Annotated in this window: 38 protein-coding genes; 34 read left to right on the top strand and 4 right to left on the bottom strand. The window is 37.5% G+C overall.

The window, feature by feature from the left end; genetic code table 11:
* Window positions 1–131: 131 nt before the first annotated feature.
* Entirely contained in the window at window positions 132–1067 is a 936-nt protein-coding gene (locus EO120_RS06575) for a LysR family transcriptional regulator (protein WP_127134691.1), read from the bottom strand.
* A gap of 106 nt (window positions 1068–1173) precedes the next feature.
* On the opposite strand from EO120_RS06575, the gene rnmV reads away from it, so the two are divergent.
* The 4 genes from rnmV (at window position 1174) to EO120_RS06555 (ending at window position 10099) form a co-directional block, all read left to right on the top strand.
* The gene (rnmV, locus tag EO120_RS06570) at window positions 1174–1719 is read left to right on the top strand and encodes a ribonuclease M5 (protein ID WP_127134690.1); all 546 of its coding nucleotides are present in this window, start codon (window positions 1174–1176) and stop codon (window positions 1717–1719) included.
* Between the two features lie 133 nt (window positions 1720–1852).
* Window positions 1853–2707 carry a 16S rRNA (adenine(1518)-N(6)/adenine(1519)-N(6))-dimethyltransferase RsmA gene (gene rsmA, locus EO120_RS06565; RefSeq protein WP_127134689.1) on the top strand — a complete coding sequence of 285 codons (855 nt, stop codon included), beginning with the start codon at window positions 1853–1855 and terminating at the stop codon, window positions 2705–2707.
* 359 nt (window positions 2708–3066) lie between these two features.
* A complete protein-coding gene (locus EO120_RS06560) occupies window positions 3067–9390 on the top strand; it encodes a YadA-like family protein (protein ID WP_127134688.1) in 6324 nt (2107 codons plus the stop codon).
* Window positions 9391–9403: 13 nt separating this feature from the next.
* Complete coding sequence (locus EO120_RS06555) at window positions 9404–10099, top strand: hypothetical protein (protein ID WP_127134687.1); 696 nt, start codon at window positions 9404–9406, stop codon at window positions 10097–10099.
* A gap of 265 nt (window positions 10100–10364) precedes the next feature.
* On the opposite strand, the gene EO120_RS06550 is transcribed toward EO120_RS06555, so the two are convergent.
* Complete coding sequence (locus tag EO120_RS06550; RefSeq protein WP_127134686.1) at window positions 10365–11612, bottom strand: sodium/glutamate symporter; 1248 nt, start codon at window positions 11610–11612, stop codon at window positions 10365–10367.
* 363 nt (window positions 11613–11975) lie between these two features.
* Complete coding sequence (locus EO120_RS06545) at window positions 11976–13571, bottom strand: peptide chain release factor 3 (protein WP_127134685.1); 1596 nt, start codon at window positions 13569–13571, stop codon at window positions 11976–11978.
* Between the two features lie 257 nt (window positions 13572–13828).
* Here EO120_RS06545 and EO120_RS06540 point away from each other — a divergent pair, with 257 nt between their 5' ends.
* A complete protein-coding gene (locus EO120_RS06540) occupies window positions 13829–16129 on the top strand; it encodes a DNA topoisomerase 3 (RefSeq protein ID WP_127134684.1) in 2301 nt (766 codons plus the stop codon).
* 173 nt (window positions 16130–16302) lie between these two features.
* Here the strand turns inward: EO120_RS06540 and EO120_RS06535 are convergent, their stop codons facing one another.
* Window positions 16303–17601, bottom strand: a complete 1299-nt coding sequence (locus EO120_RS06535) for a DEAD/DEAH box helicase (protein WP_127134683.1) — start codon at window positions 17599–17601, stop codon at window positions 16303–16305.
* A 424-nt stretch (window positions 17602–18025) separates the two neighbouring features.
* Between EO120_RS06535 and EO120_RS06530 the strand changes: the two genes are divergently transcribed.
* The 29 genes from EO120_RS06530 to galE all read left to right on the top strand — a co-directional run bounded on the left by EO120_RS06530 (window position 18026) and on the right by galE (window position 46773).
* Entirely contained in the window at window positions 18026–18259 is a 234-nt protein-coding gene (locus EO120_RS06530) for a FeoA family protein (protein WP_127134682.1), read from the top strand.
* A gap of 10 nt (window positions 18260–18269) precedes the next feature.
* Entirely contained in the window at window positions 18270–20630 is a 2361-nt protein-coding gene (gene feoB / locus EO120_RS06525) for a ferrous iron transport protein B (RefSeq protein ID WP_127134681.1), read from the top strand.
* Between the two features lie 215 nt (window positions 20631–20845).
* A complete protein-coding gene (locus EO120_RS06520; RefSeq protein ID WP_127134680.1) occupies window positions 20846–21049 on the top strand; it encodes a FeoB-associated Cys-rich membrane protein in 204 nt (67 codons plus the stop codon).
* A gap of 98 nt (window positions 21050–21147) precedes the next feature.
* Window positions 21148–21408 (top strand): DUF6110 family protein, encoded by a 261-nt coding sequence (locus EO120_RS06515; protein ID WP_127134679.1) that lies wholly within the window; start codon window positions 21148–21150, stop codon window positions 21406–21408.
* Between the two features lie 16 nt (window positions 21409–21424).
* On the top strand, window positions 21425–23575 hold the full coding sequence (locus tag EO120_RS06510) for a heavy metal translocating P-type ATPase (RefSeq protein WP_127134678.1): 2151 nt from the start codon (window positions 21425–21427) through the stop codon (window positions 23573–23575).
* 157 nt (window positions 23576–23732) lie between these two features.
* Complete coding sequence (locus EO120_RS06505; RefSeq protein WP_127134677.1) at window positions 23733–24140, top strand: hypothetical protein; 408 nt, start codon at window positions 23733–23735, stop codon at window positions 24138–24140.
* On the top strand, window positions 24133–24966 hold the full coding sequence (locus EO120_RS06500) for a hypothetical protein (RefSeq protein WP_127134676.1): 834 nt from the start codon (window positions 24133–24135) through the stop codon (window positions 24964–24966). Before EO120_RS06505 ends, EO120_RS06500 begins: the two co-directional genes overlap by 8 nt.
* 168 nt (window positions 24967–25134) lie before the next feature.
* Entirely contained in the window at window positions 25135–25842 is a 708-nt protein-coding gene (locus EO120_RS06495; RefSeq protein WP_127134675.1) for an ECF transporter S component, read from the top strand.
* 64 nt (window positions 25843–25906) lie between these two features.
* Window positions 25907–26050 carry a six-cysteine ranthipeptide SCIFF gene (gene scfA / locus EO120_RS06490; protein WP_004693318.1) on the top strand — a complete coding sequence of 48 codons (144 nt, stop codon included), beginning with the start codon at window positions 25907–25909 and terminating at the stop codon, window positions 26048–26050.
* A gap of 161 nt (window positions 26051–26211) precedes the next feature.
* Window positions 26212–27621: a thioether cross-link-forming SCIFF peptide maturase gene (scfB, locus tag EO120_RS06485; RefSeq protein ID WP_127134674.1), complete on the top strand. Its 1410-nt coding sequence runs from the start codon at window positions 26212–26214 to the stop codon at window positions 27619–27621.
* Window positions 27622–27738: 117 nt separating this feature from the next.
* Window positions 27739–30033, top strand: coding sequence for a carbamoyltransferase HypF (hypF, locus tag EO120_RS06480; protein WP_127134673.1), 2295 nt, complete (start codon window positions 27739–27741; stop codon window positions 30031–30033).
* Window positions 30034–30211: 178 nt separating this feature from the next.
* Window positions 30212–30463 (top strand): HypC/HybG/HupF family hydrogenase formation chaperone, encoded by a 252-nt coding sequence (locus EO120_RS06475; RefSeq protein ID WP_127134672.1) that lies wholly within the window; start codon window positions 30212–30214, stop codon window positions 30461–30463.
* The gene (hypD, locus tag EO120_RS06470) at window positions 30423–31541 is read left to right on the top strand and encodes a hydrogenase formation protein HypD (protein WP_127134671.1); all 1119 of its coding nucleotides are present in this window, start codon (window positions 30423–30425) and stop codon (window positions 31539–31541) included. The genes EO120_RS06475 and hypD overlap by 41 nt, the downstream gene beginning before the upstream one ends.
* On the top strand, window positions 31541–32548 hold the full coding sequence (hypE, locus tag EO120_RS06465) for a hydrogenase expression/formation protein HypE (protein WP_127134670.1): 1008 nt from the start codon (window positions 31541–31543) through the stop codon (window positions 32546–32548). Before hypD ends, hypE begins: the two co-directional genes overlap by 1 nt.
* Before the next feature lie 153 nt (window positions 32549–32701).
* The gene (locus EO120_RS06460) at window positions 32702–33148 is read left to right on the top strand and encodes a hypothetical protein (RefSeq protein ID WP_127134669.1); all 447 of its coding nucleotides are present in this window, start codon (window positions 32702–32704) and stop codon (window positions 33146–33148) included.
* A 112-nt stretch (window positions 33149–33260) separates the two neighbouring features.
* Window positions 33261–34403 carry a hypothetical protein gene (locus tag EO120_RS06455; protein ID WP_127134668.1) on the top strand — a complete coding sequence of 381 codons (1143 nt, stop codon included), beginning with the start codon at window positions 33261–33263 and terminating at the stop codon, window positions 34401–34403.
* Window positions 34404–34421: 18 nt separating this feature from the next.
* The gene (locus tag EO120_RS06450) at window positions 34422–35966 is read left to right on the top strand and encodes an LptA/OstA family protein (RefSeq protein WP_127134667.1); all 1545 of its coding nucleotides are present in this window, start codon (window positions 34422–34424) and stop codon (window positions 35964–35966) included.
* Window positions 35967–35979: 13 nt separating this feature from the next.
* Entirely contained in the window at window positions 35980–36840 is an 861-nt protein-coding gene (galU, locus tag EO120_RS06445; protein WP_127134666.1) for a UTP--glucose-1-phosphate uridylyltransferase GalU, read from the top strand.
* 311 nt (window positions 36841–37151) lie between these two features.
* Window positions 37152–37676 carry a hypothetical protein gene (locus EO120_RS06440; protein WP_127134665.1) on the top strand — a complete coding sequence of 175 codons (525 nt, stop codon included), beginning with the start codon at window positions 37152–37154 and terminating at the stop codon, window positions 37674–37676.
* A 23-nt stretch (window positions 37677–37699) separates the two neighbouring features.
* The gene (locus tag EO120_RS06435; RefSeq protein WP_127134664.1) at window positions 37700–38212 is read left to right on the top strand and encodes a biotin transporter BioY; all 513 of its coding nucleotides are present in this window, start codon (window positions 37700–37702) and stop codon (window positions 38210–38212) included.
* A gap of 52 nt (window positions 38213–38264) precedes the next feature.
* Complete coding sequence (locus EO120_RS06430) at window positions 38265–39368, top strand: acetyl-CoA C-acyltransferase (RefSeq protein WP_127134663.1); 1104 nt, start codon at window positions 38265–38267, stop codon at window positions 39366–39368.
* Between the two features lie 8 nt (window positions 39369–39376).
* Entirely contained in the window at window positions 39377–40684 is a 1308-nt protein-coding gene (locus tag EO120_RS06425) for an AMP-binding protein (protein WP_127134662.1), read from the top strand.
* A 21-nt stretch (window positions 40685–40705) separates the two neighbouring features.
* A complete protein-coding gene (locus EO120_RS06420; protein WP_127134661.1) occupies window positions 40706–41704 on the top strand; it encodes a nucleoid-associated protein in 999 nt (332 codons plus the stop codon).
* 37 nt (window positions 41705–41741) lie between these two features.
* Window positions 41742–42233: a Cys-tRNA(Pro) deacylase gene (gene ybaK, locus EO120_RS06415; RefSeq protein WP_127134660.1), complete on the top strand. Its 492-nt coding sequence runs from the start codon at window positions 41742–41744 to the stop codon at window positions 42231–42233.
* Window positions 42234–42241: 8 nt separating this feature from the next.
* Complete coding sequence (locus EO120_RS06410; RefSeq protein WP_127134659.1) at window positions 42242–42952, top strand: ribonuclease H1 domain-containing protein; 711 nt, start codon at window positions 42242–42244, stop codon at window positions 42950–42952.
* Between the two features lie 15 nt (window positions 42953–42967).
* Window positions 42968–43885: an NAD-dependent epimerase/dehydratase family protein gene (locus EO120_RS06405; protein ID WP_127134658.1), complete on the top strand. Its 918-nt coding sequence runs from the start codon at window positions 42968–42970 to the stop codon at window positions 43883–43885.
* 3 nt (window positions 43886–43888) lie between these two features.
* Window positions 43889–44170: a DUF1294 domain-containing protein gene (locus EO120_RS06400; protein ID WP_206512475.1), complete on the top strand. Its 282-nt coding sequence runs from the start codon at window positions 43889–43891 to the stop codon at window positions 44168–44170.
* 84 nt (window positions 44171–44254) lie between these two features.
* Window positions 44255–45679 carry a glucose-6-phosphate isomerase gene (locus EO120_RS06395; protein WP_127134657.1) on the top strand — a complete coding sequence of 475 codons (1425 nt, stop codon included), beginning with the start codon at window positions 44255–44257 and terminating at the stop codon, window positions 45677–45679.
* 104 nt (window positions 45680–45783) lie between these two features.
* Window positions 45784–46773, top strand: coding sequence for a UDP-glucose 4-epimerase GalE (galE, locus tag EO120_RS06390; RefSeq protein ID WP_127134656.1), 990 nt, complete (start codon window positions 45784–45786; stop codon window positions 46771–46773).
* Window positions 46774–47098: the final 325 nt, after the last annotated feature.

The following is a 47098-nucleotide window of genomic DNA, read 5'->3' as shown; positions in this document are numbered from 1 at the left end:
TGGAATGAGCTACATATGTCTACAAATTTTCCAACTTATTGGGATTAGTCACACACACTTTTTGTCCTATAACCCTTAATATAAAAGCGAGCATTCTTATGGATGCTCGCTTTTGCTTATGTGTTAATCTATTATTCTGTTGTAGCTAATTGAATATGACGACCGTATGTTTTGAGGTAATCTTTTAGGGCTTGAATATATTCTTGTCCTAAACGACTTCGTTGCATTTTGTTATTTGTAATATAACCGATGTGCATAATGCCTTCTTCTGCAAGAGGGACTGCGATGATATTTTCGCCATTAACTTCCTCATCGATAACACCACTAGACACGGTATAGCCATTAAGGCCTAATAATAAGCTAAATAGAGAAGCACGATCACGAACACGAATATGCTTCGGTCTGACTACAGTGCTAAAGATTTCTTCAGAGAAATAGAAGGAGTTGTGATCGCCTTGTTCAAAGGAGATATATGGATACTCTTCAAGTTCTTCCATAGATATTTTCTTTTTTGTCGCTAATGGATGGTGTTTACCAATAAATACATGTGGATGAGCAGTAAATAACTCAGTAAAGGTCAATTCATTTGAGTGAATGAGTTTCTCCAAAACAGGTCGATTGAAATCATTATAGTATAATAAACCAATTTCACTTTTCATATGTGTTACATCATCGATGATTTCATAGGTTTGCGTTTCTCGTAATGAGAAGTCATAAGAGTCTACATTGGCACGATTAATTAATTCTGCAAAAGCTGTTACAGCAAAAGAATAGTGTTGTGTAGATACGGAGAATTGTTTTTTACCTCCTGTATTACTTTTATACTGTTCTTCTAATAAGGTAGCTTGCTCTAATACTTGTCGAGCATAGCCTAAAAATCGCTCACCTTCCTTAGATACAGTAATTCCTTTATTGGTTCTATCAAAAATGGTGATGCCCATTTCTTTTTCTAATTCTTTTATGGCTTTTGTTAAACTTGGTTGAGACACGAATAAACGTTTTGCTGCCTCACTAATGCTACCGATGTTGGCGATAGTCGTTACATATCGTAATTGTTGTAATGTCACAATTGTTCTCCTTATAATATGGATTATACATTATTAATACTAAACGATTACACCTATTTTAGCAATGTTATATATGTTACAATGATAGGAAAGAATAGGAGGACTTATGCTAAAAGAAGTTATCGTCGTAGAGGGAAAATCAGATATACAACGTATACAACAAGCTGTTACAGCTGACTGTATTGCTACTGAAGGATTCACATTGCGTAAAGGTGTAATTGAACAGATTCGTGTGGCCTATGAAAAACGAGGCATTATTATCCTTACAGATCCAGATACTGCGGGAGAACGTATACGTCGTGTGTTGACAAAGAAATTTCCCAATGCGCAGCATGCATTTGTGCCACGTAATGAAGCCTTTGCTAATGATGACATTGGTATAGAACAAGCCTCTCCTGAATCTATACGCAGAGCATTATCTGTATTGCATACAGAAACGATAGACTCTTCTAATGAATTTACTATGGCAGACTTAGTGAGTCATGGCTTATCAGGATTTCCCAATAGTGCAGAGCTTCGTGCTTCCATAGGTGCTAAGCTTGGTATTGGGTACGGCAATGGTAAGCAATTTTTATATCGCTTAAATCATTATGGTATTACAAGAGCGGCTTATGAAGCAGCCGTTCAATCTATTATTAATAAAGAGTTATGAGTTTTAGCAACATGTACTTTCATAACTAAAAGAGTTAGTATAGTATAGCATATGAGTATCTCAGAGTATGGGAAGTATAATACATAATAGTTAAGAATAATAAATAATAGTAAGAATATATACGGGAGTAAATATGATTGAATCCATTATTGCAAGTCCTGAAGTGGTGCATTATATATGTAAACGTTTTGATATTAAAATGAGTAAGAAGTTGGGTCAAAACTTCTTGATTAAACGAGGTATCGTAGATGAAATCGTCAAATCAGCAGATTTAGAGCCAGGAGAACCAGTGCTTGAAATTGGCCCAGGTATTGGTACATTAACGCAAGGTTTAGCTCAAAGTGGAGCACAAGTAACGGCTATTGAATTAGATACACGATTACTAGAGGTACTAGACACTACATTGGGGCAATATGAGAATGTAAAAATCGTACATGGTGATGTATTAAAACTTGATGTATCTTCTATTATGAATCATGAGCCATTTAAGGTAGTAGCTAATTTACCTTATTATATTACAACGCCTATTATTATGTCGTTATTAGAAAGTAAACTGCCTATTGAACGTCTTGTTGTGATGGTTCAAAAGGAAGTGGCATTGCGCATGGTGGCTAAACCGGGTACCAAAGATTATGGTGCTTTGTCTGTAGCGGTACAGTACTATACAAAACCAGATATTGTTCTTGATGTGCCACCAAAATCATTTTTACCTGCACCAGCTGTAACGAGTTCTGTTATTCGCTGTGTATTGCGTGATAAACCGCCAGTCGATGTGGTAGATGAGAAATTGTTTTTCCGCGTTGTGAAAGCTGGTTTTGCACAGCGTCGTAAAACATTTTCTAATACGATGAAAACTACAGGACTTAGTAAAGAACAAATTGATGCAGTATTACAAGAGGCTGGCATCGATGGGCAACGTAGAGGTGAAACATTTACTCTTCAAGAATTTGCAGATGTAGCTAATGCGTGGGACAAGATATTAATATAGGATTTTTTCATATTAGAATACTCATTTCGTAAGTTTGTATTGACACCAATCATATTTGTGGTTGGTGTCTTTTTTATATGATATATGAAATTTTAACTGTTAAAAACTGTAAGATTTATAGTTAATCTGATGGATTGTTACATATTGCATTAGGAGATTGGGTAGGGATTTATATACTTTGTTTTAGAAATAGTTGATTTTTTTAGTGTAGTGTAAAAGTATTAGAATGTATTGTAACAGAAAATGAGTTAATCATGAAATGCTTGAATTAAAATCATACTTAATATAGGCGCTTTAGAGGGATTTTCTGTTTTATTCGAATCTGAATAAGTAAGTATGAAAGGGAATAGGATTCTTGAATGAACAATAGGTCGTATAAAATAATTTGGAACAAAGAGAGACAACAATATGTAGTAAAGTCACCGTCAAATGCAAAAACATTTGCAAGAACGGCGTTGGCAGCAGCAACTGTTATCGGTATCATGTCCTCTTCCGTTGGAGTGGTTAGTGCAGCAACCGCTATTACAGACACTACTTCTGGAACTGTTAGTTCGAACGGTTCTCCTGTATATGTGGAAACCAAAACAACGGGCAATAAGGAAATTGAAATTGGTGAAACTGCTACTGCAGAAGGTGTAAATAATATAGCAATCGGTAATGGATCGCAAACTACAGGGAACGAATCGGTGGCTATCGGCAATACCGCTCTTGCAGGTGGTACGGTTACAACATCAGTTAAAATAAAAGATGAGACTGGAAGTAAAACAGATCCTGCTAATTATACATTTACTACAGTTGCTGCTAAGGATGCTACTGCTATAGGTGGTTCTACCAAGGCACAGGGCGATCAATCGACAGCAGTAGGCTATAGTGCGTCTGCGTATGGAAATAACTCTATTGCTCTTGGTATGGGAGCTGTAACAGGCGTGCAAGATCAATTGGGTAAGGTGTTAAGTTCATCGGGGGCTATTGGTTTATATGGTGAGAATGCCGTAGCCATCGGTGCTAAGGCCAAGGCTCAATCAACTGCTTCTGTAGCTATTGGGGCTAATACAGTAGCTATTGCAGATACGGTATCTAATTTTACTAGTACTATTAAAAGGCCTATTACGGTTATTGGTACTGATGCGATTATTGATGGTGGTAATAAAGGATCTAACGGTTCTACAGCTGTGGGGAGTAATTCCTTAGCCGGGTTATTGTATCGCGTTAAAGGTGATACAGATAGTAATTTTAAGGATAAAGCTAGTTTTACGGATGCAGATTATAATACGGCAACAGGTGGATTGACAACGACTAAAAATACTGCTATTACACATTCGTATTATACTAATGATTTATTTGCTTTAGCCGGTATTGATACAACGAAAGCCACTATTGATGTGAATGAAGCAACAGCTATTGGTTTTGATGCGCGCGCATTAGGCGATCAATCTATCGCTATTGGCGCTCAAACTGTGGCAGGGCATTCTTCCGTTGCTATCGGTGGTAATGATATGAATTCAGTATCAGCTACAGCAAAAAATGCCTATACCGATAATGTAGGGAAGGCATTTCCAATTAATTCTATTTCAGACTTTTATCCTACTACCAGTGCTTTGGATGGTTCGGTAGCTATTGGTCAAAAAGCGGCATCTTATTCTTCTTTGGGTACAGCTATTGGTACAGCGGCAGTAGTAGCATCTAAAGCGACATTAGGTACAGCTATTGGTGCACAGACTGGGGATGGTAAAGCTGATGCTGTTGGTACAACTGCTATCGGTGCTGGTGCGTATGCGAATGCACGTCATGCTACTGCTATAGCTATAGGTTCTCAGGCGTTGGGTGTTAATTCGGTAGCAACTGGTTATAAGAGCAATGCAAGTGGTGTAGATTCTGTAGCAATTGGTCGAGAAGCGAAAGCAAGTGGTACACAATCAATTTCTATAGGCACGTCAAACAGTGTGTCAGGAAATTATTCGGGTGCTGTCGGTGATCCGTCTATTATAGAAGGTACTGGATCTTTTACAGTTGGTAATGATAATGCAGTTGGCGCTACTTCTACTAATGTAGGAGCATTTGGTAATAATAACCAAATTGGTGCTACTGCAACTTATGATAGTAATGGTAAATTACAAACAACACCTGGATTGGTTATTACTGCAGCTGTAGATAGTTCTAAAGTAGTAGGCAATAATAACTATGTAAATACATCTGGCACCTATGTGTTGGGTAGTGGTATTGGTGTAAAATCAGATAAGTCTGTAATGGATACTGTGGCTAATTCCGTGTATTTAGGTGATAATAGTCAGGTACTGGCAACAGCTGGTGCTAATATGAACGTAGATGGTGTGGCTGGTAGAACAACTACTGGTGGCGCTACAGGTTCTGTATCTACAGCAACTGTTAAAAGTACGTATGCAGCTACAACTACGGATGCAGCTACAACTACAACTTTAACATATGGAGGGTTTGCTGGTGAAACAGCGGTAGGTGCTGTTTCTGTTGGTGCTGCAGGTAGTGAACGAAGAATCCAAAATGTAGCTGCTGGAGAAATTTCTGCTACATCTACAGATGCAATTAATGGCTCCCAATTATATGTAGCAAACCAGGTAACTGCTAATGTAGCAGGATCTGTAGCCGATATAATTGGTGGTGATACAACAGTTAATCCAGATGGAACATTAGCAGTCACTAATATTGGAGATACAGATAAAACGAATGTTTCTGATGCTATTAAAGCAGCAAAAACAACTGTCACATCTGATGATAACTCTGTAACAGTTGTATCTGAGAAAGAGGCAGATGGTCATACTAATTATGATTTAGCAGTAACAAAAGGGTCTCTAACAGCAGGCTCTAACGGCACAGTAACAGGTGCAGCAGCTGATGGTGTAGCTGGTGCAACAACATCTAATTCCTTTGCTACAGTCGGTGATGTAGCAAATGCGATTAATAATAGCGGCTTTACATTGACTACTGATAAAACAGGTAGTGGTACAAATTCTGCAACAGACAGTGAATTGATTAACCCTGGTGACACAGTAACGATGGTAGCTGGGAACAATCTTGATGTGAAACAAGTGGATGGTACAGTTACTTATGCCTTGAAAGATGCTATTAGCCTTAGCTCCGTTACAACTGGGGATACAACAATGACAACAGATGGCATTGTTATTAAAAATGGTGCAGCCGGAAAGCCTGTATCCTTAACAAAAGGCGGTTTAGATAACGGTGGTAATACAATTACCAATGTAGCAGCTGGTACGGCGCCTAATGATGCGGTAAATTTCAGTCAATTAACTGAAACAGTTGCAGGTGCAAAAACAACTGTCACATCTGATGATAACTCTGTAACAGTTGTGTCTACGACAGATACTGATGGTCACACTAATTATGATTTAGCAGTTACCAAAGGTAGCTTTACAACTACAAATGGTACTGTAAAAGCAGAGCCTGCAAATGGTGCAGATAGTAAGCCAATTACTAATTCTTTTGCCACAGTAGGTGATGTAGCAACGGCGATTAATAATAGCGGCTTTACATTGACTACTGATAAAACAGGTAGTGGTACAAATTCTGCAACAGATAGTGAATTGATTAACCCTGGTGATACAGTAACGATGGTAGCTGGGAATAATCTTGATGTAAAACAAGAGGATGGTACAGTTACCTATGCCTTGAAAGAGGATATTACGCTTAACTCCGTTACAACTGGGGATACAACAATGACAACAGATGGCATTGTTATTAAAAATGGTGCAGCCGGAAAGCCTGTATCCTTAACAAAAGATGGTTTAGATAACGGTGGTAATACAATTACCAATGTAGCAGCTGGTACAAATGATACTGATGCGGTGAATGTTAGCCAATTGAATACAAAAGTGGCAGGTGCTAGAACTACAGTTACGTCTGCGGATAAAACCGTAGCAATTGAAGAGACTGTAGATGAAGATGACGGACATATTAATTATGACTTGGCAGTAACAAAAGGGTCTTTAACAGCAGGATCTAACGGCACAGTAATAGGTGCAGCAGCTGCTGATGTAGACGGTGCTACCCCATCTAATTCTTTTGCCACAGTCGGTGATGTAGCGAATGCGATTAATAATAGCGGCTTTACATTGACTACTGATAAAACAGGTAGTGGTACAAATTCTGCAACAGACAGTGAATTGATTAACCCTGGTGATACAGTAACGATGGTAGCTGGGAATAATCTTGATGTAAAACAAGAGGATGGTACAGTTACCTATGCCTTGAAAGAGGATATTACGCTTAACTCCGTTACAACTGGGGATACAACAATGACAACAGATGGCATTGTTATTAAAAATGGTGCAGCCGGAAAGCCTGTATCCTTAACAAAAGATGGTTTAGATAACGGTGATAATACAATTACCAATGTAGCAGCTGGTAAAAATGATACTGATGCGGTGAATGTTAGCCAATTGAATACAAAAGTGGCAGGTGCTAGAACTACAGTTACGTCTGCAGATAAAACCGTAGCAATTGAAGAGATTGTAGATGAAGATGACGGACATATTAATTATGACTTGGCAGTAACAAAAGGGTCTCTAACAGCAGGCTCTAACGGCACAGTAACAGGCTTAGCTTCCCCTGATGTAGACGGTGCTACCCCATCTAATTCTTTTGCCACAGTTGGTGATGTAGCAAATGCGATTAATAATAGCGGATTCACGTTGAAAACTGCTAAAACAGGTAGTGGTACGAATAGTACAACAGATAGTGAACTGATTAACCCTGGTGATATAGTAACGATGGTAGCTGGGAACAATCTTGATGTAAAACAAGAGGATGGTACAGTTACCTATGCCTTGAAAGAGGATATTACGCTTAACTCCGTTACAACTGGGGATACAATAATGACAACAGATGGCATTGTTATTAAAAATGGTGCAGCCGGAAAGCCTGTATCCTTAACAAAAGATGGTTTAGATAACGGTGGTAATACAATTACCAATGTAGCAGCTGGTACAGCGCCTACTGATGCGGTAAATGTCAGTCAATTAACTACAGCAGTGGCAGGTGCAAAAACAACTGTCACATCTGATGATAACTCTGTAACAGTTGTGCCTACGACAGTGAAAGATGGTCATACTAATTATGATTTAGCAGTTACCAAAGGTAGCTTTACAACTACAAATGGTAGTGTAACAGCAGTGCCTGCAAATGATGCAGATAGTAAGCCAATTACTAATTCTTTTGCCACAGTCGGTGATGTAGCAAATGCGATTAATAATAGTGGATTCACGTTGAAAACTGCTAAAACAGGTAGTGGTACGAATAGTACAACAGATAGTGAACTGATTAACCCTGGTGATACAGTAACGATGGTAGCTGGGAACAATCTTGATGTAAAACAAGAGGATGGTACAGTTACCTATGCCTTGAAAGAGGATATTACGCTTAACTCCGTTACAACTGGGGATACAACAATGACAACAGATGGCATTGTTATTAAAAATGGTGCAGCCGGAAAGCCTGTATCCTTAACAAAAGATGGTTTAGATAACGGTGGTAATACAATTACCAATGTAGCAGCTGGTACAGCGCCTACTGATGCGGTAAATGTCAGTCAATTGACTACAGCTGTAGCAGGTGCGAAAACGACTGTTACATCTGATAATAAAACAGTAGCAGTTAGAGAAACTACAAAAGATGACGGTCATACTAATTATGATTTGGCAGTAACAAAAGGGTCTTTGACAGCAGAATCTAACGGTACAGTAACAGGTACAGCCTCCACAGATGTAGACGGCGCGACAACATCTAATTCCTTTGCCACAGTTGGTGATGTAGCGAATGCGATTAATAATAGCGGATTTACATTGAAAACTAATAAAACAGGTACTGGTACAAATTCTGCAACAGGCAGTGAATTGATTAATCCTGGTGACAATGTGACAATGATCGCAGGAAATAATTTGGATGTAGCACAATCCAATGGTACTGTTACATATGCTTTGCAGAATGATATTACGTTAAACTCTGTTACAACTGGTAACATTGTGATGAATAATACTGGCCTTACTATTGGTAGCGATAGCAATACGACAGTGATTAATGCTGGCGGCATTACTATTAATCAAGGTGCTAAGGGAAATCCTGTTAGCTTGACTAACTCTGGTTTAGATAATGGTGGTAATAAGATTATTAATGTTTCACCTGGCGAGGCAGATACTGATGCAGTAAATGTGAGTCAATTAAAGCAGATGGGGAATAATGTGGATCTCGCTATTGCGGATGTGAAGGATGATATTGCTGATACAGGCGCAAATGCGGCAGCATTGTCTGCATTAAAACCGTTACAATACGATCCATTAGAACCAACTCAAATTATGGCAGGTATAGGTGGATATAAAGGTTCTCATGCGTTGGCTGTTGGTGTGGCACATTTCAAAAATGAATCTACTATGTTCCATGCTGGTGTAACTATGGGGAATCATAATACCATGTATAATGCTGGTGTTACGTGGAAATTTGGTAATCGTGATGAAGAGGAAGCTGTTCCAGATCGTTACAAAGCAGGTCCTATCAGTTCTGTATATGTAATGCAGGATGAAGTGTCGGCAATCAAAGTTCAAAACCAACGTCTTTTAGCAGAAAATAAAGCACAAAAAGATGAAATTGAACAAATGAAACAGATGATTCAAGCATTAGTTCATAAAGTAGGATTGTAAGAGAGGAACTTGGATGAAAAAACAAATTATTCTAACTGCATTGGCATGTATGATGACTGTGACTACGGCGTTTGCTGAAAAAGATGTATTATTGGAAACTAATCCGGCAAATGCTATTGTTGGTACTGATGATTATTTAGTGGAAACAGTTAGACCTGAAACAGCTGAACAAATCATGGCCTTTGCACAGCAATGGGCGCATGCTCGTGAAGCAATTGCTACTGCAAAAGAGCATCAGATGAGCGGAACTTTGACGGAAACAGATAAGTTGTGGTTAGATTCTGATGTAAAGAAAATATTGAAGCGAGAATATTCTTATGCGTCGTTATTTGATGATCGTATTATAGGACGTGTTCATTTTTATGAACGTTCACATAATTGGAATGGTGAAAATGAAGGAATTCAAACTTATAATTATGTGACCTATAAGGGTGCGGATAATCAGGGTTCAGAATATTATACTAATAGCTATGGATTTAATGTACTTCGCACAATGGCAGATGCTATGCGTACATCTATGTATGCTGCAGAAGCATCAGATTTGCAAGGTGATGCGTTTGCTGAAGATGTAAAAAATAGATTGACATCGATATTAGAACAAACTCAGAGCACTGTGCAAAATGATGAACTTCGCTATTATGTAAATAATACAGTTTGGTATGCGACGAAACAAGTTGTTAAAGAGCGTCGAATGATGGAACCTCGATAGAATATACCTCTATTTAAAAGTGATATTAGTGTCTGCATTGATTAATCGATGCAGACACTTTATCATTGTAAGTAAGGGGCGTTTATATGTCTTGTTTTACAAAAAACTCTAAGCTATAAAGGCTTATTTAAATGTGTTTAAAGCACAAAAATACCAAGATAATTACAGAAAATTCATCTGTAATTATCTTGGTATTTTCTATATATGAAAAGAGCTGCAACTAGAATGAGGTTTTACCTCATTCTGTTACAGCTCCTTTTTTGAATTAGTATAACCAACTAGCCATACTTGTAATGATGAATGCATTGGCAAAGTCAATTAAGAATGCGCCTACAAGGGATACAACGAGCCATGCACGAGGCGATGGACCGTGTTTACTTGCTAAGGACAACATATTAACTAATGCATTTGGTGTAGCTCCTAAGCCGAAGCCGATAGCACCAGCACCAAGCATTACAGAATCGTAATTGCGACCGAATAATAAGAAGATAAGGTAAGCGAAAATTACGATAGCAATCATTTGTCCTGCTAAAATTGCAATAAGTGGTAATGCTAAATCGATTAATTGAACTAGTTTCAAACTGTTAATAGCCATAGTTACGAATAATGCTAAGGCTACATTAGATACTGCATCAAGGGCAGCATCATTGATTTTGTATTTCTTAGAGAAATCACCAAAGTTACGAATACAAGCTGCTACAATCATAGAACCGATATATGCAGGTAATGGTGTAAGAATGGATAAACCATAACTTACAAGAGTACCGATACCTAAGGCTAAACCAATCCACATACAGATGGTGAGAAGAGCTTGGCTATTGAATTGTTTACCGCCACTTTCCACACGATCTTCCATCATGTCGATACCTTCATCATTCATAGTTTCAGGGCTGTCATAAGGTGTTTTTACACTATGCATTTTGATGATACGTTCACCTACAGGAGCGCCGAGCACTGTACCTGCTACCATACCGAAGGTAGCCGCTGCTACGGCAGCTGTAGCGGTACCAGGGATACCGAGCAATTGTTCAAAGTGCGGACCAAAGGCACCAGCAGTACCAAGACCACCCATCATAGATACGGACCCTGCCATAATGCCAAGGATAGGTTCAACACCTAATGCTTTGGCAATAGAGATGCCAATTGTATTTTGGACAACAATCCACGCTGCACAGAGGAGGAAGAAGAAGAAGATAAAAATACCGCCTTTTTTCAATACTTTTAAAGAGGCCATTAAGCCGATGCTGGTAAAGAAGGCAAGCATTAAAAATGTTTGAAGGGAACTGTCAAAACTAATATTTAAAATCTTATAGTATGACAAAATTGCAGTAAAAAAGGCAAATGGTAATGCCCCTACAGCAGGTGCTGGCATACATAGGCGTTGCAATACTTTGGAATGTTTATTAATCCACATACCGATGAAGAGGGTAATGACTGCAAGGCCTACGGTTTGAATCATGGACAACTTTAAAGTCCATACATCATTGACTAACTTTAGGTCAATTAGTCCCATAAAATCACTCCTTTTAATAAATAAAAATAATTTATTACATTGTATCATGGATGGACGTGCAAATACTATAGAATTTATTATGTATACAAATTCCGTATACGTATAACGTATATATTCTGCAAAAGTGTTTAAAAATCCTTTGAGAAAAAATAATTTTTTTATAATTATAAGAATATAGTATTAATGTATACTAGTTCTTATAGAAATAGCTTGTTGCGGTTTCGTATATATTTTGAACTGTATATTATATGAGGGTGAATTATAAATAAAGTAGCTAGCCATTTGAATTAAATAGCTAGCTACTACGATAGATTATATTATACTACAGAATCAGGGTGTATTATATGCTCCCTGATTTTGGATTTATAATTCGTTATGTAATTTTGGTGCATTTAAGAAAGTAATATCTGGATTACGTTCTTGAACCCAGCCCATTTGCCACTCATTGGAAATGAGGACTACTGTGCGATCGCGATTATCTTTTACAATCATAGCGTTATCTACGCCTTTTAAGGTTGACGTATCTACATCGCCATCAATCCAACGAGCCACACCGTATGGCAATGTATTGTTTAATAGATCTACGCCATACTCATTTTTGAGGCGGTATTCTAATACTTCAAATTGAAGCATACCAACGGCGCCTACTACGAAAGAATCAAGAGCACCTGGCTGCTCAAAAATTTGTACAGCCCCTTCTTGGGCAAGTTGTGTCATACCTTTTAGGAATTGTTTACGTTTCATTGTATCTTTTGGGGATACACGAGCAAAGAATTCTGGTGGGAATACAGGGAAATCGCCGAAGGTTACCTTGTGTTTTGGGGAACATAAGGTGTCGCCTACACCCATAGTACCAGCATCGAATACACCTATAATATCGCCAGGGTATGCATCCTCTACAATGGTACGTTCGGTAGCCAAGAATTGTTGTGGTTGGGAAAGGCGAATGGTCTTATTAGATTGACGATGTAATACGGACATACCTTTTTCAAATTTACCAGAGCAAATTCGCATAAAAACAATGCGGTCGTGGTGATTAGGATCCATATTAGCTTGAATTTTAAATACGAGAGCCGTAAAATCATCGCTAGTTGGTTGTACTACTTCTTCAATAGCTGGACGTGGAGCAGGGGACGGTGCGAGTTCTAAGAATTTCTCTAAGAATGGTTTGACACCGAAATTTGTCATAGCAGAACCAAAGAACATAGGGGTTAATTCACCAGCGCGTACCTTTTCAAAATCGAATGAATCTCCAGCTACATCGAGGAGTTCAATATCGTCGAGAAGTGCTTGATAAACGTCTTCACCTAATAATTCTTTCATTCGCGGATCATCTAATTTACCTTTTTCAGAAGCTAATTTTTCCTGACCGTGAGTGGTGTCTTTTTCAAAAAGTTCGATAGTTTCATGTTCTCTGTCATATACGCCAAGGTATTCACCATTGATACCGATAGGCCAGTTCATAGGACATGTACGTATGCCGAGAACATTTTCTATTTCTTCCATTAAGTCGAAGGGGTTGCGACCAAAGTGGTCAATTTTGTTGACGAAGGTAAAAATAGGAATTCCCCGTTCTTTAGAAACGGCGAATAATTTCTTTGTTTGCGCTTCTACGCCTTTAGCTACGTCAATGAGCATGACAGCACTGTCGGCAGCCATTAATGTGCGATAGGTATCTTCAGAGAAGTCCTGGTGACCAGGCGTGTCGAGAATATTGACACGGCAGCCGTCATAATCAAATTGTAGAACGGAGCTAGTAACAGAAATACCGCGTTGTTTTTCTATTTCCATCCAATCAGATACGGCGTGTTTGGCAGTTTTTCGAGATTTTACAGAACCTGCTAAGTGGATGGCACCACCATATAATAATAATTTTTCCGTTAATGTTGTTTTACCCGCATCCGGGTGAGATATGATAGCAAACGTACGACGACGTTGTACTTCTTCTAAAAATGTCATTCCTTCACCTCAATTAATTATCGCCTACTACAGCGTTATATGTATTATATCTTTTCGATTATACCTTATTTTAGTGGTTATGACTATGAATTTGTAGTATAATATTATTCCACTAAATAATGCCTGTACGAAATACTGTATTATTATTGATGATACCGTACTTTAGCAGGCTAAGTTTTATCAAATTTCTTTTCTTTTACTGCAAATTTTACTGCACTATGGTTTTACTGTTTGTGAAAGTAATTGGAGGGGGGACCATGCGTTTATTTATCGCTGAAAAGCCATCAATGGCAAGGGAAATCAGCAAGTGTTTACCGGAAAATAAAAATATACAAAAGCGCAATGGATACTTTATTCAAGGTGATGATGTAGTGACATGGGTTGTAGGGCATGTATTGCATCAAGCAGAACCAGGAGATTATAACGAACAATATGTGCGTTGGCGGCATCAAGATTTACCAATAGTGCCCACTGAATGGAAATTGCTCGTCACAGATAGTAGTCGCCAACAATTTGAAATAGTAAAAGATCTTATCTCTAAAGCCGATAGTATCGTCAACGCTGGTGACCCTGATAGAGAAGGACAATTGCTAGTTGATGAAGTATTGCATTTTGTAGGAAATACGAAACCGGTACAACGTATATTGTTAAATGCATTAGACGAAAAATCTATTCGTAGTGCCCTTAACGACTTACGAAATAATAAGGATTTTTATAACCTTTATCAATCTGCATTAGCAAGGGCACGTGCAGACTGGTTAATTGGTATGAATTTATCACGGGCCTATACATTATCAGAACGGTATAAGGGACATAAAGTAACATTGCCTATTGGGCGCGTTAAAACCCCAACTTTGGCACTCGTAGTTCGTCGAGAACGTGAGTTAGACTCGTTTAAGCCAGTAGATTATTTTACTGTAAAGATTCAATATGAACATCCAAATGGTTTATTCTGGACTACTTGGCAACCTACAGATGAACAAAAAGGGCTGGATCATGATGGACGTCTTATTAATAAAAATATTGCTGATGAATTAGTACACAAATTGTCAATTTCACCGAAAGGTATTATTCAAAGCGTTACTAAATCAAAAAAGAAAGACCCACAACGACTGCCACTTTCACTATCATCATTGCAAGTATTGGCAGGAAAGGCATTTTCTTATGATCCACAAACCGTATTGGAAACAGCGCAAAAGTTATATGAACGGAAATTGACAACTTACCCTCGTTCAGATTGCGAATATGTACCACCTAACCAATATGAAGATAGAGTTGTTATTTTACAAAATTTAAGTCGCTGCAATGATGAAAAATTGCAACTTTGGTCTCAAGGGGCTAATCAATCTATTAAATCTCGTACTTGGAATGAAAAGAAAATTACTGCTCATCACGCGATTATTCCTACTACGGTATATTGCGATGTGTCTACTTTGAGTAAGACAGAACGAAATATTTATTTTCTTATCAGTCAAGCCTACATAGCTCAATTTTATGGTGAGCACTTATATGAACAAACTAAAATCGTCGTTGTTCAACAAGAGGAACGTTTTGTTGCTAATGGTCGTGTTGTTATTGACGAAGGTTGGAAGTTTTTGTATAAACGTCAAAAAACAACGAATCTAGAAGATGATGTAGATTTAACTGACGATACAGGTGCAGAGTCTATAAAAGGTAAAGAGGCTATAGAAGAAACAGATCACTTACCAGTAGTGAAGAAGAATGATGGAGTTTTATATAAGGATTCTTCTATTGAAGCAAAACAAACGAAACCACCTTCAAGATTTACACCATCTACTTTGTTACAGGCAATGAAAGAAATCCATAAATTTGTCAAGAATGAAGATTTAAAAAAGCAATTAAAAGCCGTATCTGGCATTGGTACAGAAGCGACGAGGGCTAATATTATCGATGAGCTGATTTCACGAGGATTTATGAAAACATCTGGTAAAAAACAAGTGTTATCACCTACGGATACAGGGTATTTGTTAGTAGATGCATTGCCAGAAGAATTGTTGTATCCAGATGAAACGGCGGTGTGGGAAGAGCGATTATCATTGATGAGTGAAGGTGAGGATACGCTTGATGCCTTTTTGTCGGATCAAGTTAAGTTTTTGCAGCTCTTGATTGATAAACTACAATTTGGAAATACTGAAGGTAGAAATAAAATGATGCCTAATGTGGTACGCACTATTACATCTCAACAAGGACGTAGCCCGATAAAGCGGCTCAGTGAGTCGGAACTATCGGAGTTAAAGTCTTGTCCTAAATGTGGTAAAGGAAAATTGGTAGAGAAGTCTGGAAAATTTGGAACATTCTATGGGTGTAATAACTTTCCTAAATGTCGATATACGGAATCACTAGAGGAAATTAATGCATCAGCACCGATGGCAGACTTACAGGTGGAGTGTAAGGATTATAAATGTCCACGGTGCAAAACAGGTTATTTTGTAAAACAAGAAGCTCATGGTCGCGTATCTTGGGTGTGTAGTAATCGCTCTCACTGTCGGACGCAATGCGCCGATATCGATGGAGTGCCAAGTTTATATAAAAAATAGAATACCTTTGTCTGGAGGTGAAACAGCCCCCTTAAAGTTAGACTAAAAATCTAACTTTGAGGGGGCTGTTTCATTAGCTACGCTTTATTTTATGTTATTTTTGTCCTATAACCCTATTTTTATATCATTATGATTATTTTGGACATTTCCAATCATTAGAGAGTTGATTGTGATTATTTACGTCTACCCCGACGGCTACCTTGTGAAGTAGAGGTACGGCGTTGTCGGGTGTTAGATCCTTTATGACCGCGCGCTTTGTGGGCTTTAGCTTTTGTAGATTGGTAATTACTCGTAATTTGCGGCTTATTAGTAGACTTATTTTTTTTAGGGGCTGAGCCAGCATTGCCTTTAGTCTTAATTTGACCGTCCTTTGTGTATTTCGTCAATGTCGCTTGAATAGCACGCTCAATACGGCGCAACCATGCTTCCTCAGAAGGGGTAGCAAAGGTTATTGCGACGCCACTATTACCAGCACGACCAGTACGACCAATACGGTGAATATAATAATCTACATCACGTGGTACATCATAGTTATATATATGGGTAATACCTTCGATATCGATACCGCGAGCAGCAATATCGGTAGCCACAAGAATCTGCGTTTTTGCTTTTGAAAAATCCCGTAAGATTTGGGTGCGACGGCCTTGTGTCAAATCACCATGCATTTCTGCAATATTGAGTCCAGCTGCAGTCAATTCGTAGGACAAGCGAATGGCGCCTTCCCGTTTATTACAAAATACGATGGCTAAGAATGGATCATCTTCTTTGATCATTTCGATGAGACGCTGTGTTTTATCTTCGGGATTCATCATGTATACACGTTGATCGATGGCATCTAAGGTGATATGTTTACCCTCTGCTGTAACAGATACAGGTTTAGACATATAGGCTTTAGCTAAATTTCTAATTTTATCTGGAATGGTAGCCGAGAATAATAGCAATTGCCGACTAGCATCGGTTTGGCTAATAAGATGTTCAATATCTGGCAAGAACCCCATGTGTAACATTTGATCAGCTTCGTCTAATACGACACGGCGGATTGTATTCAGATGTAGGGATCCTCGTTTTGCATGGTCTAATAATCGGCCAGGCGTACCTACAATTACATGAGGTCGTCTGCCGAGTTGTTGTAATTGAGCTTCAATAGTTTTGCCACCGATGAGCGGGAGAATATCTACGCCCAATACGGCACCTAATGTTTTAGCTTCCTCTGCAATTTGTTTAATTAATTCGCGCGTAGGGGCGATGATGAGCACTTGCTCTTGGTTTACATCGATGTGAACACGTTGCAAAATAGGTAATAAAAAAGCGAGTGTTTTGCCTGTACCTGTTTGGGCTTTGGCAATGACATCGTTGCCTTTGAACGCTACTGGTATAGCCTGTTCTTGAATAGGTGTAGGCTCTTTGATGCCTTGTTTGTTTAATGCTGTGATTAAGGCGTCACATACACCTAAGGTTTTAAATGATTTCATAAGTCGTCCTTTCTTATATCATATATTACATTAATTATACATGGGAAATAGAATTCCTACAAATCGATTGGCTAAATGAGAATTGCCGTTATGATATTTATAAGGATAAATTTAAAATATAGTTATCTAATTGATAATAGATGATAAAATTATTGGTTTGTATAACACTTATATAGTTATTAGAATTTAATATAGATTTTTAGACTATACCTAGAAAGTTTGAATTTATCTAATATATATAATATGAAGAATCATAATAAACATGATTAAAAAATATAAGCACCTTAAAATTTGGCTTATAAAATTGATAATATTTGTTGAAATAGCGAGTGAAAGTGGTATAATGTTTTAGAGGTTTAATACGTATTATTCTTAATAAGGCGTATTTGATATGAGGTTGTTATAGGTATATAGGAGGTGTCATATGGCGATTAAAAAATTGAAAGATATGAAAGTCGGTGAAACTGGCACTATCGTTACACTTCATGGTAGCGGTAATGTAAAACATCGTCTTATTGATATGGGGCTTGTAAGTGGTACAAAGATTCAAGTAGTTAAATTTGCTCCATTGGGAGATCCTGTGGAAATTAAGGTGAAAAACTTTGAACTAGCTCTACGCACAAGTGAAGCTGGTATGATTGATGTAGAGGTTTTATAGGAGGTCCAACATGGAACAAATTCGTGTTGCTCTAGCAGGTAACCCCAATTGTGGTAAAACTACAGTATTTAATAATATTACAGGAGCAAAACAGCATGTAGGTAATTATCCAGGCGTTACAGTAGAGAAAAAAGAGGGCCGTACAAAATTTGATGGTCATGAATTATTATTTATTGATTTGCCGGGTACATATAGTTTAACAGCTCGTTCTCTAGATGAATTAGTAGCTCGCGATGTTATTATTAATGATAATCCCGATGTTATCGTTAATGTCCTTGATGCATCTAATTTAGAACGTAACTTATATTTAGCGGCACAACTCATCGAATTAGAGAAACCGATTGTTATTGCTCTGAATATGTCCGATGTATCTGAAGATATGGGCTTTAAGTATAATACAGAATTGTTGTCGAAATTAACTGGCGCTACAATTGTTCATACTGTAGGTCGTAATAATGTTGGCACCGAGGCATTACTGGGTGCAACTATTGATGCGGCAAAAGCAAACAAAGCACCTAATGTGATTGTTCCGTATGGTGATATTCTTGAACCTAAAATTGTAGAATTACAAGAAGAAATTGAAAAAGTTTCTACTATTACATATCCAGCTCGCTGGGTAGCTATTAAGCTACTTGAAAAAGATGCAGATGTACAAGGGAAAATAATGCGTCTTGAAAATACTGGCGCAGTTCTTGAAAAAGCTAAAGCTATTCGTGAAGAATTAAAAGACCAAGTAGATTTAGATGTTGTATTCCAAGAATATCGCCACCGTTTTGCAGTAGACGTATTTAACACTATTACTGTTGAGTTACCAACTACGACTGAAACACGTTCTGATCGGTATGATAAAATTTTGACACACCGTATATGGGGCTTACCAATTTTCATGATTGTCATGTGGCTATTATTTAACTTTGTTAATACGGTAGGTGCCATTCCTCAAGGATGGATTGAAGATGGCTTTACTGCGTTGCAAGAATGGGTAGTTACAGTTATCCCTGAAGGTCAATTGCAATCCCTAGTTTCTGACGGTATTATAGCTGGTGTTGGCGCAGTACTTTCCTTCGTACCATTAATTTTATTATTATTCCTTGGTATTTCTTTTTTAGAAGATACAGGGTATATGGCTCGTGCAGCATTCGTAATTGACCGTGTAATGCGTGCCTGTGGTTTGCATGGTAAATCTTTTATTCCTCTATTATTAGGGTTTGGTTGCTCTGTACCGTCTGTCATGGGTGCTCGTATTCTCGACAATTATAAAGACCGTATGGTAACTATCCTAATTACACCGTTCATGAGTTGTTCTGCTCGTTTACCAGTTTACACCTTGATTGCTGGTGCTTTCTTTGCGCCTGAAATTGCAGGGACTGTAGTATTTGCATTCTATATGGCAGGTATTATTTTCGGTATTATTTTTGCAAAGATTTTCCGTAAATTCTTATTTGCTGGTGAAGCAGAACCATTCGTAATGGAATTGCCGCCTTATCATTTACCTACCTTAAAAGCTACGTTGATGCATATGTATGAACGTGGTATTTTATACATAAAAAAAGCAGGTACATTTATTCTAGCTACATCTATTTTAATATGGTTTATTACTACATACCCAATGGATGTACAATACTCTAAAGATTATGATCAACTACACGAACAAGTAAGTCAAGCGTATGAAGTAAAGGATGCGCAAGTACTTCAACAGTTTGGTATTACTACAGAGGAACAAAAGGTTGTTGTTAATGATATCGTTGATCAAATGAAATCAACTGTAGAAGATGCTACAGCAGAAGCGGAAGAGAATGGGGAAGATGTTCCTGAAATTGAAGTAGAAGATGATTCAGAAGCACCTGATTTATTTGCTGATATTAAAGCACAAAACGAGCAATTGTTCCCAGCAGCTTGGGGGCTTTATAAAAATAGCGTAAATATGGAAGATGAAAATGGGAAAATTGATGAAGAGCAATCTTCTGAAAAATTGGAACAATCTTATGCGGCGATGTTTGGTAAAGCCATTAATCCAATTCTTGAACCATTGGGATTCGATTGGAAAATCGGCGTTTCCCTTGTGGCTGGCTTAGCCGCTAAGGAGGTTGTAGTATCTACTTTGGGTACTATTTATGCAGTAGGTGGTGATACTGATCATCCAGAAGCATTGACTACATACTTACAAAATGATCCGCATTTTACACCATTAGTTGCATTAACATTAATGCTATTCGTTTTAATTTACCCACCATGTGTTGCTGCATTGGCAGTTATTAAACGTGAAACAGGTTCCTGGAAATGGGTTGGATTCATGTTCATGTATGAAAATGTATTCGCTTGGATTGCATGTTTTGTTTTTTACAATATTGGACGTGCATTAGGCTTCTAATCCATTAATAGATACATTTACTTATTTTACTTATGATAAACTATGACATAATAGATTTAATGATTGCGATTTAGTTATAGAAAAATTAAAATTACTACTTGATAATTATCAATATCCGTGGTTAAATGATAATGAGAAAAGGGAAATCCCTAAAAGACAGCTCTTTTCAGTATTTATCCTTGATTGTGAATTGATATTGAGAAAGAAGGGCTATTATGGATAACCTGATTATAGGACTCATAGTTGTATTAGCATTAGCTTATATAGGAAACAAGATTTATAAACAAATGTCTGGTCAGGGCGGCTGCGGTTGTGGCGGCGGTGATTCTAGCAAGTTGAAAGAATCGAGTGGCTGTGGTGGTAACTGTAGTTGCGATGGATCTAATCAAGCGCTTGGTATTAAGCGTACCGATAAGTAATGTGCGAACTAATTTCGTTTATAAAAGAGGAGTCTCTATAAGGGATTCCTCTTTTTATATAAGTTTATATTTTACCTATATATGAAAGGAACATAACTATGTTTAACTTCGACAAAAACAATCTTAAAAACGCTAATCTTTTTGCAGCAGGTCTTGCAATGGGCACTGTAGGTTTAAAAATCTTAACTTCTAAAGATGCTAAAAAAGTATATGCTGGTATCGTAGCTGCTGGTCTTCGCGCTAAAGAAACTGTATTGGAAACTGCAGAAAAAGTGCAAGCATCTGCATCTGATGTACTGGCAGAAGCTCAAGAAATCAATGAAGCACGCAATGAAGAAATTTTCGAAGACAACAAATAATTTAAAGGGCTGAACTATGTTACAATTTTCTGTAGTACGAAAACTCAGAAATCGCTTGCATGTTAAGGTGACAGGTCATCGTTTTACCGAAGCAGAAGCAGCTTTCGTTGAAGATACCTTGTTAACACATCCTGCTATTTTAGATGTAACCTTCTACACGCGTAGTAGCCAAATAGCTATTAAACACACTGGCGATGATATGGCTGTGCGCGATGCAGTTCTTGCATTACGCGATTTAGAATTATCCGCAGCACCGGCTTTGAATGAGTACTCACCACGTCTTGTAAATAAAAAATATCGTGAAATGATGCTTAATAAAACAGCTATTTACTTAGGTAAAAAGGCTGTTTTACCAGCGCCAATTGCTGCTGCATGGGCATGGTTTGACGGTATTAAATTTATCGGCAAAGCAATTAAAACATTATGGCAACGCAAATTGACTGTAGAAGTTCTTGATGGTGTAGCTATCGGTGCAGCATTGTTGCAAAAAGATTATCCTACAGCTAGTGCTGTTATGTACTTGCTCGGTATTGGAGAGATTCTCGAAGAATGGACACATCGCAAATCCGTATTGAACCTTGCAGAAAGCATGTCTTTGAATGTTGATAAGGTATGGGTTCTCGTAGATGATATCGAAGTAAGTAAACCTGTTAATGAAGTCGTAACAGGCGATAAAATCGTTATTCGTCAAGGTGAAGTGATTCCGCTGGATGGTGTAGTTATCGATGGCGTTGTGCTCGTTAATGAAAGCTCCATGACTGGTGAGCCAGAAGCAGTACGTCGAGATAAGGATACATCTGTATACGCTGGTACTGTTGTAGAAGATGGTCGCGCTATTGTAGAGGTATATAGCACATCTAAATCATCTCGTTATGAAAAAATCGTCAACTTAATCGAAGAATCAGAACAAATGAAATCTGGTATAGAACAACAAGCGTATCGTATGGCGGATAAACTCGTTCCTATTAGCTTTATTGGCGCTGGTTTAACATTTTTGCTCACTCGTAATGTTATGAAAGCATTATCTTGGGTTATGGTTGATTTTTCTTGTGCATTGAAATTATCAATCCCGTTAGCGGTATTATCTGCTATGCAAGAAGCATCTAAACGAGGTATCACTGTTAAAGGCGGTAAATTCTTAGAACAAATTGCTCAAGCAGATATGGTTGTATTCGATAAAACAGGAACACTTACTAAAGCGGAGCCTGAATTTGAAGAAATTATTCCATTCAATGGTCAAGATGCAGATGAAATGTTAAAGTTGGCAGCATGCTTAGAAGAGCATTTCCCTCATTCCATGGCGAAAGCTGTTGTAAGAGCTGCTAAAGAACATGCATTGCCTCACAAAGAGATGCATTCTGATGTAGAATATGTCGTAGCTCACGGTATCGCATCTAAAGTAGGTAGATTCCGTGTACGCATCGGCAGTGCTCATTTTATCTTTGATGATGAAAAAACTAAAATACCTGTAGGGGAACAAGAAAAATTCGATAATCTACCAAATACATCTTCCCATTTGTACCTTGCTATTGGAGGTACATTGGCAGCTGTTCTTTGCATTAAAGATCCTGTACGAGAAGAAGCAAAACGCGTAATATCTGAATTACATGAATTAGGTATTAAAAAAGTCGTTATGATGACTGGCGATTCTAAGCGTAATGCAGAGCGTGTAGCTAAAGAAATTGGTATCGATGAAGTGCATGCTGAAGTATTGCCTGAAGATAAAGCTGCTTATGTAAAACAAGCTAAATCTGAAGGTTATACAGTGATGATGATAGGGGATGGTATCAATGATTCTCCCGCTATTTCAGAAGCGCATGTAGGCATTGCTATGAATGAAGGGGCCCCGATTGCTCAAAAAATCGCGAATGTAACGATTTCTTCCGATAATTTACAAGCACTTGTAGATTTACGCAAACTTTCGTTAGCACTTATGAAACGTATTAAAGCAAATTACAATGGTATCGTTGGTTTTAATGGCGCTCTCGTAGGTGGTGGTGTACTTGGTGTTATGCCACCGAGTCAAACTGCATGGTTACATAATCTCTTTACATTAGGTATTGGCCTTGAAAGCATGACTCCATTGCTTGGTAAAAAAGATGATGTAGTAACAGTTACAGATGTAGTCGATACTATTAATGTAACTGCAGAGACAACCGTAGCTTGATGACATAAAACTGCATGGACTATGAATAGTTATATCTTATACATAGTCTGAGTGATGAAGAACCTCCATAGAAATTTTCTAATGGAGGTTCTTTTGTATGGAATTTTACGTCTAGGTAGTGTACAATAGCAAGAGATTATTATCATAGGAGACGTATATGAACACGTTATTAGATATTTGTAAACGTTCCATATATATGAATCTATTTATTGTAGTCATTCCTTTGATTGCGTATATGATTCATAATGGATCTAGTGCTACTGTAGCGTTAGTTTGGTATTTGCTGCTATCTTTATGCATTCCTTGGACCTATGTGTCGTATCAATCGAGTACATTTGGGAGTGATGGATACCATATCAATCGTTGGATATTCATAGTATCTTGGATTCTTACACAGGTTTTGACATATAAATTAATATTTTTAGGCATCAATTTATCCTTTATTTGGGAACTGCCAAACTTTGCTAGAGATATTGTGTTTTTAATAGGTATGTATGGTCAAGTTACATTATCTTTGTTGCTAGCTTTCGGTGGCACTCGTTTGCTGGGAGGTGCCTGTGAATAAAACATTTATTATTTTTACATTAGTGTCTGCGTTGTTTGTTAGTGCTGTTACAACAGTACTTAGTCAAACCCATTTGATATCACCTATTATATTGTTCCCTGTACTTTCATTAATAGTACCTATTCTACTGAGAAGGGCAGATCAATTCCGAGATACACTGGCAGTATCCATGAAGTATCATGTGCATAGCTGGGCTATAGCTAATGTATTCATTTTCTTTACTACCATACTTACTTTCACTATAGACAATGCACTGCTTGCATTAATTTTATTTTTTATAGCTTATTTTCTAGTACAATTGCTTATTGAACTGATAGCATTATTGATGACAATGTTTTTTTGTCGACAACGCCGTTTCGGCATCATCGATGAAGCTATTGATATGTGTATGTATATTTTACCGGTGCCATTTATCTATATAGGTTCAATTCTGTATATAGATATTTACAGTATGTCTTTTCTATCGATATATGCGCGAGCAATTGATACAAATCTTTTATTTGCAGAGTTACTATTACTGGTAATCACATTATTTGTTTTTGTAATGTATATGTATCCAAGAGCTGGGATTCACAAATTTCCTCGTTTGGTGCGAATTATAATAACAGCTGTTATGTGGTTGGCTATGAATGCTCACATCTTATATGGAGGGTATGTTCCTGAATTTGTGAAAGCGCTAATGCCTATAGTGTTACCAATCTATCAAGGGAATGTGCTAGTATTTTTTACACCAGGGTTGATAGAAGCGAGTTTTATCATTGCCGCTGTTTTTATTGGTCGTATAGTAGAACTAGGTGTTGTGAAAGCAATGCTTAAACGAAGTTAATAATGTTTATACTAAAGGAAAACGTTACCAATAGATAGGTGGTATAAGAAAATTGTTATTAACAGATTGAGTTCTGTTAATTATAGTCTATGCAGAGGATGATTGCGTAGATTTTGTGTAATTATATCGACTCATATCCATTGTGAATGAGAACGAAGGAGGATTTTTATGAATGAACATGTAGCGGATGGTAACCAACAGGTACCAAGCCCAAAAACGGAAGCGAAAGGTAAGAAAACAAAAGGAGTTACAGTAGGCACTAAGGTTACCTTGCGTGAGTTAACCATTATTGGTCTATTAGGTGGTATTACATTGGCTCTTGGATTTGGTGGAGCTGGGATTATTCCTTTAGGACCTTTGAATGTAACTACATTACATGTACCAGCTTTAATTGGGGCTCTTATTGAAGGTCCTAAGGTAGGGGCTTTTGTAGGTCTTATTTTTGGCTCTTACAGCTTATGGCAAAATATAACGGCGCCTAATATTTTATCGCCATTATTCTGGAATCCTATTATTTCTGTATTACCGCGTATTCTATTTCCTGTTCTAGCGTGGTTAGTGTATAAATCCTTGTGGAAAGTGTCACAAGGGCCTAAATTAATTATTGCCTCCTTTATGGGGACTGTATTTCATACTTTAATGGTAATGGGCCTTATATACTTATTCTATGCTAATATGTTTGGAGAATTAATGAAATTATCTTCAGATCAAGTTTTATGGACTATCATAGTATTAAGTGCTACCCATGGCATTCCAGAAGCTGTATTTGCAGCTGTTATTGTTACACCAGTGGCATTGGCATTGCGTAAAGCATTAGGTAAAGATAAACTTGTAAAAACGACTGCAATTCAGAATACAGAGAATACTGTGAATTAGTTTACATAGTTTTATAAATTATGATAGAATATATATGATACAATAAGTATTGAGGAGGATTATCATGGCTAAACGTATTCGTACAATTAACACTGAATCATTACAAAAAACTGCAAAAACTGGCGGTTGTGGTGAATGCCAAACATCTTGCCAATCTGCATGCAAAACTAGCTGTACAGTAGGCAACCAAGTTTGCAAACAAAAATAATGAAAGAGAGCCTGTGGCTCTCTTTTTTCTTATGCATACCATACATATTGTGTATGGTATATCTTTATGACTACTTTCGGCACAGAGATTCGATTTGTGGTACAATGATCTAGAAAGTTCTATATAGTAGACCTTTCCCATATATATAATTTGGAGGTACCATGTTAGAATTAAAACCAATGATCCATAAGTTTCGGATGAAAGATACATACTATTGTTTAGACGTAAATAGTGGTATCATTCACGTCATTGATGAGCTCATCGATAGAGTTTTAGATATATACGATGGCACGAATCGCGATGCTGTTCATGCTGTATTAGATTCATCGGAAGATGCAGTAGAATTAAATGAAATTATGGATGAGTTAGATGAACTTATCGCAGCAGAGCAATTGTTTGCGCCTATGAGTCAGGAGTTTAAGTTGGTAGTAGGCGAGAAACCAGTTGTAAAGGCTTTATGCTTGAATATTGCGCATGATTGTAATTTAGCATGTAAATATTGTTTCGCTAGCCAAGGTGATTATGGCGGTGTGAAACGGGAACTGATGAGTTTTGATGTAGCTAAACGAGCTGTTGATTTTCTTATTGAAATGAGCGGCCCTCGTCAACATTGTGAGATTGACTTTTTCGGCGGTGAACCATTACTTAATTGGGATGTAGTAAAGCAAACTGTTGAGTATATCGAATCTATCCAAACACAACATAATAAGATTTTCAAACTTACATTAACAACAAATGGCATGTTGTTAACACAAGATAAAATTGACTATGTAAACGAACATAAAATGAGTTTAGTATTATCCTTAGACGGTCGTGAAGATGTGCATAATGCTATGCGTCCAGTAGCAGGTAGTGGTACGGAGTCTTATAAATTTATCGCTAAAAATCTCATTAATGCAGTTAAACAACGTCATGGTTTAGAATATTATGTACGCGGTACATATACGCATAAAAATCTTGATTTTACAAAAGACGTAATGGCTATGTCTGATCTTGGATTTGAACATTTATCTATGGAACCTGTAGTAGGGGAAGAAGGGGATTATGTTCTTCGTGAAGAAGATTGGCCAATGCTTGAAAAAGAGTATGAAGCTTTAGCTGATATTTATTTACAACGTCAAATAGATGGCTGGGGTGAGAAATTTAATTTCTTCCACTTCCGTATGGATTTATATCGCGGACCATGTATGGCAAAACGTTTACGCGGATGTGGTGCAGGCCACGAATATATGGCTATTGTGCCAAATGGTGATATTTATCCATGCCATCAATTCGTTGGAAAAGAAGATTTCATTCTTGGCAATGTATACGATGGATTGCAAAATACTGAAATTCCTACAAAATTCAGAAATACTCATGTATTCTCTAAACCGACTTGTGCTGAATGTTGGGCTAAATTCTTCTGCTCCGGCGGTTGTCATGCCAATAATATAACATTAGGTGGCGATTTAGAAACACCTTATGAATTTGGTTGTCGCTTGCAGAAAAAACGAATTGAGTGCGCTATTATGATTCAAGCTGAATTAGAACAGGCTGGCATTGATGGTAGTATCCCAGTAGCGCTCGGATAAGTTGATGATATTTAGTGAAGCTGTTTTATTCGTTTAAAATATACACATATAATATTTACAGTATGTATATGTGTAGTAATGGTAAAGTAAATAGATACATGTAATATAGGAGCCACTATGGACACTAGATTGAATGATATACAAACTATTGAACGCTGGGGTATTCGATTTACAGGTATTGTGCAAGGGGTCGGATTCCGACCCCTTGTTTCCATGCTAGCCAATCAATTAGAATTGGTAGGCTTTGTATATAACGATGGTAGTGGCGTCTATGTAGAGACACAGGGGGCTATAGAGACTTTACAATTATTGGTAGATGCCATTCATCAAGAACAGCCTCGGCTCTGTCGAATTACTTCTTGCCATATAGATATATTACCCGTGCAGAATGATATGACCTTTGTTATTAAAGAGTCTCCCATAGGTAATCCAATAGAAACTTTTATTAGTGCTGATACAGCACCTTGCGAGGATTGCTTACAAGAAATGCGCGATTCTGGCCGTCGAGAAGATTATGCTTTTACAAATTGTACTAATTGTGGCCCACGATATTCTATTATTGAAGCCATGCCATATGATAGGGTACGTACGACGATGAACGAATTCATGATGTGTGATGATTGTGCTGCTGAATACAATGATATGGATGGGCGACGTTATCATGCAGAACCAAATGCGTGTAATATATGTGGACCGCATTATACAATGCTAGATAGTAAGGGACAACCTATTGACTGTAATGACGTGTTTTCTTATGCTCGTCAACAAATTGCTGCAGGTGCTATCATCGCTCTAAAAGGTGTGGGTGGATACCATCTTGTGTGTGATGCATTACAAGACGAGGTTGTTCGTACATTGAGAGAACGCAAGGGACGCAAAGACAAGCCCTTTGCTGTTATGGCTGGTTCTATCGATATTGTTGAGGATTTTGCTTATATATCTAATGATGAGGTAGATGCACTATTACAAATGTCTCGGCCTATCGTATTATTAAATACGAAGAAAACTGCATCTATACAAATTAGCTCTTTTGTAGCGCCTAATAATCATTTGATTGGTGTCATGTTACCTTATGCGCCTGTACATAATGTGCTAATTCCAGAAGATGCTGTTTGGGTTATGACCAGCGGTAATCGTACTGGTGATTCAGTGCTTTTTGATGACCGAGAAGCGTTTGATTCTTTGCAAGGCATTGCTGATTTTTTCTTAGTCCATAATCGACGTATTTGTGCACCTGTAGATGATTCACTAGTGTCTATAGCAGGATCTATGCCCATTATGATTCGCCGTAGTCGTGGCTATGTTCCTGAGCCGATTCATTGTGGACAGTTAGGTAAACATTCTATCCTCGCTATGGGAAGTGATTTAAAAAATGTATTTGCTATGAATAAAGGTACAGAGGTGCTTCTTAGTCCTCATATTGGTGATTTAGCCAGTGCATCTACGCATAATACATTAGAATGGACTGTAGATCGTTATCAGACATTATTTGCTATAAAGCCAGAGGCTATAGTGGTAGATTCACATCCTCATTTTTTTTCATCCGCTTATGGTCGTAAATTAAGTAATGAGTGGCAAATTCCTTGCATAGAAGTACAACATCATCACAGTCATATAGGGGCTGTCATGGCGGAGTATAATTTGATGAATCCTGTACTAGGCATATGTTTTGACGGTACTGGATATGGTGATGATGGTACAATTTGGGGCGGTGAATTTTTGTTGTGCCACAAAGGAGAATATAAACGGATTGGACATCTTCATTTGGCGCCTTTACCAGGTGGTGAAAAAGCAGTATTTGAACCGTGGCGTCAAGCCTTGTGGTATGTGCGTCAACATTATGGGACTTCCCTGCCTACTGTATATGAGCAATGGTTGCAACAGTTACCAAAAGGATGGGAAATTTTAGATAAAGCATTGCAATCGGATATGCCGATTATGATGACCTCTAGCGGAGGCCGTTTATTTGATGCTGTAGGTTGTTTATTGGGCCTTGGCAATGTGCATACTTATGATGCGCAAATTGCCATATCTTTAGAGGCAGTCTGTGAATCTGAAAAGGGGAACTTATTAGAATATAATTATGATGGAACGACCCTTGATTTGATGCCAGCTGTATATCAATTGATGGATAATTATGTTAGTGGTGAAAGTGTTGCTCACTTGGCGGCAAGTTTTCATCGTACGTTGAGCATTGCTCTTTGTGAAGTGGCAGCGGATCTTTGTAGTCGTTATGGTATAGAAGATGTCGCCTTAGGTGGTGGTGTACTCCAAAATCGTCGATTACTAAAGAATATACAAAATAACTGGCATGAGAGAAATTTGTATATCAATCGGCAAGTGCCCTGTAATGATGGGGGATTGGCATTGGGACAATTGTGGATTGCTCAACATAAATTGCAAGATATGTAGTCATTGCGTTTCATATGTCACTGTTACAAGGGGTATTACCATAGTTATTTAAATAGTATAGCGTCTAGTATACAACCTTTACTTACTTGAATAACATGATATGTTACAATAAATTAATCAATAGTTTTTATATAGGTGTATGACTATGTTGATTATATAGTTATAGAATGGAGGGCTTATGTGTTTAGCTGTACCAGCCCAGTTAATTGCTAAAAATGATGCTATTGGCACCATAGAATTAACAGGAGCTACAAGAGATTGTAGTTTGCTTCTTGTACCAGACGCAAAGGTAGGGGACTGGTTATTAGTCCATGCTGGATTTGCCGTACAAATTGTAGATGAAGAAGAAGCGAAGGCTACTTTAGATGCCTTCAGGGAGTTAGAAGAACTTGAAGAAGCTTACTTTGCAGGAAAAACAACAAACAGCTGAGGCCTTATTACATCGTATAAAGGATTTACATACAGAGGGAGAAAATATACGTCTTATGGAGGTATGTGGCACCCATACAGTGGCTATTTTTAGAGAAGGGTTGCGGCAAGTACTGCCAAAAGGTATTGAACTCGTCAGTGGCCCTGGTTGCCCTGTATGTGTAACTGACCAAGTATATATGGATAAAGCCTTGGCTTATGCTGAAATGGACGATGTTATCATCGCTACCTTTGGGGATATGCTCAAGGTTCCTGGTAGTTATAGTAGTCTCACAGAGGCACAAACAAAAGGTGCGCATATTCATGTTATTTATACGCCATTAGAGGTATTGACACTTGGTAAACAATATCCACATAAGAAGATTGTGTTTTTAGCTATTGGTTTTGAAACTACTATTGCCGTTATTGGCGCTACTGTGAAAGCTGTAGCTGAGGCGGGATTAAGAAATGTATTTTTCTTGGTATCTCATAAATTAGTACCACCTGCATTGCGAGCCTTGCTAGATCGGCAAGTGGGACAAATTGATGGATTTATTTTACCAGGCCATGTAAGTGTTATTATTGGTGAACAACCATATGCTTTCTTGCCTATGGAGTATGCAATTCCATCTTGTATCGCCGGATTTGATGGTGTTGAGGTTCTTTCAGCAGTACTCAATATATTAGAACAACGACATAGGGGTCGATTTGAAGTGGGTAACACGTATCATTCTGTAGTTATGCAAGAAGGTAATCTTGTAGCGCAACAGTTGATGGATGAAGTGTACGATATATGTGATGATACATGGCGTGGTATAGGTGTGATACCTAACTCAGGGTTAAAACTCAGCGAAGCTTATGCGCATTTAGATGTGGAGAAGATGATACCTATTACGTTAGATAAACCGTCATTAGACCCTAAAGGTTGTCAGTGTGGTCGAGTATTACAAGGACTAATAAAACCTAATGAGTGTCCGTTGTTTGGTAAAGCCTGTACTCCGGATCATGCTATCGGTGCCTGTATGGTGTCTGTAGAAGGCAGTTGTGCGGCATGGTATAAATATGGTTATGCCAGTGGTGGTTTGTCCTGGGAGGAATAATGGAACGAATTCGATTAGTTCATGGCAATGGTGGGCGATTTAGTCACGAATTGACAGAACGTTTTATCTTAAAATATTTTACCAATGACTTGTTAGCGCCGCTTCACGATGGTGCTCAATTTTCTGTATCTGCCGGACGTATGGCATTTTCTACTGATTCTTATGTGGTACAACCACCGTTTTTCCCTGGTGGTAATATAGGTAAATTAGCTGTTTGTGGAACCGTTAACGATTTGGTCATGAATGGTGCTATACCTCAATATTTAAGCTGTAGTTTGATTTTAGAAGAAGGATTACCTTTTGATGAGTTAGATGATATATTGGCTACTATGAGGGACATGGCAGAACAAGCAAATATACAAATCGTAACTGGCGATACAAAGGTGGTAAAAAAAGGAGAAGTAGATAAAATTTATATCAATACTGCTGGTGTAGGTATGATTCCAGAAAATATTCATATAGGGCCTTCCTATGTGAAACCTAATATGGATATTATCCTCTCTGGATCTATTGGAGATCATTCTATAGCCGTTATGGGACAACGATTTGGATTAGAATTGTCAGAAAATATTAAAACTGATTGTGCTCCTTTAAATCATATGATTCAAGCTGTGCTTTCAAAAGTTGGTCCTCAAGTAGCATTATTACGGGACCCTACTCGTGGTGGACTAGGTACGGTATTGAAAGAAATTGCGGATCAAAGTCAAGTAGGAATTAAAATTCATCAATCTAAGTTAATCATTCATGATGAAGTACAATCAGTATGTGATATATTAGGTTATGATCCTCTTTATCTCGCTAATGAGGGAAAAGTAGTCCTCATTGTAGAACCTTCGGTTACGGATGAAGTACTAAATATTTTACATTCTTTTCCAGAAGGGCGTGAAGCTTCACATATTGGTTCTACTTTAGATAAAAATCTTGGTAAAGTTGGTATGCAAACATCTATTGGCGGTATGCGTCTTATCGATTTATTGGGAGAAGATCAAGTACCTCGCATTTGCTAGTTGTTATCTATAAAATTAAATTGCGTAAAATTCATAATGAACTCATATTATTTTTGTATTATGTTAATATCTTAATATGGAATGTGTTTGTACTTTTACTAGAAAGTATGTATAGAATTTGTTAAAATATAAGTATCTATTAGGAGGCTTATTATGAAAAAGAAAATTATCACAGCTGTTCTAGGGATTTGTTTGACTACAACTGCTTTTGGTGGCATTATGCAATCACAAGCACTTAGCCTAGGTAGTTTGTTAGGCAGTGCCGCGAAAATTGGTGGAGTTGGTGTAGTTATTAATAAATTTGGTCCACAAATTGATTCGTTCTTGAATAAAATATTAAAACAAAATAATTTGAGTACTGAATATACAACAAAAGTTGTACCTATTATTAGTGTTGGTACTAAAGGTTATATCGGTGCTGCGCAAGTAACGGGGCCTGCGTCAAGCATTGAACAAGTTGAAGCTGTTGCTCAAGTGGAGGCTAGCTTTAATGGCATGATTCGTGTGAAAGGTCTAGTGCCAGTGGATAGCACTAATCCTGTAGGGGCATCTCGTGTGCAAGGCGTTGGTGTGTCTGCAATTATTGATTTGAAAATTTAATGGGCACTGAGCACTCCGTTACGAGTGTGCAGGAAATAAGCACGGTCTTAGGCCCGTGCTTATTGTGCTGTTTAACGTATATGTCCTAAAAGGGATGACTAGTGGAGGAATTATGAAGAAGCAAATACTTACACTTTTAATGGCATCTTTAATGACTGGTACGGTGCTTGCTGCACCAGGAACAGTGTTGGAAAAAACGCAACTATTAGAACAAACTGTATATGGTGAGCCACAAGATGGAGCTGTAGTAGATAGGATTAATCAATTAGATGAAACTATTTATGGCACAGGTTTTACTGGGAACTCTCAAACATTGAGTAAACGTGTTGATTCTTTATATGACTCTCTTGAAGGCAGTGGCACTAATATTTCGTTGCGCGAAGAAATGGATGCCTTAGAATATACCTATCAGAATAGTATCAATGCTGGCTCCTTAGTGGATCGCGTTGAAAAAATGGAACGTAGTGTTAATGGTCGTATTAGTACTGGTCCATTAGAAAAACGAATTATTAGCTTAAAAACAAAAGTGTATGGTGGTAATGTAAAATTAACAAATCAAGTTGGTACATTGGCATCTAATCAAGTATTTAAAGTGATGTTAAATGATGCGTTATCTTCTAAAACGAATCAACTTGGGGATACTGTTCATTTTACAGTTGCTGAAAATGTTATGGATGGAAATGTGTTGCTCGTTCCAGCAGGTACTGTAGGCACTGGTACGATTACAACATTGAAAAAAGCTCGTTCTTTTGGCCGTAATGGTGCTTTAGATATTACTTTTGATTCCATTCCTGCTATTGATGGCACAGAATTTACTGCTGTACAAGGGGAAGACGCTAAGAATAAAACTAAAAGTGAAATTAAAGCCGCTGGCGCCTCTGTAGCAGGAGCTGTTTTATTAGGACCTGTAGGACTTGTGGGAGGCGCGTTTATTAAAGGTAAAAATGTTGAGTACTCTGCAGGTACTATTGTCTATGTGCAGCCTCAAGATTCCGTATCTATTCAAGGTCTCGTTATTGGCGGTGATGGCCTCGCACATAGTGATGATGAACTGGCAGATGCTGTAACTGTTACTAATATATCATCTATTAATAATGAAGAGGATTATGTAGATAATACAGAAAATATGACTGCTGATAATGCAGTATTGGAAGATGCAGGTTCTGATGTGGATACTGAGTCTGAAGGTGTAGAAGAACCAAATGATACAGCTGAAAATGTATCACAACCGATTGTTGTAGTAAAACGTAACTAATAGGAGTCAATAGTAACCATGAGGAAACAAAGAATACAATGGCTAGTAGTTGCCAGTCTATTTTGTTTGGCACAACCTGCTTGGGCTGCATCAGAACCAATCGTATATCAAGATGTTTTGGATAGCGTAGGTGAATCCTACCCAGGTGAATTATCAATGCCATCTACGCCAGAACGCAGCAATATTCGTATTGTCCGTCGTGGTAAACAAGCTGTTAAAACTCCGTCTGAACAATTGCCAACTCGTATTGATGCTGACAAAATGATGTATAATGGTACTTCTGGTGATGTTGCTGCCGATGGTAATGTAGTTGTTATACAAGGTAATCAGACATTATTAGCTAATCGAATTGAAGGCAATACAAAAACTACGGAATATCATACTGCGAACGGACCATATCGCTACTTAGAAGATGGTGGTCGCATAAAAGACCTCACTGGTGATGTGATGACTTATCGTACCAGTGATCGTCATTTTGATGCAGGGCATACACAAGGCTGGTCAGATCCATATTATATTAAAGGACAAAATATTACCTATAATGGCGAAGAGGGTCATATTCAAAAAGGAATGTTTACTACAAAGCACGCAATGGCCTTTAAACATACTCCTGATTTCCGTGTTGAAGGGGAAGATATTAAAATTTATCCAGGAGATAAAGTGATTATTAAAAAGCCAAGTTTTTATATTAAAAACTTTAAGCTTTTATCCTTACCTTCATATACGAAATCCTTACGTGGGGATAAACAAAGCCGAGTAAGTATATTTTCATTGATTCCAACACCAATATATAATAGTGATGATGGTTTTGGTTTACATGGTAGCACAGATATTCCAATGGGAAAACATGGCGAAGCATATATTGATTACCGCTTGTATTCTAAAGCAGGATTTAAACCTAAAGTTGGCTACCGTTACTATTTACCGTGGGGGACAGCTTCCCTAGGGTACAGTAAAGAGTCTAATGAATATAATGATGAACCAGTCTGGATTGAAAAATTAGGGGAACTTCGAATTGATACGCATGCTTATCATATAAGCGACACTCCATTTACTATTCGTGGAGGAGCTAATATTGGGTACTGGAAAGAGGGGAATGTTAAAGGGACTCATAAGCAGTACTACACAGAAGTATCTCACGACCCATTGAAATTATGGGAAAATGCTAATATTAGATTATTCACTGGATATGAACGAGATTACTATTCTTATGATAATTCTGTTCGGAGTATGCCATATTGGGGTGGCCGTTTTAGTGCAAAAGTCAGCCCTCGTGTAGATGCTTGGATTACCTATAATCAGCGAAATATCACCTATAATAATTCGCCATACTTATTTGATACTACAGAGATTCCGAAAGAGTTAATTTATGGCGGTCGTTTAAAACTATCTCGAATAGATGATATCTCTGTTAGTGTTAAAAATGATATAAATAAAGGTGAAATTGATAGTGTATATTATACGTGGCACAGAGATTTGCATTCTTTTGATTTATATCTTACATATAAAGCACATAGCGATAATAATACTTGGAAAATTCAAGTTGTGGGGAAAGATTTTTAGTCGGAGGATACTAATGAAAAGAATTAGAAAAGCGGTTATTCCTGCTGCTGGATTTGGTACTCGTTTTTTGCCAGCTACGAAAGCACAACCTAAGGAAATGTTGCCTATCGTAGATACACCAGCTATTCAATACATTGTAAAAGAAGCACTAGATTCTGGGATAGAAGAAATTCTAATTATTACGGGACGTAATAAACGGGCTATTGAAGATCATTTTGATAGCAGCGTAGAGTTAGAAGCACTTTTGCAAATGCAAGGAAAAAATAAACAATTAGCAATGGTTAAAGATTTGGCGGATATAAAGGTTCATTTTATTCGTCAAAAGGCACCGCGTGGTCTTGGTGATGCCGTGCTTTGTGCGAAAGCTTTCATCGGAGATGAACCATTTGCAGTTCTTCTTGGTGATGACATTGTGTACAATTTGGAGAACCCTTGTTTACAACAATTAATAGATTGTTATGAAGAACATCCAGGAATTATTTTGGGCGCCCAATTTGTACCGGATGACAAAGTAAGTTCTTATGGTATTGTATCTGGAGAAGCATTAGCTGATAATTTGTATCGTGTGAATGGGTTAGTAGAAAAACCTAATATTGAAGACGCACCATCTAACTTAGCTGTTCTTGGTAGATATATCTTGACTCCAGATATTTTTGAAATTTTGGAACATACCAACCCAGGTAAAGGCAATGAAGTGCAATTAACAGACGCTCTTGCTGCGTCTAAGACTGACACATACGCATTAGCTTATGAAGGCATCCGTTATGATACAGGTGATAAATTAGGATATTTGAAAGCTACTGTAGAATATGCACTTCGTAACGAAGAATTAGGTGAGGATTTTAAATCATATCTTAAAAATTTAACACTATAATATATATCTCTGCTCCATCAACATTGTTGGTGGAGCAGTTTTAATGCTCATTATATATAATGAATGTCGTTACCTATAATGTATAGAACATCATTTTAATAATACATGTTGTCTCTTTGTTAAATGTTTGAGGATTCACCCCGTAAGTTTTGGCACCTTACTCACATTTGTGATTGGGATTATTCTTTGTGGCAATACGTTTCTTGTTATGTGTATTGTAAACATAAATGACGAAATTCGTTGACTAATAAAAATTTGTTGCTTATAATCGAATATGTGAATTAGTATTCATCATTACTATGGAGGAGATTATGAAGTCGTTATTACGAGAACTAACAATACATGATTATGGACTGCCTTCGTATAGTTTAATTACTCGCGTTCGATATATGGCTTGCTGTAAAAAAGGTTACACTGTATATATTGATCGTAATGATCGGAAAAATCTCAACATAGAAATTACTGATGGTAGTGGTTCTTTGCAGGTTTCTTTGCGCCCCTTGCGTAGAGCTTTAGAGGTGCGGCAAGAAGCAATTCAAGATAGTCAAGAGTATGGACTATCTTTTTCACGAGAATCTATTTTACAATTTGTAGAAGAGGTACATGACCAAAATACTATTCACCGTGAAGCTCCCTATGTTGTACCAGGGTTAATGATTTTAGAATCGTTGTGGCAACAATTCGGAGAAACATCACAGTACAGCACAGTGGACGTTCAATATTATAGTCCTACATTAGCCGATGATAGGATTCAAATACAAGTATTGGATGATAATCGTCGCATAGAAGCCTATGCAGGTTCAATACTGTTATTTGTGGCACAATTTGATAAATGAGTAGCGTTAGTAAAGAGGTAATTATGGAAGCAAGACGTTTAACAAAAATGGCATTATTAACTGCCTTATTATGTGTATCTGCGTGGATTTCATTTCCACTCCCTTTTAGCCCAGTTATGGTTACTGCCTTAACTTTAGTGGCTACATTGACAGGGTTATTACTTTCTCCAAAGGATACATTTATAGTGTTTATCGTTTACGTATTACTCGGCACCGTTGGTTTACCTGTCTTTGTGGGTGGTACTGCAGGACTTGGAAAATTATTCGGACCTACAGGAGGCTTTATTTTCTCCTGGCCAGTAGCGTATACATTGCTTAGTTATTTGAAAGGTTCTAAAGTATCTTTTGTATCTTATACATGGCGCTCGCTAGCTATAACAATTCCTGTAGTATATATCATCGGTGTAGCAGGATTCATGCTAGTTACCCAAATGCCATTAGATAAAGCAATATGGGCTGCTATGATTCCATATATCCCTGGTGATATTATTAAATGTATCGTCGCTTCTTGGTTAGCTACGAAATTAAAATTCTAGTGATAGTAGGAGGTATTCCTTTGAATACCTCCTCTTTTTATAGGAGTCTACTATGTCAGTATATATACATCATGGTTTGCGTACACCGATTGGTGTGGTCAATGGACAATATAAACATATGAGACCCGAGTTGCTTGGGGCTAAGGTTATCGATCAGTTGTTGTGTACCACAGATGGTGATATACATGGTCTGTTTTGTGGTAATGCTGTTGGTACAGGAGGCAATATAGCGCGTTTAATGGGGTTATATAGTTCTTTACCTTCTTCAGTTCCTGCCGTCACTGTGGATATGCAATGTGCTTCTGCATTGATGAGTATTGAAATTGGATATGCTCATATCGCTTCTGGTCTAATGGATACAGTTATTGCAGGTGGTATTGAAAGCTCTTCCTTACAACCTATGCGTGTATATGCCAATGGAGATGAACGAAACGGTTCTTATAAAGTGGCTCAATTTTCCCCTTATGAACATACGCCTAATGCCATGTTAGAAGGGGCGGAACGGACTATGAGAAAATATAATGTTACTCATGAAGAATTAGCTCCTTATATTATTAGCAGTCATCAGCGTGCTGCACAAGCTAGAAAAGAAGGTATATTAGATTCTATTGTGATGCCCATTGTGATAGATGGTAAAGACTGTGTAGATGAGTCTATACGTCCTAATATGAATGAGCGTTTGTTAAAGCGTATGAAACCATTATTAGGTATTGGTTCATTAGTAACAGCAGGAAATGCGTGTTTAACTCATGATGGTGCTGGATTTGTAGTACTCAGTAAAGAACAGGGGCCTTTTAGAATTCACAGTATGCATTCCTGGGCAGGGAATCCTCTATATAGTCCAGAGGGGGCATTGTATAGTACAGAACAAATATTAAAATGTGCCAACCTTAGTGCTTCTGATATAGATGTATTTGAATGGAATGAAGCCTTTGCCGTTATATCTGCTTTGTTCGGACGACAGTATCCGAAGCTTGTGGATAGGTATAATATATTCGGTGGTGCTCTAGCGTATGGACATCCTTATGGTTGTTCTGGGGCATTATTAGTATTACATTGTATGCGTGCTCTTGAAGAGCGTAATGGTCGATATGGTCTATGTGCTATTGCCGGTGCTGGTGGCACAGGAACGGCTATGATTATCGAACGCCTATAAGAGGTCTTATGGATAGTAAACTTATTAAACAGATATATTATCATGCTCAAACACAGCCCTGTAAAAAAGCTTTAATCATTGATGGGCAAAGCTATACATATAAAGATATAGTAGATTCTTTACAGACTATGGAAACAACCTTACAGTCCAATGCAGAGATTGAAAAACAACATATACACTATGTTAATAATGTATCTACTACTATTGCTTGTATTGAAACTGACTCTGTATATGAACAAATTATATTGTGGCTTTATTCGTTGCAACAAGGATTGACACCTATTATGTATCACCGAAATATGCACGAGCAATATAGAGAGGAATTATTAAGATTGTTAGAAACTATACATATTCCTAGTAATGCAGATTTTGGCGTTCTCACATCAGGTACTACAGGTATGCCAAAGCCTTTGTGGCGTAGTGAATCATCATGGATAGATTTTTTTGATGAACAAAACAAGGTATTTCATATTGATAGTAATACCAAGATGTTTCTCCATGGCAGCTTTAGCTTTACTGGTAATACGAATATGATTCTAGCTTTACTGTGGGCGGGAGCTACAATTGTAACTAGTGATAAGATGCAACCGAAGCGTTGGCTGTCATATATTGAAAATTATCAGTGTTCACATATGTACTTGTTACCTACTAAATTACGTCTATTGATTCGCTTTGGTCGAAATACGATCGATACGATTTCTTATATTATTGCTGGTTCACAGACTGTAGATGAAGCGCTTATTACTTCATTACAAACTATGTACCCAAAAATGGAGTTTATTTTATATTATGGTGCGTCAGAATTAAACTACATTACTTATTGCAGTGGTCATGAATGGTTGCGTTACCCTAATACGGTAGGAAAACCTTTTGATTTAGTACAGGTCGATATTATTGATGAAAGTATCTATGTTACTACTGACTATGGAATTTGTAATATAGAATTACCATATACTGTTGGCGACAAAGGATATTGGGAATCTGGATACCTCATGTTTAAAGGACGTTCTGGGGATGTAGTGAATAAAGGTGGGTACAAGGTAGGTGTATTATCTTTAGAAAATACCTTACAAAATCTACCATCCATTGATGAAGTAGCAGTCATTGCTGTACCAGATGATATTCGTGGCGAAGAAGTAGCTGCTTTTATAGTTCCAAAGCAAGGTTTTACAGTATCAGATATTGGAAATCATATACACAAGTATGTTCCTAATATGGAGCAACCTAAATACATTCAGCTCGTTGAACAGCTGCCTTTAACCGATTGCTCAAAAGTAGATAAAAACCTCTTAAAAGAATGGTATAATAATAAATGATATATTTTCTAGGGAGGCAGTATGCAAATCAATAAAGCGGCGCTAGAAATTTTTGATTTTACATCATCACTAGCGGTGTATTCAGAACATGAACTCAATGTAGGAGACCAACATATACAAGAATATATCAGTAGTCATGTCGTGAAGGCTTTGAAAGACCCTGGGGCGCGGACTGGCATATTACATGAAGGTAGCCCTATGCGTAAGCGATTAGAAGCATATCAAAATGGTGATGTATCTTTTGTAACATTGGCTAAAGAGATTGGAGAAAAATCCTTTGAGTATATGAAACAAACTACAGAAGGTGTTGTTATAGACAGCATTATTTGTGAAGCTGTTACAGATACTACTTATATATGTATTCTATTATGCCAAGCCCATGATGCATTTACACACCAACTTTTTAGTGAAGAAGATGGTACTTTGGCGACAGAATTAGTGCCGCACAAAGCAGTGTTGCCGATGCCTTCACAAAAATTAAGATCCTTTGCTGCTATTAATTGTAGAGATTTTTCTGTGCGTCTTTTTGAGCCAAAAGGTGAGTATGACGGAGAAAGCTGTTATATTTTAGCAGATAAAGTGTTGCAGTTTGGTACAGATCAATCATCTAGAGATACGGTGAAAAAGGTTAAGTCTATTGTAGATAAAGTCGCACAAGCTCATGAATCGGATGGTATTGTAGAATTGACTACGGCGAAGTCCATGATTGCAAAAAATGCGGAAGTATCCGACACAGTGGATCCTGTTCGCATTGTGGAGGAAGTATTTAAATCGAACCCAATACAACAAGAGGCTGCTAAAAAAGCATTGGCAGAACAAGATATGATGCGGCCGTTGCCAGTAAATCGAGACTTTGCCGTTAAAGTAGGGGAACATCACAAGATAAAGACCGATACAGGCATTGAAATTTCCTTTCCTGTAGAATATATGAAAAATAGAGACTTCATTGAAATTAAGACTAATGATGACGGCACATTGCGTATTGAATTAAAAAATATTAATAAAATTGTAAATAAATAAGTTTTCACTTTGATATATACTAATAGGGAGATCTCTTATGAGCAAAGAAAAACATAAAAAAACGAATGCATTGCGCATTTTAGATACTCACCATGTACCATATACAATTAATGAATATGAGTGGTCCGAAGAACGAGGCCAAGGTATTCATGTTGTAGAAGAACTAGGATTACAAGAACATGAAGTGTTTAAAACTTTAGTTGGTAAAGGTGATAAAACAGGTCATGTCGTATTTTGCATTCCTGTAGCGAAAGAGTTAGATATGAAACAAGCGGCTCGCGTGAGTGGCAATAAATCGGTGCAATTAATTGCTGTTAAAGAGTTATTAGGTTTAACTGGTTATTTGAGGGGTGGTTGTTCTCCTGTGGGGATGAAAAAACAATTTCCTACTTACTTTGATGCTACTATGGAACCTCAAGACGCTGTTTATGTAAGCGCAGGTTTGCGAGGTATGCAAATGCGTGTTAGCCCTCAAGATTTACAATCTGTTGTAAATGCTCAATTTGCTCCTCTTACTATGGATCATTAGGAGGCATAATGGCAAAAAAATACTATGCTGTGAAAGCAGGACGTCAACCGGGGATTTATTTCACTTGGTCTGATTGCGAGCGTCAAGTTAAAGGATTTGGCGGTGCCATTTACAAGTCTTTTTCTACAAAAGAGGAAGCAGAACAGTTTGTAGGTGCCATGTCTGTGGCGGATTACTTTTCTTCCAATGCTAGTCAGACACCTGCAAGGGATTATCAATCGCAGAAAGGAGTAGTGGCTAAGTCAGCAACTACTACGATGAAATTTGAATCTGTAGGTTCGAAACAACCTAATTTCAACGAGCCAAATCATCTTATTGCGTATATTGATGGTAGTTTTGATAAACGTAGGGGTTCTGTAGGGGCTGGAGGAATTATGTTTATTAATGGTGAACAGACAACATTCTCCTTTGGCAATACAGACCCTAAATATAGTGCATTTTGGAATGTATCAGGTGAATTATTAGCTGCTATGTACGTTATGAACTATGCGTTGGAACACAATATCCCTCAATGTTCATTGTATTATGATTATATGGGCATTGAAATGTGGGCTACAAAGCGATGGAAGCGCAATAATATTGTTACTGAAGAATATGCTACTTTTTGTGAAAATATTTTTACATCTGTAAAAGTCAATTTTCACAAGGTAGCTGCTCATACAGGAGATACGTATAATGAAATGGCAGATAAACTAGCAAAAGCTGGTGCTGCTCAATGATGAAAGAGGAATACTATGCGTATATGTGTAACCGGCGGAGCCGGTTTTATAGGATCTCATTTAGTAGATCGATTAATTGAATTAGGTCATACAGTATTAGTTATTGATAACCTAAGTACTGGCATGAGAGAATTTGTCAATGAAAAAGCGGAGTTTTTAGAAATGGATGTCCGCGATGAGCAGTTATTTACTGTGTTTGATACCTTTAAACCAGAAATCGTATTTCATGAAGCGGCACAAACTATGGTGCCTGCATCGATGGAGAATCCTAAATATGATTGTGATGTTAATTTAATAGGCCTTATTAATATACTCGATGCTTCTCGTCATGTGGGAGTACAACAATTTCTTATGCCTTCTTCTGCTGCTGTATATGGTGATTTGGACGCATTGCCATTATCGGAAACTATGAGTGGAACCCCATCTTCTTTCTACGGCCTTACCAAATTGACTGCTGAAGGATATTTGCGTATTTATGAGCATGCTTTTGGACTTAAGACCGTTTGTTTCCGATACTCCAATGTATATGGGCCACGACAAGGTGATGGTGGCGAGGGAGGTGTTATCAGTATATTTAATCGTTTGTTACAAGAAGGTAAAGATCTTACTGTATATGGTGACGGAGAGCAAACGAGAGATTTCATCTATGTTGATGATGTTGTAAAAGCCAATATTCTCGCCATGGAATATCCAGAGTTAACAGGTATTTTTAATGTATCCACTAACACAGAAACATCTGTTAATGATTTGATTCGTCGTTTTAAAGCTCTCAGCGGTAGTGAGTGTACCGTTCATTATGAATCACCTCGTGTTGGCGATATTCGCCATTCTCGATTGAATAATGAAAAAGCAAAGGATGTATTCAGCTTTGAAGCTACTATTGATTTAGATGAGGGGTTAGAAGCTACATATCAATATTTTAAGGGACAATAAGGGATGATTAGTGAAACGTATTATATTATAACTATAGCAGTATGGAATATCATAGTTTGTTGTATATATGGATATGATAAATTATGTGCTATTAAGGGGTATCAGAGAATATCTGAGTTTACATTATTATTTTTAGCCTTTGCTTTTGGCGGCCTAGGTGCCTTATTAGGTATGGTTCTATGGCATCATAAGACACAAAAATGGAAATTTAAAATCATTGTACCTATCGCTTTGTTGTGGTCTGTTTTTGCTATAGGTTATGGATATGGCTTGGTTGTTATTTAATTGTATACATGAATATTTTGTTGATTTATGATATAATGATGAAATAACATATTGTGAATATAACGTCAATGAAGGAGAGCATGGATGTTGCGCTTAGATTCTGGTTTTGAACTAGATTATAGTAATATTTATAATGAAAGCTGTATACAGAAAAAGGATGTCAACAATTTTGAACGAGCGATTCAAAATGTTTGGCGTCATACTAATATTTTACGGTCCACTGGCTTTGAGGAAGGTCATGTATCAAAAGATGGCGAACCAGAGCCGATTTTGTTTTATCAACTGCCGTATATATCTGACCAAGGTATTAATACGCCTCACATGATTGAACGTTTAAAAGAATTAGGTGAATACGGTCGTCAACATATTGATACTGTTGTATCTATAGGCATTGGCGGTTCTTATTTGGGGAGTAAGGTTTTATTTGATGTACAATGTGGAGCCTTTTGGAATAGTTATACCGATGAAGAACGCAAGGGGTATCCACGACTTTATTTTGCTGGGTTTAATGTAGACGGGTTATATTTAGAAGGTTTAATTCAAACCCTACAGTGCCAAGCTAATGAAAAAGGTGATGACTACAAAGTTTTATTAGTGATTACATCTAAATCTGGATCCACTATTGAGCCGATGGCTAATTTTATGGTGTTAGAGAAGGCTTTACAAGAACGACACATAGCTTATGAAGTGGCAGTTATAACCGATACGACGGATATAAACAGTCCTACTATTCTTCATAAAATGGCATTGGATAACCAGTGGAAAGTATTTTCTGTGCCTTATGGTGTAGGTGGGCGTTTTTCTGTGTTTACAGAAGTGGGGTTTGTTACGGCTGCATTAGTAGGTTTTGATATTGAAGAATTTTTGGCAGGTGCTGCTTTCATGGATTTAGCATGCCAAGAAGAAGATATTTTTAAAAATCCAGCTTTATTTAGTGCAGTACTTAAATATATTGCATCTGAGCGATATGGTCGTATTATAGAGGTATTTATGCCTTATGGGGAGTCATTGCATTCCTTATCGGACTGGTATGTGCAACTTTTATCTGAATCATTAGGTAAAATGAGTAATATATGCTTACCTTATGGTCGAACACCAGTTGCTGCTGTAGGCACTATGGATATGCATGCACAAGTACAAGAGCATCAAGAAGGTCGACTTAATAAGGTGGTACAGTTTATTAAGGTAAAAGAATGGGGGTCATCTTTGATGGTGCCTAACTCGTACAGTGAGTACCCACGTTTAGATGCTATTGGTAATATTAACATCTGTGATATTTTAAATGTTGCTTTAGATGCCAATCGGGAAGCTTTATCTAGCGACAATCGATTCAATCTTACTATTACGATACCTACATTAAATGCGTTCCATTTAGGTGAAATTATGTTCATGCATTGCTGGGCAGTTTATTTTGAATCTATTCTCGCTGGTGTTGATGCTTTTGATCAACCTGGTGTAGAGGTTTATAAGCGTTTAATTGGACCTAAATTAGCTGAGGCTAAACAATAAATATCTAATGTTATGATACCTATAGGATTAGTCGCATTTGAACATTCTATGGGGGATGGACATAATATATATACTATCATTTGAATTATTATGGGGGATTGAGTATGAATATTTTAGTCACTGGCGGTGCTGGATATATTGGGAGTCATACGGTGCGCGCTCTATTACAAGCTGGCTTTACGCCCATTATTTTAGATAATTTTTCCCGTGGTCATCATGGATCTATACCAGAAGGTGTTAAGACTATCGAAATGGATATTGCAGATCCACAAGTAGTTAACGTATTAAAGGACAATGATATTAAAGGTATTATGCATTTTGCAGCTCATTCACAAGTGGGAGAGTCAATGCAAAATCCTGCCATATATTATGAAAATAATGTAGTTGGCTCATATCATCTTATTGAATCAGCACGTAAGGCTGGGGTTAACCATTTTGTTTTTTCTAGTACCGCTGCCGTATATGGGGAACCTAAGGTTATTCCTATTCAAGAAAATGCTGAATTGAGTCCTACTAATGTATATGGACGGACCAAGCTTATGATAGAAGATATGCTCAAGGATTATAGTTCTATTTATGGTTCTACTTATGTGGCATTACGTTATTTTAATGCTGCTGGTGCTGATGCATCAGGTACTATTGGTGAAGACCATAGCCCAGAAACGCATCTCATCCCGTTGGTACTTGATGCAGCATTAGGTAAGCGACCACATATTACTGTATTTGGTACTGACTATGATACACTAGATGGAACATGTATTCGCGATTATATTCATGTCAGTGATTTGGCAACGGCTCATGTATTGGCAATGCGTTATTTATTAGATGGTGGTGCATCGCGTTCATTTAACCTAGGCAGTGGAAATGGTTTTTCTGTAAAAGCTATTATTGAAACTGCTCGAGAGGTAACAGGCGTCGATATTCCTGTTGTATATGGGGAACGCCGTGCTGGAGATCCAAGTACATTGATAGCGTCCTCGGAAGCTATTAAATCTATATTGGGATGGAATCCAGAACATAGTGAATTGCATCAAATTATTGGCGATGCATGGCATTGGCATCAACAACATCCAAATGGTTTTGATGATAAGTAATAGTTGTATAATATGCAGGTATATTTTATTTTTCTGTATTGTTATAAATGAATATAGAGTAATATGTGTGATTAATAATTGTTTCTCATTATTGGTTTATTATGTTTCACAGATTACTGAATTTGTAAAGGACACTAATAGTCACCCCTGTGACTATTAGTGTCCTTTTTTTTCAACCTATTATGCTACATACTACAAGTAAAGGTATATTGAATAGAACGAATCTATGAATGATGTACCAATAATAAAAGGCTTATAGGACAAAAAGTGTGTGTAAAAACCCTTGTAATACTAGTAAATATCTAGTGTTATAAGGGTTTAATCT

This window comes from Veillonella caviae (assembly GCF_003992125.1).
Lineage (GTDB): Bacteria > Bacillota > Negativicutes > Veillonellales > Veillonellaceae > Veillonella > Veillonella caviae.
This window is presented reverse-complemented; position numbering and strand designations above follow the sequence as displayed.

Excerpts from the sequence above, each read along its gene's own strand:
- hypF (WP_127134673.1), top strand. The coding sequence starts at position 27,739 with ATGGACACTAGATTGAATGATATACAAACTATTGAACGCTGGGGTATT.
- EO120_RS06460 (WP_127134669.1), top strand. The coding sequence starts at position 32,702 with ATGAAAAAGAAAATTATCACAGCTGTTCTAGGGATTTGTTTGACTACA.
- EO120_RS06520 (WP_127134680.1), top strand. The coding sequence starts at position 20,846 with ATGGATAACCTGATTATAGGACTCATAGTTGTATTAGCATTAGCTTAT.
- EO120_RS06455 (WP_127134668.1), top strand. The coding sequence starts at position 33,261 with ATGAAGAAGCAAATACTTACACTTTTAATGGCATCTTTAATGACTGGT.
- EO120_RS06505 (WP_127134677.1), top strand. The coding sequence starts at position 23,733 with ATGAACACGTTATTAGATATTTGTAAACGTTCCATATATATGAATCTA.
- EO120_RS06510 (WP_127134678.1), top strand. The coding sequence starts at position 21,425 with ATGTTACAATTTTCTGTAGTACGAAAACTCAGAAATCGCTTGCATGTT.
- rsmA (WP_127134689.1), top strand. The coding sequence starts at position 1,853 with ATGATTGAATCCATTATTGCAAGTCCTGAAGTGGTGCATTATATATGT.
- EO120_RS06535 (WP_127134683.1), bottom strand. The coding sequence starts at position 17,601 with ATGAAATCATTTAAAACCTTAGGTGTATGTGACGCCTTAATCACAGCA.
- rnmV (WP_127134690.1), top strand. The coding sequence starts at position 1,174 with ATGCTAAAAGAAGTTATCGTCGTAGAGGGAAAATCAGATATACAACGT.
- EO120_RS06495 (WP_127134675.1), top strand. The coding sequence starts at position 25,135 with ATGAATGAACATGTAGCGGATGGTAACCAACAGGTACCAAGCCCAAAA.
- EO120_RS06405 (WP_127134658.1), top strand. The coding sequence starts at position 42,968 with ATGCGTATATGTGTAACCGGCGGAGCCGGTTTTATAGGATCTCATTTA.
- EO120_RS06550 (WP_127134686.1), bottom strand. The coding sequence starts at position 11,612 with ATGGGACTAATTGACCTAAAGTTAGTCAATGATGTATGGACTTTAAAG.
- EO120_RS06555 (WP_127134687.1), top strand. The coding sequence starts at position 9,404 with ATGAAAAAACAAATTATTCTAACTGCATTGGCATGTATGATGACTGTG.
- scfB (WP_127134674.1), top strand. The coding sequence starts at position 26,212 with ATGTTAGAATTAAAACCAATGATCCATAAGTTTCGGATGAAAGATACA.
- EO120_RS06515 (WP_127134679.1), top strand. The coding sequence starts at position 21,148 with ATGTTTAACTTCGACAAAAACAATCTTAAAAACGCTAATCTTTTTGCA.
- EO120_RS06420 (WP_127134661.1), top strand. The coding sequence starts at position 40,706 with ATGCAAATCAATAAAGCGGCGCTAGAAATTTTTGATTTTACATCATCA.
- hypE (WP_127134670.1), top strand. The coding sequence starts at position 31,541 with ATGGAACGAATTCGATTAGTTCATGGCAATGGTGGGCGATTTAGTCAC.
- EO120_RS06440 (WP_127134665.1), top strand. The coding sequence starts at position 37,152 with ATGAAGTCGTTATTACGAGAACTAACAATACATGATTATGGACTGCCT.
- EO120_RS06410 (WP_127134659.1), top strand. The coding sequence starts at position 42,242 with ATGGCAAAAAAATACTATGCTGTGAAAGCAGGACGTCAACCGGGGATT.
- galE (WP_127134656.1), top strand. The coding sequence starts at position 45,784 with ATGAATATTTTAGTCACTGGCGGTGCTGGATATATTGGGAGTCATACG.
- EO120_RS06400 (WP_206512475.1), top strand. The coding sequence starts at position 43,889 with ATGATTAGTGAAACGTATTATATTATAACTATAGCAGTATGGAATATC.
- EO120_RS06430 (WP_127134663.1), top strand. The coding sequence starts at position 38,265 with ATGTCAGTATATATACATCATGGTTTGCGTACACCGATTGGTGTGGTC.
- EO120_RS06395 (WP_127134657.1), top strand. The coding sequence starts at position 44,255 with ATGTTGCGCTTAGATTCTGGTTTTGAACTAGATTATAGTAATATTTAT.
- EO120_RS06425 (WP_127134662.1), top strand. The coding sequence starts at position 39,377 with ATGGATAGTAAACTTATTAAACAGATATATTATCATGCTCAAACACAG.
- EO120_RS06450 (WP_127134667.1), top strand. The coding sequence starts at position 34,422 with ATGAGGAAACAAAGAATACAATGGCTAGTAGTTGCCAGTCTATTTTGT.
- EO120_RS06540 (WP_127134684.1), top strand. The coding sequence starts at position 13,829 with ATGCGTTTATTTATCGCTGAAAAGCCATCAATGGCAAGGGAAATCAGC.
- EO120_RS06545 (WP_127134685.1), bottom strand. The coding sequence starts at position 13,571 with ATGACATTTTTAGAAGAAGTACAACGTCGTCGTACGTTTGCTATCATA.
- ybaK (WP_127134660.1), top strand. The coding sequence starts at position 41,742 with ATGAGCAAAGAAAAACATAAAAAAACGAATGCATTGCGCATTTTAGAT.
- EO120_RS06530 (WP_127134682.1), top strand. The coding sequence starts at position 18,026 with ATGGCGATTAAAAAATTGAAAGATATGAAAGTCGGTGAAACTGGCACT.
- EO120_RS06435 (WP_127134664.1), top strand. The coding sequence starts at position 37,700 with ATGGAAGCAAGACGTTTAACAAAAATGGCATTATTAACTGCCTTATTA.
- EO120_RS06475 (WP_127134672.1), top strand. The coding sequence starts at position 30,212 with ATGTGTTTAGCTGTACCAGCCCAGTTAATTGCTAAAAATGATGCTATT.
- feoB (WP_127134681.1), top strand. The coding sequence starts at position 18,270 with ATGGAACAAATTCGTGTTGCTCTAGCAGGTAACCCCAATTGTGGTAAA.
- scfA (WP_004693318.1), top strand. The coding sequence starts at position 25,907 with ATGGCTAAACGTATTCGTACAATTAACACTGAATCATTACAAAAAACT.
- EO120_RS06560 (WP_127134688.1), top strand. The coding sequence starts at position 3,067 with ATGAACAATAGGTCGTATAAAATAATTTGGAACAAAGAGAGACAACAA.
- galU (WP_127134666.1), top strand. The coding sequence starts at position 35,980 with ATGAAAAGAATTAGAAAAGCGGTTATTCCTGCTGCTGGATTTGGTACT.